This window comes from Undibacterium sp. TC4M20W (genome assembly GCF_049340245.1).
In the GTDB taxonomy this organism is placed as follows: Bacteria; Pseudomonadota; Gammaproteobacteria; order Burkholderiales; family Burkholderiaceae_D; genus Undibacterium.
Genome location: NZ_JBMPPI010000015.1, coordinates 1 through 57,671, shown reverse-complemented (window position 1 = coordinate 57,671; position 57,671 = coordinate 1). Strand labels below are relative to the sequence as shown.

The 57,671-nt window shown below is 51.6% G+C and carries 48 protein-coding genes and 1 pseudogene; 26 read left to right on the top strand and 23 right to left on the bottom strand.

Annotated features, from left to right (window positions below):
• Positions 1-54 precede the first annotated feature (54 nt).
• Positions 55-600 carry an REP-associated tyrosine transposase gene (locus ACO0LL_RS18105; protein ID WP_422952227.1) on the top strand — a complete coding sequence of 182 codons (546 nt, stop codon included), beginning with the start codon at positions 55-57 and terminating at the stop codon, positions 598-600.
• A 95-nt stretch (positions 601-695) separates the two neighbouring features.
• Here the strand turns inward: ACO0LL_RS18105 and ACO0LL_RS18100 are convergent, their stop codons facing one another.
• The 3 genes from ACO0LL_RS18100 to ACO0LL_RS18090 all read right to left on the bottom strand — a co-directional run bounded on the left by ACO0LL_RS18100 (position 696) and on the right by ACO0LL_RS18090 (position 8,152).
• The gene (locus ACO0LL_RS18100) at positions 696-2,603 is read right to left on the bottom strand and encodes a reverse transcriptase family protein (RefSeq protein WP_422952226.1); all 1,908 of its coding nucleotides are present in this window, start codon (positions 2,601-2,603) and stop codon (positions 696-698) included.
• A 579-nt stretch (positions 2,604-3,182) separates the two neighbouring features.
• Complete coding sequence (locus ACO0LL_RS18095) at positions 3,183-4,841, bottom strand: SWIM zinc finger family protein (RefSeq protein ID WP_422952225.1); 1,659 nt, start codon at positions 4,839-4,841, stop codon at positions 3,183-3,185.
• The gene (locus ACO0LL_RS18090) at positions 4,838-8,152 is read right to left on the bottom strand and encodes a hypothetical protein (protein WP_422952224.1); all 3,315 of its coding nucleotides are present in this window, start codon (positions 8,150-8,152) and stop codon (positions 4,838-4,840) included. Before ACO0LL_RS18090 ends, ACO0LL_RS18095 begins: the two co-directional genes overlap by 4 nt.
• Before the next feature lie 217 nt (positions 8,153-8,369).
• On the opposite strand from ACO0LL_RS18090, the gene ACO0LL_RS18085 reads away from it, so the two are divergent.
• Complete coding sequence (locus ACO0LL_RS18085) at positions 8,370-8,567, top strand: hypothetical protein (RefSeq protein WP_162039663.1); 198 nt, start codon at positions 8,370-8,372, stop codon at positions 8,565-8,567.
• Between the two features lie 14 nt (positions 8,568-8,581).
• Positions 8,582-9,688, top strand: coding sequence for a patatin-like phospholipase family protein (locus ACO0LL_RS18080; RefSeq protein WP_422952223.1), 1,107 nt, complete (start codon positions 8,582-8,584; stop codon positions 9,686-9,688).
• A gap of 108 nt (positions 9,689-9,796) precedes the next feature.
• Here ACO0LL_RS18080 and ACO0LL_RS18075 read toward each other — a convergent pair whose 3' ends face one another.
• Positions 9,797-10,723, bottom strand: coding sequence for a pseudouridine-5'-phosphate glycosidase (locus ACO0LL_RS18075; RefSeq protein WP_162039659.1), 927 nt, complete (start codon positions 10,721-10,723; stop codon positions 9,797-9,799).
• Between the two features lie 93 nt (positions 10,724-10,816).
• Positions 10,817-11,908, bottom strand: a complete 1,092-nt coding sequence (locus ACO0LL_RS18070; RefSeq protein WP_422952222.1) for a carbohydrate kinase — start codon at positions 11,906-11,908, stop codon at positions 10,817-10,819.
• A gap of 344 nt (positions 11,909-12,252) precedes the next feature.
• Here ACO0LL_RS18070 and ACO0LL_RS18065 point away from each other — a divergent pair, with 344 nt between their 5' ends.
• The 5 genes from ACO0LL_RS18065 (at position 12,253) to ACO0LL_RS18045 (ending at position 17,831) form a co-directional block, all read left to right on the top strand.
• Positions 12,253-14,139, top strand: a complete 1,887-nt coding sequence (locus ACO0LL_RS18065) for a hypothetical protein (RefSeq protein ID WP_422952221.1) — start codon at positions 12,253-12,255, stop codon at positions 14,137-14,139.
• Positions 14,140-14,459: 320 nt separating this feature from the next.
• A complete protein-coding gene (locus ACO0LL_RS18060; protein ID WP_422952220.1) occupies positions 14,460-14,756 on the top strand; it encodes a collagen-like protein in 297 nt (98 codons plus the stop codon).
• 100 nt (positions 14,757-14,856) lie between these two features.
• Complete coding sequence (locus tag ACO0LL_RS18055; RefSeq protein ID WP_422952219.1) at positions 14,857-15,048, top strand: Thivi_2564 family membrane protein; 192 nt, start codon at positions 14,857-14,859, stop codon at positions 15,046-15,048.
• 329 nt (positions 15,049-15,377) lie between these two features.
• A complete protein-coding gene (locus ACO0LL_RS18050; RefSeq protein ID WP_422952218.1) occupies positions 15,378-17,462 on the top strand; it encodes a hypothetical protein in 2,085 nt (694 codons plus the stop codon).
• 174 nt (positions 17,463-17,636) lie between these two features.
• The gene (locus ACO0LL_RS18045; RefSeq protein WP_422952217.1) at positions 17,637-17,831 is read left to right on the top strand and encodes a hypothetical protein; all 195 of its coding nucleotides are present in this window, start codon (positions 17,637-17,639) and stop codon (positions 17,829-17,831) included.
• A 29-nt stretch (positions 17,832-17,860) separates the two neighbouring features.
• On the opposite strand, the gene ACO0LL_RS18040 is transcribed toward ACO0LL_RS18045, so the two are convergent.
• Positions 17,861-18,088: a hypothetical protein gene (locus ACO0LL_RS18040; protein ID WP_422952216.1), complete on the bottom strand. Its 228-nt coding sequence runs from the start codon at positions 18,086-18,088 to the stop codon at positions 17,861-17,863.
• Between the two features lie 254 nt (positions 18,089-18,342).
• On the opposite strand from ACO0LL_RS18040, the gene ACO0LL_RS18035 reads away from it, so the two are divergent.
• The 9 genes from ACO0LL_RS18035 to ACO0LL_RS17995 all read left to right on the top strand — a co-directional run bounded on the left by ACO0LL_RS18035 (position 18,343) and on the right by ACO0LL_RS17995 (position 27,470).
• The gene (locus ACO0LL_RS18035) at positions 18,343-18,720 is read left to right on the top strand and encodes a hypothetical protein (RefSeq protein ID WP_422952215.1); all 378 of its coding nucleotides are present in this window, start codon (positions 18,343-18,345) and stop codon (positions 18,718-18,720) included.
• 191 nt (positions 18,721-18,911) lie between these two features.
• Positions 18,912-19,046: a hypothetical protein gene (locus tag ACO0LL_RS18030; RefSeq protein ID WP_422952214.1), complete on the top strand. Its 135-nt coding sequence runs from the start codon at positions 18,912-18,914 to the stop codon at positions 19,044-19,046.
• A gap of 130 nt (positions 19,047-19,176) precedes the next feature.
• Entirely contained in the window at positions 19,177-20,106 is a 930-nt protein-coding gene (rbsK, locus tag ACO0LL_RS18025; protein WP_422952213.1) for a ribokinase, read from the top strand.
• 290 nt (positions 20,107-20,396) lie between these two features.
• Complete coding sequence (locus ACO0LL_RS18020; RefSeq protein WP_422952212.1) at positions 20,397-21,401, top strand: BMP family lipoprotein; 1,005 nt, start codon at positions 20,397-20,399, stop codon at positions 21,399-21,401.
• A 159-nt stretch (positions 21,402-21,560) separates the two neighbouring features.
• Positions 21,561-23,090 carry an ABC transporter ATP-binding protein gene (locus ACO0LL_RS18015; protein ID WP_422952211.1) on the top strand — a complete coding sequence of 510 codons (1,530 nt, stop codon included), beginning with the start codon at positions 21,561-21,563 and terminating at the stop codon, positions 23,088-23,090.
• A 123-nt stretch (positions 23,091-23,213) separates the two neighbouring features.
• Positions 23,214-24,296 (top strand): ABC transporter permease, encoded by a 1,083-nt coding sequence (locus ACO0LL_RS18010; protein ID WP_422952210.1) that lies wholly within the window; start codon positions 23,214-23,216, stop codon positions 24,294-24,296.
• Positions 24,293-25,264, top strand: coding sequence for an ABC transporter permease (locus ACO0LL_RS18005; RefSeq protein WP_422952209.1), 972 nt, complete (start codon positions 24,293-24,295; stop codon positions 25,262-25,264). The genes ACO0LL_RS18010 and ACO0LL_RS18005 overlap by 4 nt, the downstream gene beginning before the upstream one ends.
• A 354-nt stretch (positions 25,265-25,618) precedes the next feature.
• The gene (locus ACO0LL_RS18000; protein ID WP_422952208.1) at positions 25,619-26,617 is read left to right on the top strand and encodes a nucleoside hydrolase; all 999 of its coding nucleotides are present in this window, start codon (positions 25,619-25,621) and stop codon (positions 26,615-26,617) included.
• A 10-nt stretch (positions 26,618-26,627) separates the two neighbouring features.
• Positions 26,628-27,470, top strand: coding sequence for an isopenicillin N synthase family dioxygenase (locus ACO0LL_RS17995; protein ID WP_422952207.1), 843 nt, complete (start codon positions 26,628-26,630; stop codon positions 27,468-27,470).
• Between the two features lie 506 nt (positions 27,471-27,976).
• On the opposite strand, the gene ACO0LL_RS17990 is transcribed toward ACO0LL_RS17995, so the two are convergent.
• Both ACO0LL_RS17990 and ACO0LL_RS17985 read right to left on the bottom strand, forming a co-directional pair.
• Complete coding sequence (locus ACO0LL_RS17990) at positions 27,977-28,627, bottom strand: DUF5610 domain-containing protein (RefSeq protein WP_422952206.1); 651 nt, start codon at positions 28,625-28,627, stop codon at positions 27,977-27,979.
• A gap of 139 nt (positions 28,628-28,766) precedes the next feature.
• Entirely contained in the window at positions 28,767-30,248 is a 1,482-nt protein-coding gene (locus tag ACO0LL_RS17985; RefSeq protein WP_422952205.1) for a diguanylate cyclase, read from the bottom strand.
• A 42-nt stretch (positions 30,249-30,290) separates the two neighbouring features.
• On the opposite strand from ACO0LL_RS17985, the gene cdd reads away from it, so the two are divergent.
• The 4 genes from cdd (at position 30,291) to creD (ending at position 34,771) form a co-directional block, all read left to right on the top strand.
• Positions 30,291-30,692 carry a cytidine deaminase gene (gene cdd / locus ACO0LL_RS17980; RefSeq protein WP_110257702.1) on the top strand — a complete coding sequence of 134 codons (402 nt, stop codon included), beginning with the start codon at positions 30,291-30,293 and terminating at the stop codon, positions 30,690-30,692.
• A 61-nt stretch (positions 30,693-30,753) separates the two neighbouring features.
• Positions 30,754-31,476, top strand: coding sequence for a two-component system response regulator CreB (gene creB, locus ACO0LL_RS17975; RefSeq protein ID WP_422952204.1), 723 nt, complete (start codon positions 30,754-30,756; stop codon positions 31,474-31,476).
• Positions 31,473-32,912: a two-component system sensor histidine kinase CreC gene (gene creC / locus ACO0LL_RS17970; protein ID WP_422952203.1), complete on the top strand. Its 1,440-nt coding sequence runs from the start codon at positions 31,473-31,475 to the stop codon at positions 32,910-32,912. The genes creB and creC overlap by 4 nt, the downstream gene beginning before the upstream one ends.
• A 431-nt stretch (positions 32,913-33,343) precedes the next feature.
• Positions 33,344-34,771 (top strand): cell envelope integrity protein CreD, encoded by a 1,428-nt coding sequence (creD, locus tag ACO0LL_RS17965; protein WP_422952202.1) that lies wholly within the window; start codon positions 33,344-33,346, stop codon positions 34,769-34,771.
• A 115-nt stretch (positions 34,772-34,886) separates the two neighbouring features.
• On the opposite strand, the gene ACO0LL_RS17960 is transcribed toward creD, so the two are convergent.
• The 3 genes from ACO0LL_RS17960 to ACO0LL_RS17950 all read right to left on the bottom strand — a co-directional run bounded on the left by ACO0LL_RS17960 (position 34,887) and on the right by ACO0LL_RS17950 (position 36,839).
• Positions 34,887-35,354: a hypothetical protein gene (locus ACO0LL_RS17960; protein WP_422952201.1), complete on the bottom strand. Its 468-nt coding sequence runs from the start codon at positions 35,352-35,354 to the stop codon at positions 34,887-34,889.
• 146 nt (positions 35,355-35,500) lie between these two features.
• Positions 35,501-36,022 carry a cysteine hydrolase family protein gene (locus ACO0LL_RS17955; protein WP_422952200.1) on the bottom strand — a complete coding sequence of 174 codons (522 nt, stop codon included), beginning with the start codon at positions 36,020-36,022 and terminating at the stop codon, positions 35,501-35,503.
• Positions 36,023-36,278: 256 nt separating this feature from the next.
• Complete coding sequence (locus tag ACO0LL_RS17950; protein WP_422952199.1) at positions 36,279-36,839, bottom strand: HD domain-containing protein; 561 nt, start codon at positions 36,837-36,839, stop codon at positions 36,279-36,281.
• A 634-nt stretch (positions 36,840-37,473) separates the two neighbouring features.
• Between ACO0LL_RS17950 and ACO0LL_RS17945 the strand changes: the two genes are divergently transcribed.
• Positions 37,474-38,160 (top strand): tetratricopeptide repeat protein, encoded by a 687-nt coding sequence (locus tag ACO0LL_RS17945; RefSeq protein ID WP_422952198.1) that lies wholly within the window; start codon positions 37,474-37,476, stop codon positions 38,158-38,160.
• Positions 38,161-38,533: 373 nt separating this feature from the next.
• The gene (locus tag ACO0LL_RS17940) at positions 38,534-39,220 is read left to right on the top strand and encodes a tetratricopeptide repeat protein (protein ID WP_422952197.1); all 687 of its coding nucleotides are present in this window, start codon (positions 38,534-38,536) and stop codon (positions 39,218-39,220) included.
• A gap of 31 nt (positions 39,221-39,251) precedes the next feature.
• On the opposite strand, the gene ACO0LL_RS17935 is transcribed toward ACO0LL_RS17940, so the two are convergent.
• The 12 genes from ACO0LL_RS17935 to ACO0LL_RS17880 all read right to left on the bottom strand — a co-directional run bounded on the left by ACO0LL_RS17935 (position 39,252) and on the right by ACO0LL_RS17880 (position 54,193).
• Positions 39,252-40,397: a YbdK family carboxylate-amine ligase gene (locus tag ACO0LL_RS17935; RefSeq protein ID WP_422952196.1), complete on the bottom strand. Its 1,146-nt coding sequence runs from the start codon at positions 40,395-40,397 to the stop codon at positions 39,252-39,254.
• A 1-nt stretch (position 40,398) separates the two neighbouring features.
• On the bottom strand, positions 40,399-41,595 hold the full coding sequence (locus ACO0LL_RS17930) for a cation:proton antiporter (RefSeq protein WP_422952195.1): 1,197 nt from the start codon (positions 41,593-41,595) through the stop codon (positions 40,399-40,401).
• A gap of 39 nt (positions 41,596-41,634) precedes the next feature.
• Positions 41,635-42,729: a gamma-glutamyl-gamma-aminobutyrate hydrolase family protein gene (locus ACO0LL_RS17925; RefSeq protein ID WP_422952194.1), complete on the bottom strand. Its 1,095-nt coding sequence runs from the start codon at positions 42,727-42,729 to the stop codon at positions 41,635-41,637.
• A 290-nt stretch (positions 42,730-43,019) separates the two neighbouring features.
• Positions 43,020-44,267 carry a putative Na+/H+ antiporter gene (locus ACO0LL_RS17920; protein ID WP_422952295.1) on the bottom strand — a complete coding sequence of 416 codons (1,248 nt, stop codon included), beginning with the start codon at positions 44,265-44,267 and terminating at the stop codon, positions 43,020-43,022.
• Positions 44,268-44,444: 177 nt separating this feature from the next.
• Positions 44,445-44,855 carry a hypothetical protein gene (locus ACO0LL_RS17915; RefSeq protein ID WP_422952193.1) on the bottom strand — a complete coding sequence of 137 codons (411 nt, stop codon included), beginning with the start codon at positions 44,853-44,855 and terminating at the stop codon, positions 44,445-44,447.
• 105 nt (positions 44,856-44,960) lie between these two features.
• Complete coding sequence (locus ACO0LL_RS17910) at positions 44,961-47,078, bottom strand: peptidase domain-containing ABC transporter (RefSeq protein WP_422952192.1); 2,118 nt, start codon at positions 47,076-47,078, stop codon at positions 44,961-44,963.
• A gap of 284 nt (positions 47,079-47,362) precedes the next feature.
• Positions 47,363-48,757, bottom strand: a complete 1,395-nt coding sequence (locus ACO0LL_RS17905) for a M16 family metallopeptidase (RefSeq protein WP_422952191.1) — start codon at positions 48,755-48,757, stop codon at positions 47,363-47,365.
• An 83-nt stretch (positions 48,758-48,840) separates the two neighbouring features.
• Complete coding sequence (locus tag ACO0LL_RS17900; RefSeq protein WP_422952190.1) at positions 48,841-49,011, bottom strand: hypothetical protein; 171 nt, start codon at positions 49,009-49,011, stop codon at positions 48,841-48,843.
• A 160-nt stretch (positions 49,012-49,171) separates the two neighbouring features.
• Positions 49,172-50,500 (bottom strand): biotin/lipoyl-binding protein, encoded by a 1,329-nt coding sequence (locus ACO0LL_RS17895; protein WP_422952189.1) that lies wholly within the window; start codon positions 50,498-50,500, stop codon positions 49,172-49,174.
• A 365-nt stretch (positions 50,501-50,865) separates the two neighbouring features.
• A complete protein-coding gene (locus ACO0LL_RS17890) occupies positions 50,866-51,360 on the bottom strand; it encodes a hypothetical protein (protein WP_422952188.1) in 495 nt (164 codons plus the stop codon).
• Positions 51,361-51,473: 113 nt separating this feature from the next.
• Positions 51,474-52,886, bottom strand: a complete 1,413-nt coding sequence (locus ACO0LL_RS17885) for a hypothetical protein (RefSeq protein WP_422952187.1) — start codon at positions 52,884-52,886, stop codon at positions 51,474-51,476.
• Between the two features lie 2 nt (positions 52,887-52,888).
• Complete coding sequence (locus ACO0LL_RS17880) at positions 52,889-54,193, bottom strand: SPFH domain-containing protein (protein WP_422952186.1); 1,305 nt, start codon at positions 54,191-54,193, stop codon at positions 52,889-52,891.
• Positions 54,194-54,450: 257 nt separating this feature from the next.
• Here ACO0LL_RS17880 and ACO0LL_RS17875 point away from each other — a divergent pair, with 257 nt between their 5' ends.
• From ACO0LL_RS17875 to ACO0LL_RS17865, 3 genes and pseudogenes are all read left to right on the top strand, one after another.
• A complete protein-coding gene (locus ACO0LL_RS17875) occupies positions 54,451-55,188 on the top strand; it encodes a response regulator transcription factor (RefSeq protein ID WP_422952185.1) in 738 nt (245 codons plus the stop codon).
• A gap of 1 nt (position 55,189) precedes the next feature.
• Positions 55,190-57,268, top strand: a complete 2,079-nt coding sequence (locus ACO0LL_RS17870; protein ID WP_422952184.1) for a sensor histidine kinase — start codon at positions 55,190-55,192, stop codon at positions 57,266-57,268.
• Positions 57,269-57,451: 183 nt separating this feature from the next.
• Positions 57,452-57,671: pseudogene (locus tag ACO0LL_RS17865) on the top strand (IS701 family transposase); the annotation flags it as partial.

Sequence of the window (57,671 nt, the reverse complement as noted above, 5' to 3'; positions counted from 1 at the left end):
AGACGGTGCGCACAGCGCACCCTACAAGATAGCGAACTCTAAGCGTATATTTTTATGCCCAACTATCGACGGTCGCGAATTAAAGGTGCAAGTTATTTTTTTACTTTAACCAGCCTCCACCGAAGACCAATATTGACCGAGCCTGCGATACGGCTATCATTACGCGCAGCGATACAACAAACCCGCATTTCACATCCTTTCGAGATTGATGCTTGGGTATTACTGCCCGATCATTTGCATTGCATCTGGACTTTACCTGAAGACGATGCAGATTTCTCCATGCGCTGGTCTATGATCAAACGACTGGTAACGCAAGCGTGCGCTAAGAATTTCGGTGTAGAAGAATTATCTTCTTCCCGTACATCAAGAAGAGAATCCGGAATATGGCAACGTCGTTTCTGGGAACATCAAATCCGGGATGACGAAGATTTCGCCAGACATGTCGATTACATTCACTGGAATCCAGTTAAGCATGATTTGGTCAAACTAGCAGGGGATTGGCCCTATTCCACATTTCATCGCTACGTCAAAGAAGGAGTATTATCGCCAGAGTGGGGAATAGCCACGTCAATGATTGAGCATCATGATTTTGGCGAATAAATCACCGATAATAGGGTGCGCCTTGCGCACCATCGTTGAAAAATACGACTGCCGTTAATCAAAGACGGTGCGCACGGCGCACCCTACCAGGTTACTCAACTCAACAAAACCACACTCAAAGCCAGCATCACCATTACCCACACCAGGCTGCTGCGGCCTGTTATCAAGCTGAGGGAAACCAATGCTATACCAAATGTCAGGGGGTAAAGACTGTGCAGGCTGGCTGAGAATATTGCGCACAAAAAAACTTGGAAAACCCGGCCTAACATGCCATGGCGGCGACTGAGTTTGTTTTTCTCTGCTGCGGTATAGTTGCTTGCAGCTTCTGTGGCATCAGACTGCTTGAGCTTGGGCATCGCAGCAGCTTGCTTTTCTTCTTTGGCAACTTGCTTCACTGCCTTCTTCTCTTCCAGTACTTGCTGCGCAGTTTGTTCCAGCACAGGTGCGGCGGCCTCCTGCACTTGCCACCAATCCTGGCCGTTTTCTCTTTGCGGTGTCTTACCACTGGCGACTTGCTGGCGCAGTGTTGGTCTTGTCACGCGTGTCGTTGACTGCGCTTGCCCTGCATATTGCGCTCGCAATGCCTTGATGCGTTGCAGCCATGGTTTTCCTTTTACCGGATTGACCATGCAGACATAACGGGCATAGCCTTCCAGTGCACCTAGCACATCGGTATTGCCATTCCAGTGATAACCTACCGGGCCATTCTTTTCTACCTGATGCAGTGTAGCGCGGAAGCGGTGCAAGGTCTTGGCATCTATCGTCGGGCTGTGGTTGACGACGATGCCAGTGACCTCCTGCTTTTGGCTGTGGCGCATGATGTGTTGCTTGTCAGGATGCAGGGTAAAGCCTTCATCAGCGATGATCTGTTTGACGCGCCACAGGAGTTTGCCAACCGGTGGACGTTCTTTTTGTTTGCTGGAAAACGTCAGGTCATCGGCATAACGGGTATATACAAAACCCAGCTTGCTTGCTGCCGCATACAGGCGTTTATCGAGGGTATGGCACAAGATATTCGTGATCATCGGGCTGGATGGCGCGCCTTGTGGCAGGCTGCGCTTTTTGCCAGCGACAAAATATTTTTGCTGGTCTACCCGCACTTCTTCTGTTGCCTGCTCGGTACACAGCAAACCCAGCAGGGTAGCAATCTGATCGCCATAACCCAGGGATTTGAACACGCCTTTGACGCGTGAATATTCTATGCTAGGGAAAAAATCTTTCAAATCCAGATTGATGACCACGGCCTGCCCTACATGCGGCAGGGCATTGCTGAGTATGGAATGCTGCGGCAAGAAACCATGTGCAGCAGGATGGCAAGGTACTTTGGCGAGGATATGATCCAGCACCCAGTACTGGCAACGCTTGAGGCGCGGCATGGGGGCAGAAATAAAGCGCTGGCCACCAGTCTTTTTGGGAATAGCGAAACGCTGGTAGTGACTGACCTGACTGACCTTGCGCTGGAAGCTCATGAAGCGCAATTCTGCCAGCGGTATGCCTATCGCCGTTGCCAGGTCCAGTGATTTTTGCAGCGCTGGCAATTGATAACGTGCGAGTTTGTCGGCATTGGTACTCGTGTAATTCAAGCCAGTGGAAACGCCCTCGCCCAGATAGCCTATGTCGTTCTGGCGTTTTTCTTGCCAGGCCAGTGCCTTGGCATGCCGCAATTGCGCATGTTTCTGTTTGGTCAGTTCGCGCCTTTCTTTTGCTGCTGCCATGCGTTGCTTGCGCATGTCGCGCAGGGCTGCCTTGGGGTCTTGCACGCGGCGTAACTGAGCCGTCAAGTCATTTAATTCTTTACTGAGTGCAGCTTCACGGGCGATGAGTTCGTCAGTCACCGATGGCTTGCCACTGTCGGCGGGCCAAAAGCCAAGGCGGCGCATCTCTTGCAAGACCACGGCATCTTTGGTGGTCGTGCGCAGGTGGGCATACAATTCATCGCGTGTCATCTGTGACAGGGGTTTGTCAGATGCGTTTTGTACAGATGCTTGCTGTTGTTGTGTCATGACGCTGGTCTCTGTTTTCTTTTTGGCGCGCTGACATCAGCATCAGCATGCAACAAAAAGAATTCACGTTTTCCAAATAAAACAAAAACGGTGAGCCAGACAAAAGAAGGAAAAGCGGCAGGAAGCTCATCGAAGAGCCTTCAGACTGAGAGGCTCCACTCGACGCCGGAAACGACTACCGGCGTAATGGGGTTCACGGAATCCACATCGTCATTGCGCCGGTAGTCGTTTCCGGCACAGTGAAGAGAAACTCAGTGATGCATAGCTAAGCAAAATACATGGATGGCGATACACCATCCGGATTGCAAGAGCCTTCCTGCCAAAATCTATTCTAATGTCTATCTCACCTCCTGTAAATACGAAAAACTGATTAAGCTACTGCGCAACCATATTTTGGGCCTGCGATGCTCGCCGTACATGCGTACGACTGCGCTTCTTAACTCAAACTATGGCCGCTCGCTACGCTTACTCAGCCTTTCTAAAAATGCATTACTTCTTTTATTTCTAAATTCAACGAGCTTTCTCAAACGAAAAATATTTATAGACGCTAATCAGCCTGCGCAATTTTTCGCTAATAATTCACTGCTTGCTATTTGCAACCTGACGTATGGCCAGCATATGTTCACAAGGCCCACGGAACATGCGGTTACGCACGTAATAATCGCAACTGCAGTTGCCTTCCACCAGTCTGTCATCATTGTCCAGCCTGATCATGGTCTTGCTGAGTTTCTTGGTGTTCGTGATACTCGCGCTGACGCTGGCTTTCCATTCGATACCACCACCAGCCAGGTTTGCTGACTGCAAATCGAGCAAAAGGTTTTTGTGTACGAGCTGGGCCGCCAGGGATTCACGTTCACTGGCAAAGCGCAGGCTGGCGACATTGATGGGTTCGCGCACCAGATCGCGCCAGCGGGCTACCTGATCCACCGCGTCATACACGACGCGGCCTGCCTGCATGAGGCCGGTCAGCGCTGATGCCACCAGTTTGCTGTCGAGTTGCAATTGCTGCGCCAGGCTGGCGGTGCTGGCTGACCATTGCGAAGACAAGGCATGTGCCACGGCTTGCGCTTTGCTGTCATCAACATCCAGACGCGGTGCCAGCAAATCAAATTGCCCGGCGCGTGACCAGTCATTGGCTGTCCAGCCGGACAAGCCCAGGGTGTAATCCATGTCAGGCAGATGAGCGATCCAGAAGCTGGGCAAGCCTGTGCCCATGAGCATGACGCTGAACTTGTCGGCAACGGCGATCAGCCTCTCCAGCGTCAGCAAGCGGCGACGGCCCCATATCCTGACCTCTGCCGCCTCATTGCCAGTGAAGACAGAGCGCTGACATACCAGCTTGATGCCCCAGGGTTCAAACAGCATGGTGATGGGCTGGCCTGACTCAAGAATGAAGCGTATCGAACGCGGCCCTACCCGCTCAGTCTTGCGGCGCAGAATGTGGCAGATGCTGTGCACATCCATGGGGTGTAAATCCAGCTTGTGGGCAGGCATGGACATGGCGGTGCTGACTTGCAAAAAGCCACGCATCCAGCTGTCAGGCAAATCTATCTTGGCTTCATGATATTGTTCGTCATGACCGGTTTGCACCTGGAAACCATCGGCCTGGATTTCAAAACGGGTTTCTTTGTAGGCGCGTATCTTTTGGAACTCATCATACAGCGCAGACGAATAATCGATATTTGTAGTACCGCAGGCAAATTCACCAAGGTGCTTGAAAACACTGTGGCGGCAACTCAGGCTGGCATACGTCGATTCATCGCGGCTGAAGCATTCAAAGAACACCTTATCAGGGTGCACCGTGATGACAGGGTCAAGCACGATCCACATGTCGCGGTTTTCTTTGTACAGATAGTCAAAGTATTCGCGCTGTGCCTTGTAGAAAGGCTGCATGAGACCATACTTTTGATTCTGCACCTTGGTGAGTTCTGCTCGCAAGGGCGTGATTTTTTCGCGCAACTCTTTTTCTTGCGCCATGAAATCTGCCAGCAGGCTGGCCTCATTCTCTGCCAGCCAGGCGAAGTAAGCTGTCCTGTCCTTGGGCTGGGTGCGCAGGTCAGACACCACCACATCATGCATGGCACTGATGGCTTCGCGGTAAGCCAGCGCCAGCGTGGATTGCAGGGTGGCGGCAAAATATGTGGGCGTGCGCAAAGTGTCAGGTGCGAACTGCATGCTGGTGGCAGTGGCACTGTCACTCACCTGGCTATTGCCAAAATAGCGGTATTCAAACTTCATACAGACTCCGCAGAAATGGTGACTGCATCCTTGTGCAATCGTGGGGCAATGAGCTGCATGGGCCAATCGGCTGCATCAGCCAGCCCCGGATACGCAGCCTGCAATTGCGTCAATCCGAGGATGTATTGCGCCTTGTCCTGTATCGCCACGGTCAATACCTGACGCGTGAAAATCTGTGCGACAAATTGTGCATGCGCTTCAGACAGCAAACCCTGATCCTGCAGGAAACGGATCACGCGGTTTTTAACCGTGCGGGCTTTGTTCACATGTGACAAGACGCTGAGGAAGTAAGGACGCAGTTGCTGAAGGTGTTGTAGTGCCAATTGCTGATCAATATACGTTTGCACACTTTGCTCCAGCCACTGGCTGACAAATAACTGCATGTTGGCCGATGGATGCTGGGCAAGGCTCAATACATATTCGGCGGCATCTTCGATACGGAAGTGGCGGGTGATCAATTGCCTGCCCAGTCTTTGTATGGCAGCCTGCTGATGGTCGCACAAGGCCAGCAACTGGCTCAGCGACCATTCGTCAGCACTGATATTGCGGGCAAAATAATCTGCCGCAAAAGAACGGGTTTCTGGCCAGCGGGTATCGAGTATGCGCAGGGCATCGTTGAGGCTGGCGCGCACTTCAGGCACATGCTGGCTGAAGTAATGTTGGGCACGCAGCCGCACTTGCAGGACAGCGTGCCTACCCAGCAAAGCCCATTGCAGGACGCCGAGGCTGGCAGCCAATGTGCCGCTCGCCTGTATCAACACCATGGCACCCAGTTCCTGCGCGCCCTTGCTACGGGCCTGCAACAGACGCCATTGCATATCCACAGGCTGGTCCATTATTGCTGTCAGCAAAGGGCCGCTGCACCAGTGGATGATGTCGGCATGCACGCTCTCTTCACCATCAGTATTATCGCTACGGAAAATCACATCGATAAAGTGTGCCAGCAGTTTCCCAGAAAAAGTCACATCAGTAGCGAGCTGGGTAATCACCGGTGTCATGGCCGCCCGCACACGCGCATCCAGCGCTGTTGCGAGAGTCGCGACCAGATCAGGCTGCTGGCGTAATACATCGGCGGGCAAAGCCGCAAATAAACGGCTACCCAGGCTTTGCCTGCCAGGGTCTGTATCCTGCAATAAGTCACGCAATGTCAGTGGTGAGACATGGGCGATACCAGCGGGGTGGGCCAGCAAGATATCTGTCGCCAGCGCCTGTTGCCAGAATTGCGCTGCCTGCAGCAAATCACACCAGACGGCAATATCGTGGTCTGGCAATTGCGCGACTTGTTCTGCCAGTACATTCTGGATCAACCACTGCAGGTCATCTCGCAAAGCGTCGATCTGGTTGGCGGCCATGGTGGTCTGTCTTGCCCAGATGGACAGACGGTTCAAAATTAGCTGGCGCGTCCCAGCAGTCGTAGCATGCGCCAGCAAACGGCAAGTTTCGCGTACGCCTTGCGACGGGCTGGTAATCATCGCCACGATCAGGCCAGCGTCTTGCGCATACAGCTCTGGTGTCTTGCGGATAAAAACCAGTGCAAAATCTGCGGCAGGCTGATAATCCGTTGCCAGCAAAATCATCAACCAGTTGAGGTCTGGCGTTTGCTGTGCAAAGCGTTGTTTGACGATGGCAAAAGCAAATTCTTTGGTCGGCAGATAGGCGCTTTGCAGCAAGCCCTGCAATTGCTCCAAGCTTAGCTGCTCGCAATAAGCCTGATTGTCCACCAGGGCGCGTGCAGCAAAGACGTGCACGCCATGGCACAGACTGTGTTGCATCAGGTAGAGCAATTTTTCTGGTGCGGCATCCCACAGTTTTGGGAAGGCTTCCTGCCGTTTCGTGCGTGGCGGGTAATCAAGATTATCTGTCGTCGCGGGTATCCACCATTTGAGTGCAGTACGGCTGGTTTTGACTTCGCTGTCATGCTGGTGCACAAGCTGGTTGAATACCATCCAGCTGGCATAGGGGGACAGAAAACGCAGTTCTGTCGTGTAAGAACGGCTCTGATAATTCCAGTTAACCAGTCTTTGTATATGTGCCTTGTCTGCGTGCGCATCGTCGCAGGCCAGCAATACTCCCGTTGCCATGTTGGTGAAATCGGCGCTTTCAAGCTCGCCCAGGCGGCGCAGCGTGCGCCAGGTGCGGCGGCGCAGATAATCGCGGGTCAGGCTGGAATAGGCGACCCGGGTATTCGGTTTTTTGACTTCGTCGGCATAGCTGACATAACGTCTTTCCAGATACACGTAGCTGGTATTGGAACTCAGCAAAAACAGCGGCCAGGTTTTTTCAAAACGCTGGTGCAGGATGCCGAACAGTTCGGCATCGGCGCGGAATTCTGCAGTTTTATACAAATGGCGGAAGGCGCGAAATACCAGCAAATTCACTGGCAGGTTGCGCAACTGTTGCAACAGCAAAGGCCGCGCCAGTGAAGAGATGCCTGCCTGGTCTATCATGTCCAGTTGCTCCAGCCAGTCATCATGACGCCAAGCACCCCATGACTTTGCAGACAACAGGGCGAGTAATACCTCATCCATGCCTTTTTCCAGATCCGTGGCCTGCTGCGCTTTTTGCCAAGCAGTTTGCAAATCAGCCGGCCATTGCGCGATCAAGCCATGCCCATATTGCTGCGCCTCTTCGGATGTTGCCAAAGCCAGCCAGGCTTGCCGCGCCATGTGTTTGACATGAGCCTCTTTGGAACGCTGACTCAGCTCATGCATGGCCTGTTTGGCGCCAACATCACCACAACGGCCTATGGCATAGGTAATGCAGTAATCAAGCATGGCATCGGCGCCGCCGAGTAATTCGACCAAGCGTGGTACGGCGGCAGGCAGGCGGCGTTCGCCTATGCGCCAGACTGTGCGGGTACGCTCTGCCCTTGACAGGCCCGACCATGCGCGAGGTGGCAGGCGATCAAGCAGGATTTTTTCTTGTCCGGATACAGAGGCTGGTTTGCTGATTTTTTGCACCAGGGTTTGCGAAGAATGGCCCCATTGCATGGCATCAGCCTTGACCTGGTCCTGAGCTGCTGGCGTAGCGGGAATAGCAGGAATAGCTGGAGGTGCAGATGTATCTACGAAACCCTGTTCGAGCTTGCTGGCCAGGACCTGGGCATACAAAACTTCTGCCTGGCTCAGGGTGACAGGGAAAGGTGTTCTGGTGCTTTCCTGCCATTCGGCATTGGGATGGCCTTCACGCACATTGACCAAATATAGGGGTACAGCCCCTTCGTTCTGCGGTGCCAGTGACAACTCGATTTCGCAATGCCGCTCTGTGGGCTGCATGCGTACCAGCTTCACCAATTTAATCACGCCTTGCATAAGCATGCTCCGGAAAGTGTCGCAAGCCGGAACAGTAATGTCAGTATTCCGGCATCATAAAGCGAAGCATTATGACATCGATTATTTTGTCAGCAATACATACTTACGTTTAGCTACAAAGATGATTTCCTCGCTATTACACTGTGAAATATGCATACAAAATGCACATGTTAGAATGCCTCCATCAATATCACAACAACATTTCCCCGGGGAACTTATGCACTATCGTCTGATCAGCCGTAATGAACAAAATGAAGTCGTCAAATCTACAGAAGCGGGCGATGATTTCATGGCCGCCGTCAGCCAGGGCGCACATCTGCGTCATGAACTAAATGCCGCATATCAAGTCGATCTGATCTCGGTCACCCATGATGGTGAAGAGCACAAGCTGGCACAACTCGGCGGTTTCGCCTGAAGAAGCAGGCATCCATGGCCAACCAGGATACCGTATTGATTTTGCAGGGCGGCGGCGCCCTGGGTGCCTATCAGGCGGGTGTTTATCAGCAATTGCATGAGGCAGAAACCCCGCTGGACTGGATTATAGGCACCTCTATCGGTGCCATCAACACTGCGCTGATCGCGGGCAACCCGCCAGAGACGCGCATTGCGCAAATGCGGGCATTCTGGGATAGCCTGGCACCTGATGCGATCAGCCGCAACAGTTTTTGGCCTAGCTTTTCGCCATGGATGAACCTCACTAACAATCTCAATACCCTGACTGCAATTACGCAAGGTGTGAATGGGTTTTTCAAACCACGCATTGGTGCTGCCTGGGACATCAATGCCAAGGTGCCGATAGAAGAAGCAGGGTTTTACGATACATCGCCCCTCAAAGCCACACTGGAAAAATATGTGGACTTTGACTATCTCAATGACGGCCCTATACGTGTCAGCATTTGCGCCGTGGATATCGACAGTGGCCAGGGTGTGGTGTTTGACAGCAAGCGCGGACGCATAGATGTTGAACACATCATGGCCAGCGGCGCATTGCCACCCGGCTTCGCACCAGTCAAGATAGGTAACCGCGCATATTGGGATGGTGGGGTATATTCCAACACACCGCTTGATGTCTTTCTGGATGAAGAAAGGAAAGCAGATGCGCTGTGCTTCATGATTGATCTATGGGACCCGTCAGAAACGCGTCCACAGTCGATCGCCGGCGCGATGACGCGCTATAAAAGCATACAGTATGCAAGCCGCTCGGCAGAGCAGTTGCTGATCTACCAGCGCATGCAAGACATGCAGCGCGCGATACGCACGCTGACCGAACACCTGCCCGCAGCAGTACGAAAGAAAGAAGAGTTGAAACCGCTGATGGAGATGGGTTGCGACCACACGATTAATGTCGTCCACCTCATCATGAAGGCGCTGCCGGACGACAATTATTTCAAGGATGTCGATTTCAGCATGGCGACCATGGAAGCCCGCTGGGCCGCCGGCATCCACGACTGCAAACGCGCCTTGCGCCACAAGTCATGGCAAAAACCCTTGCCACCGCATGCAGGGCTGGTGATTCATGAATTGCCGCAGGAGTGAGCTGCATGATAGCTGCGGGATGATGGACAGGGTGCGCTGTGCGCACCTTTGAATAACAGCAATAGTATTTTTCAGAGAGCGGGTGCGCACGGCGCACCCTACAAAATTTTACACTGTGCGCTTGCGCAAATGATGCAGAGCCAGTGCCAATTGCGTACCGACGACAGCATTGTTTTTGACCAGCGCGATATTGGTTTCCAGGCTACGGCCTTCCGTCATTTGTTTGATGCGGTTCAGCAGGAAAGGCGTGATGGCCTTGCCAGTGATGTCCATCTCATCTGCCAGTTGTAGTGCTTTTTGGGTGATGGATTCTATCTCTTCCTTGGGCATGGCAGATTCAACAGGTACCGGGTTGGCGATGACGATGCCGCCGTTTAATCCTAGTGTCCATTTGGCGTGGATGAATTCTGCCTGTTGTTCTGCCGTGTCGAGCTGGAAGTCTGCCTTGTAGCCGCTGTCGGCGGTAAAGAAAGCCGGGAAGGCTGGCTGGCCTACGCTGACGACTGGCACGCCATGGGTCTCAAGATATTCCAGCGTCAGGCCTATGTCGAGTATGGATTTGGCACCGGCACAAACCACGGCAACCGAGGTGCGTGCCAACTCTTGCAAGTCGGCAGAAATATCGAAGCTGGTTTCAGCACCGCGATGTACACCGCCTATGCCGCCTGTGACGAACACTTCTATGCCAGCCAGTGCTGCGCAGATCATGGTGGCGGCCACTGTCGTTGCACCGAGTTTGTTATTGGTCAGTGCATAAGCCAGGTCACGGCGGCTGACTTTCATGGCGTCTGGCGAATTGCCCAGTAACTCCAGTTCTTCGTCATTCAAGCCTATGTGGATTTTGCCATTCATGATAGCAATGGTGGCTGGCACGGCACCGCCGTCACGGATGATTTGTTCCAGTTCACGCGCAGTCTGCACGTTTTGCGGATAAGGCATGCCATGCGAAATGATAGTGGATTCGAGTGCTACCACAGGCTTGGCCGCCAGGCGGGCAGCGCGAACTTCGTCGGATAAGACCAGATAAGATTGCATGATGTTTCCTTTTGTAGAAATACAGGATAAGTCGTGTACTAGTTGCGTATTAGTCGAGTATTAATTGCGCATTAGTTGTGCATTAGCTGCGCATTAAGCTTCTTCAAAAATAGTCGGGCTGATCGTTGCAGCCACTGTCGCATCGCTTTCCAGCGTCAGTTTTGCCAGCTTCAAACCATATTCACAGGCCAGACGCAAATCATCTTGCTGGTGACACAAAGACCAGGCTACGCCAGCGGCAAAGGCATCGCCCGCACCTGTGGCATCGCGTACGCTGGCTGCTGGCGCAGGCATGTGCTGCATACCGCTACCATTGGTAAATGTCACGCCTGCCACACCCTTGGTGACGATGATGTCCTGCACGCCACGCTGCTGTAATTGTTTGCAGGCTGCTTCCAGTTCCGCCTGGTTTTGTATGCCATGTCCAACAGCGGCTGCGAGTTCACCCTGGTTCAATAATAACAGGCGCAAGCCTTGCAAATCCTGCGGCAGGCGCGCCATCTTGGGTTCAGACACAGCCACGGCCATTAGCGGCATGGCTTGCTGATGCGCTTCTTGCAATAACAAGCCTATGCTATCTGTCGGTAAATTCAAGTCGATGATGGTGAAGGCAGCATGGCCACGCTGGGTCTGGCGGCTATGCAGATAATCTGGTGTCAGGGCATCGCAGCATTCCATATGCGCCAATGCCAGCACCATGTCGCCCTCATCATTGAGCAAGGCAGTATAGCTGCCGCTATGCATGCCAGCCGCCTGCAGGCAGGCTTTGACATCAATGCCAACGGATTGCGCATGCTCAAGCATGCTGCGCCCGGCAGCGTCGTCACCCACCGCGCACAACAGACGTGTGGGCATGCCCAGGCGTGCCAGGTTCTCGGCAATATTGCGGGCAACACCGCCAAAGGCTTCATGCTGGCTGACCGGGTTGGAAGTTCCCATCTGCACCGGCCCCAAAGTGCGCAATTTGCGATCTATATTCGCCCCGCCTATGCATACCACAGGACGCTGATCAGGCAAGACATAGGCCCGGCCCAGCAAACGTTTGTCACGTATCAGCGCGGCAATATGCCCGGCCACGGCTGAGCGCGACAAGCCTGACTGGTCTGCCAGTTCTTGCTGCGAAATAAAAGGCTGGGCAGCGATGAGCTGGTAGAGCTGTTCTTTTTTGGATGGTGTTGCGGTCATGTTCTTGCCTGACGGTTTGGGATTTCCCCATATTATAAACAATTGTTTATCGATATAGACAAATGTTTTTAAATTTAAATATGAATACTGGCGACGAGCTTGCATTGCGCAGAACAAGCCAGAAAATAACAATAATTAACATAAAGTCTAATCTTTTTTATAATTTTAAATAAAAAAATGATAATCTTTCAAATGCAGATGAAGGGTGCGAATGAGAACGGGCATCAGCAGCCCAGCTATCACTGAAAGCTACGGTAGTACCCGGATAAATCCGCATCACCAATGCCACTACCGACACTACCGACACTACCGCACATCAAAACAAAACCAACGAGAGGGAAACCATGAACACGTCTGACCGCAAGCAGCGCAAGCCTGCCCACGCAGTTAAACTGACTACCTGCATTTCTTTATTGGCTACGGCTTGCCTTTGCCCGCTGGCACAAGCGCAAATCCTGCCGCCCGATGCCAAACCGACCTGCACTACTTCTACCCCGGCGAATCCCGGTGGGCCAGCACCAATTCCATTCGCGCAATGGTTTGAGCCAGCCGGTGTCACCAACGGTGGACTGGTAAAGGCTGCCGACAGTGTGAATTTCCCTGATGCGTCGGCCTGCAGTTTTTATCAATGGTCGCACCAGATGTTCTTGTGGCTGACTTCACCCACGCCGAAGGGGCTTCCCGGTGGTGATCATATCTTTTCTTCTTCTGCCTTCTATGGCGTATCACCAACTGTTAACGGAGCGCGAAACTTCATACCGCAGTTGACCCGGCAGGCAATGAACTTCAGCCCTTTGCTGCGGCAACTGGGGCCGAATAATCTGCCTGTGGCCTTTGACAAATCAGGCAAATTGTTTGAAGTCTTGCCACCCAAGCTGGCGCCTAGTGGCAAGGCCACCACGATAGACAAGACGGGCAAAACGGTAGAAATAGACCATGTTGAAGTGGGTGCGGCTGGTAAGGTCAGCCTGTTGGCCAAGGGTGGCAAGCAGATAGAAACTGATCTGGTGGCCAACCTGCGTGCGCGCCTGCCAAAAAAGCAAACTGCCTTGCTGACAGCAGCAAGTACCGACAGCAATATCGTGCAAAGTTTCAAGCGGGATGCCAAGGGCGGTCTGATTTATCTGGATGCAGCTGGCAATGAAGTCGATATGACCATAGGCCAGGCAGGCGGCAGCAATGTGCTGGTCGCACAAAATGGTTCGCTGGTGTATTACTCGATTGCCGCGAATGATTTGTTTGCCTATTTCCTGACGCAAAGAAAACCAAATGCACCAGCAAACCTGATGTATCCAACCACGGCGCAAGAATTGGCCGACGTGGTTGCCTATGCCAAGAAAGCCGGCCTGCGTGACCTGGCAGCGCCAGAAGCACTGGCTGTTGAAGTCAAGCTGGCATGGATAGAAACCACGGGTTTTGATGAAGCGACCAAAAAGAAATTCATCATCATCGATGCTGAAATACCAGATGTCAGCATCAACCAGCCAGCATCGCTGAAACAGGGCGCGGTAAAGAACAAAAAAACCAAACTGGCACTGGTAGGCGTGCACGTGGTCGGCAGTGCGAAAGGTAATCCTGAACTGATCTGGGCGACCTTTGAGCATATGGACAATACCCCAAATGCCGAATACAAATACATAGACGTCAATGGTGCAGAAAAACTGGTGCCGCAAAATACCAAGGGCAAATGGCTGTTCAGCCAGGATGGCGCAACAGGCCCTTTCAACCAGACCCTGTACAAGGCTGCAGGCAATACCATCACTTGCACCGACACGACCAAGCCTTGTGTAGTCAAACCAAATGACACCATACGCTGGAAACCCTGGGGCGCTGCTGCCGACCAGAATCCACGCCAGGCTGACCCTACCCATGCTGGCCCTGTCATCACCCCGCCTGAATCCAATACTGACTTGTTGTCCATCAACAATAGCGTCATTTCACAACTGGCACCAGGCGATGTACGCAAGAATTACCTGATGATAGGCTCAACCTGGACCACTGGTGGCCGCGCACCTGATTCAGACAAACCACCAGCCACGGCCATCAACCAGGTCGGCACCAGCAGGCTGGCCAATACCACGATGGAAACCGTGCACCAGGGCTCGAATATCAACTGGGCAGGCGGCACCAATTGCTTTAGCTGCCACAAGAGTAATACGGTGACTGTCAGCCATATCTGGCCTGAGTTGAACCCTTTGCCAAAAACACTGTTGAAGGCAAAAACCAAGTAAGACCGTGTAAGCGTATATCGGCACCGAACACTGCCAGATATAGTCAATAAAAAAAACCGCAGACTTTACAGGTCTGCGGTTTTTTTCTTCTTTGATCTATTTCTTTAATCTATTTCATCCCCGCCAGCCACTCCCATTGCTTTTACAGCGCAGATAGCCAGGGTTTTGTACTTCACTTTGTATTACCGGTATCGCCACTATAGGTCAAAAAAAATTCACGGTATGTTCGTCAGCGTACGGATGCAAAACTTTATTGCGCGCATCCTGTGATGGCATTGTTATTGAACTATTTTGAAATTTAATTTACCGAGGCTAATCCCATGAAAATCTCTATCCTTGCTTTGACACTCGCTGCTGTAATGGCAACCACTGCTTGCGACCGTAAGCCTACAGAAGTCGCTGTTCCTGTGCCTGTAGCCGTACCAGTCGCTGTGCCAGTTGCAGTACCTGGCCCTGCCGGTGCACCAGGTGCACCAGGAGCGCCCGGCGCAACTGGCGCCCAGGGTGAACCAGGAGCCGCAGCCTCAGTCGGCGCCACTGGCCCGGCAGGTGCAGACGGCAAGCCAGGTGAGCCAGGCAAACCAGGCGACACCATCGTCGTCGTGCCACAGAAGTAAGCCTGCTGGCAAGCATGTGCCTGTCGTTGTTTCCTTGATTCACGGTTTCACGACGCATGCATGCTTGCCACTTCATCATCTTTTTTTAAATAGGTGAATCATGGTTCAGCTCGTCAATCTCATTATCTATCTTGTTGTATTCGGCCTGATCTGGTGGCTGGTTGGTTTCTTGCCTCTGCCTGCTCCGGTGGCACAGGTTGTACGCGTGTTGTTCATCGTCTTGCTGATCATCATCGTGCTGTCTGCTTTTGGTATCGTGCCTGGCATACACATGCCGCAGTTGCGCTGGTAGATTGCAGTCATCTTAGGGCTCGCTACTTTTGCGGGCATGCGAATTCTATTGCATGCCTGCTCCTCTCCTTGCACTTCTTGTCTCCTTCTTCTATCCTCCCACAGCTCTCCCCTTCCACGCCTTTTCTAATACATAAGCCGTAACATGCGGTAACAATAAATACCCCGCGTATTCAAACACCCCTGATTTTTCGCTTTACGGCACATTGTAAAATAGTTCACTTTTTATTACTTCCGGCAAACATGTTCATGCTTCACTTGTCAGCAAGAGCGTTTGATTTTTTACGCTTTTTTTTTGCCGCAGCTTATCGCTATTTTTACAGGGCTATTATGCAGGGATATGTCACCTCAATTTCACGCAAGGCAAGCGGCTCTTGCCTGCTGACCCTGACTCTGGTTTTATCTGGCCTGAGCTTGCCAGGCTTTGCGCAGCCACAGACATCACAACAAGGTACGCTTCGTTTGCTGGCCGGTTCTGGCGATGCGCCTTCTGGCATTGCAGACGGGCCTGCATCGGTGGCGCGGTTCAATACCAATTTCTTGAAATTTGATGCCTTCATCGGTACCGCGATGAATGGCGAGGGCAAGCTGTTCGTGACCGACCCGGGCAATCACACGATACGCAAGATAGAAGCAGATGGCGCAGTCAGCACCCTGGCAGGCAAGGCAGAACAGCCGGGCAGCACAGATGGCAACATCGCCCAGGCGCGCTTCCGTTTGCCCAGCGGCATGGTCTTTGACAAGGCAGGCAATTTATATGTCGCTGATTCAGGCAATCACAGCATACGCAAGATCAGCCCGGATGGCATGGTCAGCACAGTCGCTGGCAAGGCGGGCGCACCCGGCACCGCCGATGGCCCAGCAGCAAAAGCACGTTTCAATACGCCCACCGATGTGAAGATCGATGCTGCTGGCAACCTGTATGTAGCCGACTATGAAAACCACAGCATACGCAAGATCACTCCCGATGGCATGGTCAGCACCTGGGCTGGTGTATCAGGCAAGGAAGGTAATGCAGAAGGCGCAGGCAGGCAAGCCCGTTTCCTCAGACCCAAGGCACTGGTATTTGACGCAGCAGGTAATCTGATCGTCAACGATGCAGGTGAAATGATCATACGCCGCATCACGCCAGCGGGCATTGTATCGACCTTGTCGGTAGGGCCAGAAAAATTTGATAAAAACAAGAATGATCAGGAAATAGAATATGGTGAGATTGATGGCATGGTTGCCGATGCGGATGGGAGTGTTTATGTTGCGGACCGCAGCAGCGGCAAAATCCGTCGAATTACTCCAACTGGAGATGTCATTTCTTTTGTCAAGAACAAGAAAAACGAACTCTATAGCGAACCCAGCGGACTGATACTCGCGCCGGACGGTGATATTTTTATTTGCCAGCGAGATGGCAACATACTCAAGATTAAAGACGGTGGCATGGTTGCATCCCTGTCAGGGCCGGTCTATCCCACAATTAGCCAGGATGGCCCCGCACTTGAGGCAAGATTCTCAAGCCCCTCAGCTATTACTGCAGACCACAATGGCAATCTGTATCTGACAGATTATCGCCATACCATACGCAAGATCAGCAGCTCAGGCGTGGTGAGCACCATCGCCGGCATGATTGATCAGCGGGGTAGCAGCGACGGCATTGGTACTGAAGCGCAATTCAATATACCGTCTGCATTGACGCTAGACAGCAAGGGTAATCTCTACGTCAGCGACCGGGAAAACCATAGCATACGTAAAATCGATGCTGCCGGAGTGGTGACGACATTTGCAGGCAAGGCAGGCAAAACGGGGAGTGTTGATGGGACGGGGCTTGCAGCTCGCTTCAACAGGCCCATCGGTTTGGCGATAGACAAGCACGACAATGTCTATGTTGCTGACAACGGCAATAAACAGATACGCAAGATCAGTCCGGCTGGCGTGGTCACTACGCTGATGGGCAAGCCCAATGGCAGCAACAAACCGCGCGATGGCGACAGAAAGACCGGAAACCTGGTTGATCCAATAGCATTGGCGATTGATCCAACTGGAAATCTTTATGTAACTGACCGCACATCAGTAAGAAAAATTACTCCGAATGGCAAACTAACTACGATTACTGAAAATAAATTCGCTGCCGGATTTATTGGGCCTCATAGCACTCAGGATATTTACAGGATGTCCTGGGGTATCGCCATGGACCATGCAGGCAATCTGCTGGTGAGCGACTACGACAACGACGTCATACGCAAAATCAGTCCCAAAGGAAAGATAACCACGATCGCAGGCGTAGATGGCTACCGGCGCATACAGACCGGCAGTTTGCCTGGCCGCCTCTATCGCCCCATGGGCATCACCACGGTGGACAAAAATAATTTCGCCATCATCAGTGGCGACAATGTGCTGATGATGACATTGTCTGAAAATCCCTGATTTCCATCCGCAAAAATATACAGATCAAACAAAACGGAATACAGATTACACATCTATATCACCACAAATGCCAAAGCCGTCAAGGGCAAACCACCAAGTCCGGTCAATATTCAAGAGAGCGAACCAGAGCAGCCTAAAGAGGGTGAAAGCAAACCAGCGTCCCCCATCCACATCTTGCGCGACAAATTATCGGATGCGAATCCCGGCAAGGGGGCAGGCACCACTCCTGACTCACCTCAGCTTGCGGCAGCCAAACCAGCACTAATCAATAAAGAAGACAGTGGCGGCTTACTGATGGGCGACAACACCCGCTCCAGCCGCATTGTCGCACTGGCAGAACCAGCATTGCGCCGCCCTGTACCAACCTGAGCCTTACCCCTCAGCTCAGCGACTAGCAACTATTTCTTACCAAAGAATTTTTCCCGCTGCCATTCAATCAGCACCGCTACCAGAAAAAATACCACGCTCACCAGCAGCAGCTTGAGCATGATATCCACATCAAACTGCTTGCTGCGATAGGAAGCCGCAGCAGCGATCAGGCCAGCCGCACAAAGTATGCGCATACCCTGGCGTTTGTAGGCAGCACGGCATAAGGATAAGAATTTGTTGTCTGTTTTGCTGCTCATGGAATCGTTGATGCAAATCACTAATGGACAAAGGACACTAAAGGAACGATTCTAACAGCGTATAGCTTGAAGGCGTATAGCTTGGAGATTAAAGGGTTTATGGGCGGAAGTACAAAGTGGCCAATGAGAACCTGGATTGTTTTTCATGCTTCTGCACAGATTAGCAAAATGGCTTCCAGGGGTTTTCTATCAATGCTTAATTTGCATTTGCTATACTCAATACCATCATCGAAGACCTTAAGAAAGAGCTCTGCATGTTTTTACCTTGGGAAAAATTGCCTGGATGGCTGTTGGGTCCACTGATGACATGCTTGGGTGGATACCTATTTTTGCATGCAGAGCCCTATTCATGGCGTCAATGGGAAGCCCTGGGTTTCGTGGTGATCGGAATTGTTATTTTTATATTCGGCGTGAAGAAACTATGCGCCGGGACAGACGAATATCACATCAATGAAACTTCGACTTCAGCACGAAAAAAAGCAATAGAAGAACGAGAGAAATTATCGGCACCCAATTTTGCCAATTACGATGCAATGCAACTAAAGCGAATTCTTGGCCGCATTGACGCAGATCGCTATCCTGAACGGGTAAAGGAAATACAAGCCAGATTAGATGCACTTGAGCAAAAGTGAGCCACTTATCGCAATTGCTGATATGTCCAATTAGCTGAATCGATTTATTTGGCAAATGAAAGGCTTCTGGTTTTTGAGATCAGGCTTGAGCACAAGCCCGGATTTGCACCTCACGCCCCCTCCCTCCACTGCTCGCCAAATTTGACATCCACCCGCGACAGCCCCACAATCAGCCCGCGCTGGCAAATTAGATGGAATTCTCTAGCAATAATGATATTTTTTCATTACGCGATGGTCTGATGCAGTCTGATGCAATGCAGCAAATTCCCGCTCTGACAATGCCAGCAAAACAGACTGAAAACAATATTTCTACTATGGTTGTCTGACTGCCGCGATTTTGCACAATTTTTGACCAAAAAATCAGATTGCGCTTGACGTTAAACAGGCTCCATAGTTAAATACGAAATCGATTGCGCAAACGATTGCGCGACAACTTTTTACCGAGAAAAAAGCATCATGAAGCCACGCATCACTGTAGTCGGCAGCGTCAATATGGATCTGGTTTTTCGCACGCCGCGCATGCCGGCCCTGGGCGAGACCCTGCATGGCCATGAATTTTGTCAGATTCCCGGTGGCAAAGGGGCCAATCAGGCCGTAGCCGCTGCCCGCCAGGGCGCGCAGGTCAGCTTTATCGGTGCAGTGGGTGATGATGGCTTTGGCAGTTTTTCGCATGATTGCCTGGCCGCCGAGGGCATGGACCTGACCCACCTGGCGCGAGTAGCCGGAGTTGCCACAGGTGTGGCTGGCATTTTGGTAGAAGATGGCGGCGACAATAGCATTGTCCTGGCAGCAGGTGCCAATGCAACTTTGACTCCGACTCAGGTTGAGGCAGCTACTGCCACCATAGCAGGCGCACAGTTACTGGTTTGCCAACTTGAAACGCCGCTTGCTACCGTCACCCGCGCGATAGAAATTGCCCGCGCCAAAGGTGTCAAAGTGATTTTGAACCCTGCCCCGGCGCAAGACCTGACAGATGCCTTGCTAGCCCAGGTCGATTACCTGATCCTGAATGAAACCGAAGCTTCGCAATTGAGTGGCGTGACGGTCGTTGATCAGGCCAGTGCCAAAGCAGCCTCGGAACAAATCTTGCAACGCGGTACAGGCACGGTCTTGCTGACCATGGGTGAGCATGGCGCCCTGATCACTGAGAGCACAGGCAGCCAGTTCATCCCGGCTGTCAAGGTCGATGTGGTCGATACCACCGCTGCTGGCGACACCTTTGTCGGTGCCTTTGCGGTGGGCCTGGCAAACGGCCTGAGCGTGATGGATGCCAGCCGTGAAGCGCAATACACTGCCGCACTGACTGTCACCAAGCTGGGTGCACAGACATCCATACCGCAACGCCAGCAAGTGCTGGACTTCATGGCGGTTGGCAAGGCTGCCTGATCAGGCAATAAATTGAGAATGATGACCAGGTTGCCGTCAAAAAATGGCACCAAAATTGGGCGTGGGCACTAAATCATGCCCCGCCATCAGTACCAACACTGTTTTTGATAAAATTTCGCCCGCGTGGCTGAAACGAAATGTCTGCACCATGTTAGGCTTGCACAGGCTTTCAAGACTGGCTTGATTTTTTTACAAAGCCCAGGCTGTGCCAGCAGAAAACATGGTTTTTAATTTGGGCGCTGCATGCTCTTTGTGAGCACAGCACAACGACATCTGATGAAGGAAATTTCATGAAACTCAAGCAAATCTGCCTGTCCCTGGCGACCCTGATGGCTGTCGGCGGCGCGGCCAGTGCTTATGCTGCAGACCTTAAATTTGCAGTGATCTATGACGCAGGCGGCAAGTTTGACAAGTCCTTCAACCAGTCAGCATCTGAAGGCGCAGAGCGTTTCAAGAAAGAAACCAAAATCCCTTATCTGGAAGTACAAGTCGCCAGTGACACCCAGACTGAACAGGTTTTACGCAATCTGGCCCGCAAGAATGTCGATTTGATCGCTGCCATCGGCTTTGGCCAGGCACAGGCGGTACAAAACATCGCCAAGGAATTCCCAAAAACCAAATTCGTTCTCATCGACGGTATTGCTACGGGTGACAATGTCAGCTCTGTGCTGTTCAAGGAACAGGAAGGTTCTTACCTGGTGGGCGTGGCAGCAGCGATTGCCAGCAAATCCAAAAAGGTAGGCTTTGTAGGCGGCATGGATATCCCACTGATACGCAACTTCGCCTGTGGCTATGCACAAGGTGCAAAAGCCACTGAACCCAAGATTGATGTCGTACAAAACATGGTCGGCACTACCACAGCAGCCTGGAATGATCCGGCCAAAGGTGGCGAGCTGGCACGCGCCCAGTTTGAACGCGGCGTCGATGTGATTTTTGCAGCAGCCGGTGGTAGCGGCATGGGCACTTTGCAAGCAGTAAAAGAAAAAGGCAAGCTGGGCATAGGCGTTGATTCCAACCAGAACTACATGCACCCAGGCAGCATGCTGACATCGATGGTCAAGCGTGTAGATCAGGCTATCTATGACAGCTTCATGCAGTTGAAAAACGGTAACTGGAAAAACGGTACCCAGTTCAAGGGTCTGAAAGAAGGCGGCGTGGATTGGGCGCTGGACAAGGATAACCGCAGCGTCGTCAGTGCTGACATGGAAAAACGTGTCAACGCAGCCAAGCAAGACATTATCAATGGCAAGGTCAAGGTCGCTGATTTCCGCGATGGCAATAAGTGTCCGGTCTGATCGTTTTTACAAAGTAGCAGCCATAAGTAGTAGCAATAAGTAGTAGCAATAAGCAGTAGCAATGTATGAAGGGCGCAGTATCTTTTCAGGTACTTTGCGCCCTGATTGATGTTTAGAGCCCAATCTGTCGCACATCGTATTTTAAAGAAACGCTAAAGTATGCAGCCAGCAGTCGAATTTCAACAGATCTCCAAACGTTTTGGTGCGGTGCAGGCCAATCGTGATGTGAGCTTTTCCATCGCGCCGGGTTCCATCCATGGCGTGATTGGTGAAAACGGCGCAGGCAAGTCCACGCTAATGAGCATACTGTATGGCTATTACCGCGCCGACAGCGGCAAGCTGCTCATCAATGGCGCAGAACAGCATATCCGCAACAGCCAGGAAGCGATCAACCTGGGCATAGGCATGGTGCATCAGCATTTCATGCTGGTCGAGAACATGACAGTGCTCGACAATGTCATGCTCGGCACAGAAGGCGGCTTTCGCCTGAAACCCAAGCGCCACGAAGTTGAAGCAAAATTGCGCGAAATTTGCCAGCGCTATTCTCTGGAAGTAGATCCGCTGGCGACGATACAGGATTTGTCTGTCGGTGTGCAGCAAAGGGTGGAAATCCTCAAGCAGATTTACCGCAGCGCCAATATCCTGATTCTTGACGAGCCTACTGCCGTATTGACGGTGCAAGAGACGGCCTCATTATTTGAAGTGCTGCGCTTGTTTAAAGAGCAGGGCAAGACCATCATCCTGATTACCCACAAACTGCAAGAAATACAGGAAATCACTGACCAGGTCACCGTCATGCGCGGCGGTACTGTCATCGGTTCGGTCGCAACCAAGGACACCACCACGGCACAAATGGCCGAGATGATGGTAGGCCGCCCTATAGTCACCCACCTGCCACGTGCTGCCTATGCGCCGGGCGAGACGGTGCTGGAGGTCAAGGACCTGAACCTGGTGAACTCGCAAAAAGTCAGCCTGTTGAAGAACGTCAGTTTCAATATCCGCGCGGGTGAAATCGTGGCGATTGCCGGTGTCTCTGGCAATGGCCAGAGTGAATTGCTGGAAATTTTAAGCGGCATGCGCCTGCCCACCAGTGGCAAGCTGCAAATGCAAGGCAAGGACCTGCCCTTTGCTGGCCGCAAGGATGCCGATGGCTTGCCAGCGACTTTCCGCGACCTGGGCATAGCCCATGTGCCAGAAGACCGCTTGCGCGATGCCGTCGTCAAAAATTTCCCGGTGATGATGAACAGCTTTCTGGGTTACCAGAAAAAACTGGGCAAGTCATTTGGCTTGCTCGATTACAAAAGCATTTTAAAAAATTGCACAGACTTGCTGGCCAAATTTGATGTGCGCCCGGCAGACCCGCATTTGCGTATCGCCCTGCTGTCTGGCGGTAACCAGCAAAAAGTGGTGATGGCGCGCGAGATTGCGGCCAATCCAAAACTGATGCTGGTAGGCCAGCCTACCCGTGGTGTGGATATAGGCACAATAGAAAGCCTGCATACCCGCCTGCTGGCGATGCGTGATGCTGGCATTGCGATTTTGCTGGTATCGGTAGAACTGGAAGAAGTACGCGCCCTGGCTGACCGCATCCTGGTGATTTCCAGTGGTGCCATCACCGGTGAATTGAAGGCAGAAGAATTTGATGCAACCGAGATAGGTTGCCTCATGGGTGGCATCCATACGCACTAAGCGCAGTAAATACTAAGCACTAAGTACAAAGCACTAAGCGAGTGCCAAGGATAATCCAGCCCTGGTAAGAATATTGCAAGAACAAGCAAATACAGACAAGCACAGACAAGCGACCAAACAAAGATGAATCAAGCCGACCTCCCACGCTGGGCCACCGCATTTGCCCTGCCGCTGTTAAACCTGTTCTCCGCCTTACTGGTCGCGGCGGGTGTGATTTATCTGCTCGGTGAAAGCCCGGTAGAATGCCTGGGCATCCTCATCAATGCTGCAGTGTTGAACCCTGAAGGTCTGGGTTACACCTTGTTTTATGCAGCGACTTTTATCTTCACTGGTTTGTCCGTGTCAGTGGCCATGCAAGCCGGCTTGTTCAATATCGGCAGTGAAGGCCAGATGTATCTCGGTGGCCTGGGCCTGACTCTGGTCTTGCTGTGGCTGGACTCATCCGTGCCGGGCTGGTTATTGATACCGCTGGCCATGCTGGGCAGTGCCGCCTTTGGCGCAGCCTGGGCTTTTTTGCCGGGTTATCTGCAAGCCAAACGCGGCAGCCATGTGGTCGTGACGACCATCATGTTCAACTTCATCGCTGCCTGCCTGATGAATTTTGTGATCATCAGCATCCTGGTACCCATGGGTGGGCAAAACACATCGAGCCGCATGTTTGCTGATGCCTCCTGGTTGCCCAAGCTGAATAGTATTTTGCCGGTGTTGGGTGAAACACCGTTGAACATCAGTTTCGTGCTGGCGCTGGTGGCGCTGGTGATTTATGGCGTCGTGGTCTGGCGTACGACCTGGGGTTATCAATTGCGCGCTACTGGCCTGAACCAGCATGCAGCGCACTATGCCGGTATTTCCATCAGCAAAACCATTATCATCACGATGATGGTCTCTGGTGCACTGGCGGGTTTGGCGGCGGTTAATTCCATCATGGGTTCTACCCATTATCTGCCGCTGAACTTCCCCGCTGGTGCGGGTTTTATCGGTATCGCGATTGCCCTGATGGGGCGACAGCATCCGGTAGGTATCCTGCTGTCATCCATATTATTTGGGGCGCTGATACAGGGTGGTTTTGATCTGTCACTGGAAAAAGCCAATATCCCGCCAGAGACGTTTATCTTTATCCAGGGTTTGATCATCCTGTTCTGCGGTGCCATGGAAAACCTGTATGCACCTGCCCTGTCTGCCCTGCTCAAGCGTAAGGAAAAATGATGTTTGATGATTTTCAATTTTCCAGCATCCTGGTATCGACCATACGCAATGCGCCGGTATTGATGTTTGCTGCGATGGCTGGCCTGTTTGCAGAACGCAGCGGCGTGGTCGATCTGGCACTGGAGGGCAAGATGCTGGCCGCCGCCTTTGTTTCTGCTGCTGTGGCTTTTGTGACCAAGAACCCCTGGCTGGGCATCATGGCTGGCGTGGGTATTTCTGCCGCCATCGCCCTGTTGCAAGGCTTTGTCAGCATCACGCAAAAGGGTAATCAACTGGTCGCCGGTATTGCCCTTAATATCGCACTCAGTGGTTTGACCTTTGTGGTTGCACAGTATTTTTTCCAGCAAGGTGGCCGCACGCCTGACCTGGGTGATGCGCGTTTGTTTGATATCGTGCTGCCAGGTTCAGCTGCTGTTGCCAACGTCCCTTTCCTGGGCTGGTTTTATACCAGGCTCATCGGTGGGCATAGTGTGCTGGTGTATCTGGCGTTTGCCCTGATCCCTGTCGTGCACTGGGTCTTGTACCACACCCGTTTTGGTCTGCGCCTGCGTGCCGTTGGTGAAAACCCGCATGCGGCAGATGCGGCGGGCATTAATGTGGAACGTACCCGCTTCATGGCCATGCTGTGCGCTGGCGTACTGTGCTCCTTTTCTGGTGCGTATTTGTCCATCGTACAAAGCGGCTTCTTCTTGCGCGACATGTCCGCCGGTAATGGCTACCTGGCCTTGACGGCGCTGGTGTTTGGTAACTGGCGGCCTTTGTACACTGCACTTGGTTGCCTGATGTTCGGCTTCTTCGCTGCCCTGCAAGTCCAGATCGAAGGCGTGGTCTTCCCTGGCATAGGCAAGGTACCGGGCTCCCTGATACAAATGATACCTTACGTCGTGACAGTAATCGTGTTGGCAGGCTTGATGGCAAAGTCCGTCGCCCCGAAAGCGATTGGTCAGCCGTTTGTGAAGTCACGGTAATTTTAAAAATATAAGACCTCTCAACACAGGGGCACAGAGAAAAGAGCCTAGGAGGTTGGCAGGTTTGTAGGTTGGGCTACGTTTCATCAGCCCAACACTCGGCGTTTCAATAACGTATTCGTCGATTGTAGGCTAAGTGTTGGGCTGATGAGACGTAGCCCAACCTACGCAATTACAACCTACACGGCTTTTCCTCATGCTTTTCTCTGTGTCTCCGTGCCTCTGTGGTGAGCTTTTCGGTCTAAGATTTTAAAACATAATTTCGACCTCCTTGAACCGGGTCAACTGCAACAATTCACATCGCGACTGGGTTCTGCCCAATGGCCAGCCGGTGTAATTTTGGAGAGCATACACATGTCAACAACAGCAAAACATAAAGTCATTTTTGATACGGATCCAGGCGTCGATGATGCAATGGCCTTGTATTTCGCGCTGGCACATCCTGATATCGATGTGGTTGGTATCACGACTACGTTTGGTAATGTCCATGTTGAGCAAGCCACCATCAATGCGCTGTACTTGACGCGCATCGCTGGCCGCAATATCCCTGTCGCGCAAGGTGTACCCGTACCTTTCGCCAAAGCACCTGGCATGCCGCCAGATTTCATCCACGGTGCTGATGGTTTGGGTAACCTGAACAGCCGTATTGAAGTCGGTGGCAAGGCAGAAGTAGAAAGCGCGGCAGAATTCATCGTCAAGATGGCACGCCAGCATCCGGGTGAAATCACCCTGGTCGCGGTTGGCCCACTGGGCAACCTGGGTCTGGCACTGAAGATGGAACCACAACTGCCAAAACTGCTGAAGCAAGTCGTGCTGATGGCTGGTACGGTTGATGAACCAGGCAACGTGTCACCAGTGGCAGAAGCGAATGTCTGGAATGACCCTGACGCAGCTGATCTGGTCTTCACCGCAGGCTGGGATTTGACCATGGTGGGTCTGGACGTGACGCACCGTGTGGTCTTGCCTTCGACCTTCTTTGCTGCCCTGGCAGAAAAACACAAGCACGTGGCGATGGATACCCTGTCGCATGCAGTCAACTTCTACGCCAACTTCTACCAGAGCATACGCCCAGACCTGGGCCACGCCTGCTATGGCCATGATGTACTGGCATTTGTCTGGCTGGTGGCACCGCAGATTTTCGAAACCAACTCTGGCCGCGTACGCGTTGCCAAAGAAGGCATAGGCAATGGCCAGACCATGATGGCAAAACTGCCCATCCCTTATCCACAGGCAGGTTGGGAAGCCAGCAAACCAGAAACACGCGTTTGCATGAAGGTCGATGCAGAGGCATGCAAACAATTGATCGATACCACCCTGGCATCCAACTGGCTGCAAGCTCCATTGTCGAAATAAGGAGGCGATCATGTTTATCGAACCAGTTGATTATCGCGCACCCGATGCTGCGAAAAAATTCACAGAAAGCCTGCACCGCACCGGCTTTGGTGTATTGACCAATCACCCGCTGTCGCAAAGCACGCTGGAAACCATTTACAAGGAATGGTATGAGTTTTTCCAGACCGATGCGAAGAACAAGTATGACTTTGATGCCGAGAAAATGGATGGCTATTTTTCGCCAAAAATTTCTGAGACAGCCAAGGGCCAGACCAAGCGTGACCTGAAAGAGTTTTATCATATCTACCCTACCGGCCGTTATCCGTCTGAAGTGTCGGATGCTGCGCGCAAGTATTATGACGATGGTGCCAAGCTGGCAGCAGAGTTATTGCAATGGGTAGAAGATCATTCTCCTGCTGACGTCAAGGCCAAGTATTCCATGCCCCTGTCAGACATGATCACCGACAGCGACCTGACCCTGCTGCGCGTTTTGCATTACCCACCACTGCGTGGCGATGAAGAGCCAGACGCAGTGCGCGCCGCTGCCCATGGCGACATCAACCTGCTGACCTTGCTGCCTGCAGCAACCCAGGCTGGTTTGCAAGTGCAAGGCAAGGACGATGCATGGCATGACGTACCCTGCGACTTTGGCATGCTGATCGTGAACATTGGCGACATGCTGGATGAAGCCTCGGCAGGTTACTATCCATCGACTATCCACCGCGTGTTGAACCCTACCGGTGAAGAAGCGAAAAAATCCCGCATCTCGCTGCCATTGTTCCTGCATCCACGTGCAGATGTAGTGTTGTCCGAGCGTCATACTTCGGGCAGTTATCTGCAAGAACGTTTGCGTGAGCTGGGTGTGAAGAAGTAAGGTTTTTGTAGTTCGGTTTTGCAAAGCAATCTGCAAATGAAAAGCCCGTCACAGGAAACTGTTGCGGGCTTTTTATCTTGTTATATCCCTTGACCTTCTTTGACGTACTGCTCAATGCACGACAATACACCTTCAGCAATTAGCCTCCCAGTCGTCATGCCAGACTCGATCTGGCATCCAGTGTCGTTAAGCAGTCTCGCTTGTGTCATCCGTGCGCGCAGAAAAGCTGTGATTTTGCAGACCGCCTGTGAACAGCTGCATGAGTATGCAAACAACGCCGCTGGATGCCGGATCAAGTCCGGCATGACGGGTTTGAGGATTCGCGTTTAATTTTTGTAAACGTAATCAGAGGGAAGCACTGCATTTAATATGCTCAGGGCTGCAGTATTTTGTAGGGTGCGCCGTGCGCACCGTTTGAAAACCACATCAGGAAATCAGGAAACCAGTAAGCGCAGTAAACTAGCTGGTGCGCACGGCGCACCCTACCAGATATACCAGGGTTCAGCTCAAGCAGCTTTCTGAGTCGATGCTGTCGCTGGTTTTGCCAGCGTCACCGTATCGCCTGAGGGTATGCCATCCGATTTCCAGCGAGCAAATTCTGTCCGTATGGCTTCCAGGGTTTGTTTGCTGATGTCTGGCAAAGTGCCGCCCAGTATGTCTGATGCCTCTTTAAAACCCTGCTCAACCGCTTTAGTAATTTTATCGAGCTTGGCCGGGTCATCGCCGATGGCAGCCTTGGCAAAACTGAGTATGCGTTCGGCAGTTTTTTGTACGCTGAACTCGCCACCGTCAGCCACGGCGGCCTGCGCTGCCTTGATGGCTTCCGGACTGGCCGAGATTTTTTGCTGGCCACTGACCACCTTGGACAATTCCAGCCCCTGTTGCTCTACCAGTGGTTTGATCAGGTTAATGATGTCCTGCGCCTTGCGGTTGGATTCTTCCAGCAGGGCTTGCAGGTCAGGTGCGGCTGTTTTATTCAGGCGCGGGTCAGAATACACCACCGTATCATTCTTGCTGGCATCCAGATTAACACTGGTGCTGTCAGATGTGGTGGTGGCATTCGTGTCTGCCGTTTGCTCGTCCGTCTTGGGCGCTTTGGTTTGCGCAGTCTGGTAAGTGCGCACGTAAAGATCTTGCCTGGATATGCCTATACTCATCGTATTACTCCATGATAATAGTGATAGATGTTTAGCCCTGTACTATCGTTATGGAGCATGGAAGGCGAAATTGCAATGGCAAAATCAGATGATTATTACCGCCATTAAATATTTTGCATAATAATTATGCATTGAAATATCATGCCGCCTCGTCGGTCACTGCGTCAAACATGATGCGGTTTCTGCCAGCATGTTTTGCTGCATAAAGTAGCTGATCAGCACGGGTGCGCACCATGTCCGGGGTCACATCTCCACCCTGATATTCTGTAATGCCTATGCTGGCAGTGACATAAATATCAATACCTGCCACGGTGACCGGGCTTTTTTCGAGGCGCAGACGCAGTCTTTCCATGGCGGCAGCGGCATCCATGGCATCAGACTCCGGGAAGAGTACGGCAAACTCATCCCCACCAAGGCGGGCGGCCTTGTCTATGCCGCGGGTATTGGCTTGCATCAGACTGGCAAAGTGAGCGATTACTTCATCGCCGGCCTGGTGCCCGTATATGTCATTGACCTTTTTAAAGTGATCAATATCCAGCAAGGCCAGGGCATAAGGTCGTTTTATGCGCTTGGCGCGTTGATGTTCTTCTGCCAGCATGGGTAAAAAGGTGGCGCGATTAATCAGTTTGGTCAGCTCATCCACTTCTGCGGCTTTTTGCCATTCTTGCCTGGCAGCCTCTATTGTCAGCAATTGACGGTTATGCAAGGCGACCGCCAGTATCGTAAAAGTGGTCGTGCACACAAAGCACACCAGCATGAAATTCGCCTCGACCAGATTGCTGCTTTGGAAAGGGCCTAACTGTTGTCCGGTAATAGCGATAATGGCAACCATGCTGGCAGTCAACGCCAGCGTCATGAGCTTGAGGCTGACATAAAAAGCCAGCAGCAAAAGCACGGGCAAAACGAAATAGATAAACCCCGGGTGCCCGCGAAACGCCAGGTATAGCAGCACCCCTACACCAAGTCCGGTCAGTACCAGCCGCTGCACTTCATTACTGTGCAACTGATGATCGTCACGCCAGGCCTGGTAGAGTGGATAAATCAGCAAGATACCCAGGCTATCGGCCAGCACCAGCATGCGAAAGAAGTTACCCGCCTCATCCCAATGAATGTAGCCGCCCACAGACAAATTCAGGCTCAGGATGAGGCTGCTGAGCATGGTCGGTATCAGACAGACTTTGATGCCGAAATGCAACAAATCAGTAGATTGACGCAAACCTTGCGGCAAGGACAAACGCATCATGAGCATGGCAACAATGCCCGCCAGACCGTCAGCCATGGCAGAGATCAGTGTATATAGCGCAGGAGAATTCTTGTGCGCCTCGACCATGCCGGGATAATTTGCCAGGAAGCTGGCCATCAGAATGAAAGGGAAAGCCAGCAAACCATGGCGCATGCCCATCACCATGCCTATGCCAGACGCCAGCCACAGCAAAGTGATATTGCTGGGTTTGAGGGCAAACAATTGCATGCCCGTGCGTGCTGCCAGATAGTAGAGGCCGGCTGCACAGATGAGGAAGGCGATTTCCTGCAGTTTTTTTCTAAAGGGAGAATGCGTTTGTCCATCCTGCCCGACCTGGCCGGGAGCGGAGGATTTAAGCGGATTCACCATATTTGACATGGTTTGATAATACAATGTCGCCTATACCAACGAAAGACGAACATGTTTAACAAAAGTGAACTATTGCAAGCTGCCAATACAGCCCGTGAATCCGCTTATGCGCCTTACTCCAAATTCAAGGTCGGCGCTGCTGTTCTGACCAAGGATGGCAAGACTTTCCATGGCTGCAATGTAGAAAACGCCTCTTATGGTTTGTGCAATTGTGCTGAGCGCACTGCCCTGTTTTCTGCCATTGCTGCCGGCTACCGTCCTGGCGACTTTGCTGCCATCGCCGTGACTGGTGATACCGAAGGCCCGATCGCCCCTTGCGGCGCGTGCCGCCAGGTCATCATCGAACTGGGTGGGCCAGAATTGCCTGTGCTGCTGACCAACCTCAAAGGTGATCTCAAGACCACCACGGCAGGTGATCAGTTGCCGGATGCGTTTTACCTGAAGCCAGAATAATCTTCCAAGGTCCCGCACAAATCAATTGTGCGGGATTATCCACATCTCTATCATCTCCTGCATGAGCAAATCCATACTGATCATCGAAGATGAAGTCAGCATCGCTGACACTCTGGCCTATGCCTTAAAGACTGACGGCTTTATCCCGCAACACCTGAGCCTGGGCCAGCAAGCGCTGGAACTCTTGCGCACAACGACCGCGCCTCCCGCACTGATCGTGCTCGACATTGGTTTGCCCGACATCAGCGGCTTTGATGTCTGCCGCCAGTTACGCCAGTTCTCGGATACACCCATGCTGTTTTTGACGGCACGCAATGATGAAATAGACCGCATCGTTGGCCTCGAAATCGGGGCTGACGATTATGTCAGCAAACCCTTTTCACCACGCGAAGTGGTGGCCCGCATACGTGCAATTTTGCGACGCCAGCAAGGCAAGGTGCAAACTGCAGCAGATGCCACCGTGCCGCGTTTTGAATTGAAGCCGCAAGAAGCGCGCATACTCGCCCATGGTCAGGCATTGAACCTGACGCGTTATGAATACCTGTTGCTTAAAACGCTGATGGAAAGCCCTGGTCATTTATTTTTCCGTGCACAGCTCATGGAAATCGTCTGGACCAACGCACCCGATACGCTGGACCGCACCGTCGATGCCCACGTCAAATGCCTGCGTGCCAAACTGCGCCAGGCAAGACTCACCAGCACAGGCGCAACTGATGATGCCGAAGCCACAGATGAGGGCATCATCACCCACCGCGGCATGGGCTATAGCTGGTCACCTGCATGAAGATAGGCCTGCGCATACTGCTGGGTTATTTTTTAATACTGGGTTTAAGCGCCTGGCTGATCCTGAATGTAGTCGTCGAAGAAATCAAACCCGGTGTGCGCGCCACGCTGGAAGACACCCTCATCGACACAGCCCAAATGCTGGCCACCCTGGTGGCCGACGATGTGGCAGCAGGCAAGGTCGCTGACAGTGATTTGATGAAGCGCCTGCAAAACTATGCCCAGCGCAGCATTGATGCCAACATCAGCGGCATACGCAAGACCAGTCTTGACTACCGCATCTACATCACCGACATCAAAGGCATCGTCATCTTTGACAGCGATGGCAAGGACGTGGGTCAGGACTACTCACGCTGGAATGATGTCAACCGCACCCTGCAAGGCAAATACGGTGCCCGCAGCACCCGTAGCAAATCGGAAGACGAAGGCAGCAGCGTCATGCATGTGGCAGCGCCCGTCCTCGACCATGGCCGCATCATCGGTTCGCTGACGGTCGCCAAACCCATCTCCACCATCAATCCTTTTATCTGGCGCAGCCAGCGCAAGATACTACAGCGCAGTGCCTGGTTGTGGCTGAGTTCTCTGTTGATAGGCCTGGGGTTTTCATGGTGGCTGAACCGCACTTTGCGCAAGCTGCAAACTTATGCGACCAGCGTAGAGAATGGCGAGAAAGCCAGTTTGCCTGAACTGGGCAATAATGAAATCGGCAGCCTGGGCCGCGCCCTCGAAGCCATGCGCGACAAGCTCGAAGGCAAGCAATATGTAGAACAACTCATGCACACCATGGCGCATGAGTTGAAGAGCCCCATCGCTTCTATCCAAGGCTCAGCCGAACTTATGCGTGAAGACATGCCCGCCGCTGACAGGCAGCATTTCCTCAACAACATCCTCGAACAAAATTCCCGCCAGCGTCAGCTTATCGATAAATTGCTGGCCCTGGTCAAGCTGGAAAAACAGCAAAGCCTGGACCACGTACAAGTCGTCAACATCCCGCGCCTTTCGGCACTGGTGACTGAAGATGCGCAACCCGGATTATTAGCCAAGTCCCTGCAACTGCAGCAAGACATGGACTCCGCCATCACCAGCATCAATGGTGATGAATTATTGTTGCGCCAGGCGCTGGGCAATCTGCTCGACAATGCGATTGCCTTTGCCCCTGCAGGCAGCAGTATCAGCCTGCAAACCCGTCTCATCAATAACCCCGATGGCACATCATCACTGCAAATCAGTATCAGCGACCAGGGGCCAGGCATACCAGATTACGCCCTCGATAAAATCTTTGACCGCTTCTACTCCCTGCCCCGCCCACATGCAGCCAAAAGCACGGGACTGGGTTTGCCATTTGTGCGGGAAGTAGCGTTGCTGCATGGGGGGAGTATTAGCGTGAGCAATCAAGTTGATGGTGGCGTAGTGGCGAGGTTTTGTTTGAGTGTGTAGTTTAAGTTTTGCCTCATCCAGCTCAGCAGTCTAGTACAGATTAAAAATTTGATATATCTATGCTATGCATCTCGTAGGTTGGGCTACGGTTCACCAGCCCAACACTCGGACTAAACAAACGTATGCGTTATTTAAACGCCCAGTGTTGGGCTGATAAGGCGTAGCCCAACCTACAGAACACCGAGGTACGGCCTAACCTACGATACTGGCGTTACTCCTTCCCCTTCAAGTGGAAGGCGGGGATGGGGATGGGTTTCTGTAGCAAATTCATTTGCTGCCAATCGACTGAAACCCATCCCCACCCTACCCCTCCCCTTGAAAGGGAGGAAATTTAAAAGTTCATAGCTGTAATTTCCCTACTTCACACAAACCACATCATCCCCGCACATTCCTTTTTTACATTACAAGCTTCGCCATTACCGGAGCCTGTCATGCAAAGAAGTCTGTTATTCAAAATCGCCATCGTCGGCCTGCTGGCCATTTTGCTGTATGTGCCACTGGGCATGATACAGGCCACGATCTGGGAGCGTATGCATTATCGCGAAGAGGCGGTGCGCAGTATCACGGCGGATTCTGTCAGTGAGCAGGTTATCGTTGGCCCAGTGCTGGTCGTGCCTTATACCGAAACCTGGGAAGATGAGAGCTTTGATGCGACGCTCAATAGAACCACGCGCCGCCAGTTATCTGCCAATAAAAAACATTACATCTACCCGAATGAAATGCAGGTCACAGGTAATATCGATACTGACCAGCGCTATCGCGGTATCCATAAAGTACTGGTGTATACCGGGCATCATAAAATAACAGGCGACTTCATGCTGCCTGAATTGTCGAACATGGTGCAGAAGGATAATCCCAAAGCCATCATCACCCTGACAGAAAAGCCCTATATTGCCATGGGACTCAGTGATACCCGTGGTCTGAGAAATTTCCCTAAATTAATGTGGGATGAGCAAAGCATAGAGTTCAAGCAAGGCAGCAAGCTCAGTTCTTTCCAGCGCGGCATCCATGCGGGGTTGGATGGTGTCAACCTGGCTAGCGCAAAACAAGTCAAATTCAAGATAGACCTGGATGTGGATGGCATAGAAAAACTGAGCTTTGCACCACTGGCAAAAAATAACCAGGTGACACTGACTTCGAACTGGCCACATGTGCAGTATGGTGGTCGCTTCTTGCCATCACCCAAAGGCAGGATTAATACAGACAAGAATGTCAGTGCCAACTGGAATATCTCTTCCTTGTCCAGCAATGCACAGCAACAAATGACGCGTCTCGAAAACGCCGGGAACGCAGTCAAAGTAGCAAGTGGTACAAGCCTGAATGATGATGGCAGCCCCACTTCATCTGCTTCGCCTATCGATATCTTCAGTGTCTCTTACATCGAACCTGTCAACATCTATACGCAGGCTGACCGCGCCGTCAAATATGGCCTGATGTTTGTCGCCCTGACCTTTGCCGCCTTCTTTTTGTTCGAGGTCTTGAAACAACTGCCTATCCACCCTGTGCAATACACCCTGGTGGGTCTGGCGCTGGTGATTTTCTTCTTGCTGCTGGTCAGCCTGTCAGAAAAAATCAGCTTCGTGCTGGCCTACCTGACAGCCAGTGCAGCCTGTATTTTGCTCATCGGTATTTACCTGGCCAATGTGCTGCATAACTGGAAGCGCGGCCTGGGTTTTGGCGTGGCGTTGACGGTCTTGTACGGCATCCTGTTTGGTCTGCTGAGTTCAGAAAACAATGCCATGATGATGGGTAGCCTGCTGCTGTTTGCTGTCTTGTCCGGCATCATGCTGGCGACGCGCAAGGTCGATTGGTACAATCTCGGCAAGCCTGCTACAGACACAGCGTTTGATCATGCCTGATCAGTAAATCAGCTGGATAAGTATACTATCCAGAAATAGTCAGACATAACCCGAAATGAGCCGAAAAAATCAGAACCTTGTCAGTTGCAAATTTGCAGGCAAGGTTCTGGTTTTTTTATGCATGATCTATCGTCAACCCCGCATTGATCTCTGTCAGATTGCGCACCAGGGTTTCTGAATAATGCAGGCCTGCGCCTGAAGTGGCATAAACAAGCCTGAGCAGGATGAAGTACTCGCCATCGCAATAGTCGGCAACAGCAGGTAATTTGTATTTGACCTGCTCCAGAAAATCCAGCAGTTGCGCTTCTTCTGCCAGCCATGCAGGCAAGTTTGTTTCTGATTCGCTGGCACATTCCAGCAGGCCGGTACACCATTGCCTGGCCCCGCCATTGCTGTCTGGTTGTGCTGGCCCTGCCAGATGAATCGTCACCTGTGCATCTTCGCCCCAGCGCTTGAGTGTCTTGCTGTTGTTACTGATGCGCGAGACTGCCCCATCAAGCCCCTTGTTATCCGCCGCCAGGGCAAAGCTGTCGGCATCAAATTCTTCTCCTCCTACTTCAACATAAAAGCGCAGTAATTTCATTCTTGCCTCCGTGTTCAGGATTTGAAATGCAGTTCAACCGTATTCACCAGGCCTGGTACAAGCAGCCAGACCATAGCATTCTAGTCTGAATTGAAATTTTTGCAATTTCAATCCGCACTGGCTGGCGGCCTTCTTGCCTGGCAGGATTAAAAACGCAGATCTTCAGTCTTGATCAGACTGGCAAACAGACCATTCAGGGTCGCATTATGGTGGGCGATGATGGTGCTGGCAGGTAGCAACTCAGTGTCATTGCAGCTATGCGCATCTTCTACCAGTATCACCTTGAAACCCAGTTCACTGGCAGCACGGCAATTGCTGTCTATGCAGTACTGGGTTTTAAGTCCGCAAATGATCAGTTCCTGTATGCGCTTTGCGCGCAATTGTTGCAATAGATCCGTCCCTGCAAAGCAACTGGGCCGGGTCTTTTCAAATACGGTATCGCCTTCCAAATCGATACCCAACTCAGGCATGAATTGCCAGTTGGCACTGCCAGCTTCTATCGGCGAGCCCTGCGGACCAGTGTGGCGCACGGCAAATACCGGCACACTGGCGGCGTGTGCCTTGTCCAGCACCTGCTCTGTTGCATGGATAATGCGCCCACCATGGAACAGGCCTACCTGCATATCTATGACCAGCACGGCCGGGTTTGCATATGATTGTTGCACCATCTTTCAGACTCCTTTGCGCATTTCTGCATGGATAAATTGCCCGCGTACAGGCAAGAAAAAACCCCGCTCATCGCTGGCGGGGTTTGCTATTTCAGGCAGTTTTCACTACCTGTGATGACGCTATCAAGCCGGACGCCAGCCTACCCCGCTACTACCCGTGGTAGTCGTGGCGGTGATAGAAACTGTCGTGGTGGTCAATTGAAATGTCATGCGAACGAGTGTAGTTTTTACAAAAGCAATAGTCAAGTACAGCAAATCATTTCTTCAGGAACTGCGGATAGGCATTGATCTTTGCCTGCAGGCGCTGTGCCAGGCCAAAATCGGCAGTCAGCAATTCATCATGAATAAGCTGTGCCTCATCACGATACGCGAGTATCTTTTCATTGCTCCAGTAATGCGGCGGGTGATACAGATTGGTGATGCGGTCAGCCATCTTGACCATCCATATCTCTGCCGGTTGCTGGCGTATGCGGTCCAGGCTGTCGCGCATTTGCTCTGCCTTGGTCGGCAATGCGGTATTCTTTGACAGGGCTTGCACACCGTCCGCCACGGCCTGGCCAAATTCCTGCTGCAATAATTCATAGCTGGCGCTGGTGTCTTCTATGGTGTCATGCAACAAGGCACATTGCACGGCAAGCGCGCCATCGGCAGTAGTATTGGCTTGCAATGCCCACATCACTTCCATCGCCACGCTGGCGATATGGTTGATGTACTCAATACGTTCACCTTCGGCCTTGCCACCATAAGTTTGCCCGCTATGCTGGCGCGATGAAAACGACCAGGCTTTTTCGTAAATGTCCGGGGTCCATGTATTCATTTTTTTCCTTTCATGGCTACAACGCTTGATCAGGATGTAGCTGCAAGCTGCATGGGGGTAGAAGTGAGCTTCACAGGTTCAGAAAATCTTACCTGACAACAGTTCTGGATTTAAGCCACGGAATGGGCTAAGGAAGAGTGAACCAGCCCGGTATGATTCCGTGCTGCCAGACGTATTTTACTACGATCCTGAGATTGAAAAATTGCAGGATGACAAAATCCCACATAAAAAATACCACCCTGTGGCAAACATGCCGCTTGCTGCAAATTTAATCAGAAATTAGGCTAGGCAAGCAAGCAAACGCTCACTAGAATGGCCGACCTTTCCAGTTAAGCCAGGAAATTGAATCAACGCAAAGGAGATTCCATCAATGGAAGACTATAGTGGCAGCTATCTCAAGTGTAGCGGGTGTTTTTACATGGTTGGCTTTCAAGATTTCAATTGCTCTCACACATACACTCGCAACACGACCAATCAGCAAGCATTTTCACAGGCAAACTATCCTAGATGTGACATCACAGGTCTGCCCCACTATTGCGATCCAAGCACAATGGTGATGCTCACCTCACCTTGCTGGTGCCTGCACTGCAACAGACCAACTTTAATTGAACGCATACCGGACATAAGCCAATACATGAAAGCTGCCGCCTTGCGCAGATTACCGGAGCAAGAGAGACATAACGCTGCAAGTGACTACCTGCTTTATCTTGAGGATGAAAATTTCCTTGAGCACTATCAATGGCGCATGACACGCACAGCACCATCAAAATGTCTGCGTTGCGGTAATAGTGCCTATATATTGATTGATGAAAACCAACGCGATACAGGCATAACACATGAGTACTGCTGGAATAGTCCCATTGAATGCATGTATCCACCAATCGGATCTGCAATGTATCGGGCACAAATCAGTTGTTATCACGCTTTAAATGGCGAACTGAACTGGCTGCACTTGTCTGAAAGAGCAGTCATTTCCTGCATGACTGATGACCCGTGCAAAACTGATTTGCGTGCAGCAGCATACGCTATCGTACGCTACAAGGAAAAAGAGTCCTTTGACATTCTTGAGGTACTCACAAAAGAAAAAAGAACCCCTGCCATGACCGCGCTGGGTACTCTTTACCTGTTCGGCATTGGGGTTGAGGCTGATGGTGAGCTGGCTATCCATTATCTCAGCAAGGCACTTGAGGCGGGAGATGGTCTGGCCGCGATGAACCTGAGCAGGATGTACTGGGCAGGCATGGCGGGTATCAAGGCTGATGATGAAAAGATGAAATCTTACCTGCATACGGCGAGGGAAATGGGAATATATATCCGTTAGCTGCTGCCCATCTTGTATAGCTTCATGGGAATTGGAGGGCAATGACACTGCAGGGTAAAAAAGTGTCAACACCAAGATCAATCCACAAATATTGAAGGAGCATCTGTCTATGGAAGACTATTTTTATAGTTACTTAACGTGCACTGGATGCGGTAAGAACTTTCACTTTGACGCTCCAAGGCATAGCCATGTGTACACTCGCAATACGACTAATCAAAGTGCTTTTGCAAAGGAAAATATTCCCATCTGTGAATACATCGGTCTCCCGCGCTATAGCGATTCGAACGCCTTGGCCTTGCTTGTATCCCCCTGCTGGTGCCTGCATTGCAATACCGCGAGCTTTGTTGAGCGTGTTCCCAGCATAGAGCAGTACATGAAAGCCGCAGCCTTACGCAAACTACCGGAAGAACTCAGACCCAGAGACATCCATGACAGACTGCTCAATTTATACGACGAAGGTTTTGCCGCCCATTATCAATGGCGCATGTCCCGTACAGCGCCGCCAAAGTGCCTCAATTGCGGCCATAGCGCTTATATACTCATTGACGAAAACAAGCGTGAAACTGGCATTACACATGAAGACTGCTGGAATAGCCCGATTGAACTCCAGTACCCACCTATTGGTTCAGGGCTATATGGTCGTGAAATAACTTGCTATCACGCCTTATCAGGTGAAGTGAACTGGATACACATATATGAAAGCGCAGCTTTTTCCTGCATGATCGATCACCCATGCCAGGCCGATTTACGTGAAGCCGCCTATGCGATCATCAGGAAAAATTTTGCGACCGCTCTGGACATCTTGCAGACTCTTGCCAGGGATGGTATCAGCGCGGCCACAACCGGCTTGGGGGCACTTTACCAAACTGGCATGGGTATCGAGCCAGATGGCAGCACGGCTCTCCATTACCTGAGCAAAGCACTGGAAGCAGGAGATGGAGTTGCCGCAGCCAATCTGGCCATGCTATATCGTTTTGGTTCGGCTGGCATCGATAAGGACGAACAAACGTCATGGTCATATGCCCGCACCGCCAGAAAAATGGGGATATTCTTATGTTAGTTTTTGGCAGCCGATAAGCAACTCCATACGCTCACATCGCCACCCACCTGGTACGGCGCCTGCGGTCGCGGAACATGTGTATCGCGGAATGTACCATGCCTTCGGGGCTGCCGCTTTCCTGATATTGCTGGCGCAGGTATTGGGCATCGTTGCCGGTGCGGGCCACTTCACTCAGGTGTGTCAGTGCGGCTTGTGCATCGAGGGTTTCTGCTTGGGGTTTGAGCCTGTTCAAGGTGGCGAGTATGTCTTCGCGCAAGATGCTGTTTTGATAGGTCTTGGGATGCACGGTGACACCCTCAAAGCCAAAACGGCAGGCCTGGAAGCGGTTGTAGTTATAGACGAGATAGTCGTCTTCTTCTGGCGCAGCTTCGCGCCTTTCCAGCAGATAAGAACACAGGACTTGCAGATAGGCGGCCAGGGCGGCGGCTCTTTCCACATTCAGAGGGGTATCGCAGACGCGCAGTTCTATGGTGCCGTACTCTGGCTTGGGGCGTATGTCCCAGTAAAAATCCTTCATGCTTTTGACGACGCCGGTTTTTTCCATCTTGCTGAAATAGCCGTTGGCAAATTCATCCCAATTAAGCAGGAAAGGAGCGCGGCCTGACAAGGGGAAAGCGTACACAGAATTGAGACGGGCAGAATTGAACAGCGTATCACCGCCCTGCACATAAGGTGAAGAAGCAGACAGCGCAATGAAATGCGGCACATAACGGTTCAGCGCATGCAGCAGGAACAGGGCATCATCACCGGAGGTGCAGCCTATGTGTACATGCTGACCAAAGATGGTGAACTGCTTGGCCAGGTAACCATACAGTGCCGACACTTCGGCAAAGCGTGGCTTGGAAAATATTTTGCGGTCTGTCCATTTCTGGAAAGGATGGGTGCCACCACCACATATACCGATGTTGAGGATATCGGCAGCGCGCACGAGGGTGTCGCGGATCTCGGTCAGTTGGCCCAATACACCGGTATATCTGGTTTGCACGTCGGTGCAGATTTCTATCATGCTCTGGGTGATCTCTGGAGTGACGTTGCCGGGAAAAGGCTTCTTCGCCAGCAGGTGCAAGAGATCGGGGCTGGCAGCAGTCAGATCAAAGTCAGACAGGTTCACCAGTTGCAACTCAAGTTCTACGCCCATGGAGAGAGCGTCAGACTGCATGAATTCTCCGAGTGGCATCTTATTGCTCCATTTCTTCTGGTGTTTCTTTTGCGGCAAACAGGGCCAGGTGGGTCAGGATGGGGCCTGCAATTTCCAGTATCAGGGTCATCGCGACCAGGGCATACCATTCATTCGTCATGGTCATGCCCAGCTTGTTAGGCTGCTCAAGATTAAGGATCAGAAAGACAGACACCGGTGCCAGCCCCAGGCCGCTGAGCATGCCCTTGCGCATGGAGATGCCGCTGACTGGTGCCAGCAAAGTAGTCACAATGATCTTGCTGCCCAGGCGCATGACCAGCAACAGGCTGCCCAGCATGACACCAGCCAGCACCTGTGAAAACGCCAGCGTCGATGCGGCAAACACAAACAGCACTACCGCCAGCAATTCACCAAGTACCCCAAAGTTTCTTTGTGTACGGCCCAGGCTGATGCGCCTGTGTCTTGCCACCAGGCCAAAACTCAGGGTCGCGAGTATCGGTGACAAGCCAGTCGCATGGGTCAGCGCCACCAGCACGATGACAGCAAAGGCAAAACCGAGAGTGCTGTCCTGCGTCTGCCTGCCGCGCCAGCGCAATATAGTGGGCAGCAAGATACCGAATACCGTCCCCGCCAGCACGGATGCACAAGCCACCAGCATCACCTGCAAGCTCTGGGCCGAGGCTTTGAGAATATCGCCCGGTGCCTGCATGACCCCATATACCAGGATGAGTTTGAAGGCAAAAACTGCCAGCACAGAATTGATCGCCGTCAGGTGCAGGATGCGTTCACTGACCTGACCAGAACTGCGTTGCTCGTTAATCACGCGCAGTACGGCAGCGGGTGAAGACGACATCGCCAGTGCCGCCAGTAACAGCGACATCAGTTGCGTGCTGCCATACCATAGGGCGACACAATACACGGTAGCAAAGGTGGCTGCGGCTTCCAGCAAACCTGTCACGGCCACCCAGGGATTAAGGCGCAGCCAGTGCAGGTTGATGCGGTAGGCAAACTCAAACAGCATCAAACCAAAGGCGATATTGGCGAGCAGCACCAGGCTGTGGTTATCGAGTGGTGACAGGTAATCCGGGAACAGGTTCACCAGCACAAAACCGGTCAGTGCATAGACACTGATGCGTGGCAGATGCAAGACACGATTGAGAATGTCCCCCAGCAACCAGGCCAGCGCAAGCACGCAGGGCCATGCCATCTGGCTGATATTGATGGAAAACTCGGTCATGCTGTCTCCTCCGCCAGACCAGGCTATTATTTTCTACATTCAGAATCGGGTTTCCCGGGCAGCACGCAAGAAACTGTCCAGTATGGGTGTGCAATCAAGCAGGCCACTCTGCCCCGTCAAATGAAATTCAGGATGCCATTGCAGGCCCACGACAAATTTTGCTTTTTGGTAGCGTATGGCTTCAACGATGTTGTCTGCAGGTGAAATGGCCTCTACCTTGATATCCCTGCCCAGATTCTTGATCGATTGATGGTGGATGGAATTAACTTTAGCAACAACACCAGGCGGGAACAGCTGTGCCAGTGAAGATTGCGGCGTAAACTGCAATTCATGGCCATGCTGGTCGTACAGGTCATTGACGTGAGCAAGAGCGCCCGGCACTTCAGTGACGATGTCCTGGTACAGGCTGCCACCAAAAGCCACATTCAATAACTGGCAACCACGGCAGATACCGAGCAGCGGTTTGTCGGCCTCGATAAATTCATGCAACAACTCGAGTTCATACATGTCGCGCGTGCGGTCACCATTCCACTCAGGGCGGGTCGATTGTTGTGAATAACTTTCAGGTGCGACGTCTGCACCACCTTGCAAGACCAGGCCATCAAGATGCCTGGCGTAGTCACGCAAGCGTATATTGCTGGGCCGTATCAGGCCATTGGTATTGACTGAGGGGATCATGAACACCATCACATCGCGCGCCATGACCCATTGGGCAATGGATTCTTCCAGATACTGCAGGGTCTTGCTCGACAAGCCCTTTGCACCGTTCTGCGGATGGAAGATGCGGGCAGACACGCCTATCTTCAGGGTACGCTGGGTAATGCCCTTGGCTGTACGCATGGAGGTAGCCCGCAGGCGCGCGGTAATGACACGTATCATCGTGCGCCAGGGTGATTCATCTGCCAGGTAAGGAGAAGGGGCATGCCCTTTAACTGTTTCTTTGGTCGCAGTTGCAGCCTGTGTCACTGGGATGGCAGACGGGGATAGATTAGCCTGCTCTGCCAGATTGCCTGATACCGTGCCTGATAACGTATTTGCAGGCAGATTTGCGGGCGGGTCCGTTGCAGCAACAGGCGCCACTATTCCTGAGTGCGGGGTGTTTTGTTGTGCTTGATCATTTTTCTCATCCGGCATGGCATATATCCATCGCTGATAAAGGTGAACACCAAGGCATACCTGTCTGCATATTCATGAAGAAAACATCATGCTGTGACAGTAAAGATACTACACGCTTGAGCGGTCGTAGTCTGTCAGACTATGCCTATCCAGGCTTGATCCTATCAGGGCAAGGCAAGCCAGTTCATGTAGTAGCGCTTGATTCAGTATAGTTCAAATCTGTTTTTTTGAAATGTGCCAACATCAGCAATATCAGCAGACCCTGATCCGCATCACATCCCGCATCAAATCCTGCTTAATATTCCGCATCAAAGCAAGAACATCAATGCCGCTACCAGCGTGGGCGGCAAGGCGCCCAGCAATAAACCAACTGCGCCTATCGATTCATCATTGAAGCCACGCTTCAATAAAGCCACGCCTGCGGGATTGGGGGCATTGGCGATGACGGTCAGCCCGCCGCCAGCGACCGCACCGGCGACCAGCAGGTATTTTGCCTGTTCACTGAGACCAGCAATCAAGGAACCCAGATAAGTCAGTGCCGCATTATCGGTAATCGCCGTCAGGCCCAAGGCTGCGAAAAACAGGGTATGCGGCTGCAGGCTGGAGACGATGGGTTGCAACCACCATTGCTGCATGCCGCCCAGCACCACCAGGCCAGCGAGAAAGAAACCGACCAGCAAACCCTCTTTTAAAATCAAAGGGCTTTGATGGCGTTCATACGCCTGGGTATAGCCCATGAAGAACAGGAACAGGCCGAGGAAGAATACAGGATGATGGGCAAACAAAACCACACCCGCCAGAAAAGCCAGATGTATCAGGCTGACGACCAGTGGCACGGTCTGTACTTGGGTGCTGTCTGCTGCATTCTGTGCAGGTATATGCTTGCGCAAAAGCAGTGTAATCACGCTGGCATTGAACAACACGGCCACAGCCGCCTTCCAGCCAAAAGTGGCCAGCATGAAGGCGCTATCCCATTGCCACACTGATGCCACCATCAGCACCGGTGGCGCGGCATAGGAAGTCAACGTACCGCCTACGGAGACATTGACGAACAGCACACCCAGCGCAGCATACTTGAGCCACTCTGGCATGCCCTGTCTAAAAATTCTTGGTGCCAGCATCAGCGCAGCCAAGGTCATCGCTGCCGGCTCGGTAATCAATGAACCCAGCAAGGGCACGACTGCCAGGCCAAACCACACCATCGCCAGCGCATCAGGTACAGGCGTGAAACGCGCCAGCACCTTGAGCACACGGCCAACGATCTCCAGCACAGGGCGCGATGCAGCGACCACCATGACGACAAAGACAAACAGGGGTTCGGTATATTGACGCGACTCGGCATACGCCACGGCGGCATCACCACCAGACACCAGCGCCATGACGACGATGAGCACAAAAGCCCAGAAGCCAAACACAACTTCGACTTCACCCAGTAAGTGAAACAGGCCCGCATGCCTGACATGCCGGTGCGCCAGCACTTCAAAAAACTTGGCGCTGAAAGTATGCAACAGGGCCAGGCCAAAAATCACTGCACCCAGGGTTTCCATCATGTTCATCATGCTCGTTCCTGCATCAATACAGAGACATATCTTACACGAGCGTGAGCCTGCTTACGAGCTAAACCGGCGTGGCAGAGACCGATAAAAGTCTTGCCATTTTGTATTGGGCAGAGTTCAAAATCGCTGTATTTTTCTACTCACCAATACCTTAGAGTACGGCAGTCAGCCAAGCCATCATAAGCCGGAAAAGCCGGAAAATCTATGCATTGCCATGGCCTGCAAAATACTATCCTTGATACAACCAACCAGGGCACACAAGATAAATGCATCAGCCATACTCAATTTATATTCAGCCCAGTTCCTGGTCATGATCAAGAACAGCGCCAGGAAAAAGAATACGATGCCAGTCCACTGTGCCCTGAGGTTAATCCTCATCGTCATTGCATTTGTTTTTTTGTATTCTTCAAAGACGGTATAGGCTTCGAGCATGATAAAGGCCGCGAGCGGCACCCAGAAACTCCACATTGGTGCACCATCGCGGATACCATGCATCATAAAAAATAAAAACACTGAGACATTGGCTAATAGCGCAACATACACAGCCATTTTGCTGGATTCGAAAATGCTCTTTTTTTCTGTAGTCATTTGCTTGTTCCTTACAGTTTTCAATCAGCCAAATTTGTTATCATAGACAACAAGCATATCTGGAACACCAATTGTGTCCGCCAGATGTCTATAAAAATTGACTGTTCAAGCCAGCTTCAAACCCGCTCCATCTTCTTTCGCAACAGCTGCCCGCACCTCCACTACAGCCCCCTCCTGGATAGATACTACTCGTTCCGCCGCATTGATGGTCTCAGGTCTGTGCGCCACCATGATGCGCGTCAGTTGCAAATTGCCGAGTGCCTGATTGACCTTGTTTTCATTGTTTACATCCAGATGACTGGTCGCTTCATCCAATGCCAATACCTTGGGTTGTTTGTACAAGGCACGCGCCAGCAGCACACGCTGCTTTTGTCCGCCAGACAGGCTGCTGCCCATATCACCAACCAGGGTTTGATAACCCATGGGCATCTTGCTGATTTCTTCATGAATGGCAGCGAGTTTGGCGCATTCTTCCACCCTCTGTTGGTCACAATGGCTATCGAAGAAAGCAATATTGTCCATGATGGACCCGGCCAGCAAGACATCTTCCTGCATGACCGTACCCACCAACTGGCGGTAAGTCTTGACGCCTAGCTGGGTGATGGGGATATCATCGATCAGCACTTCACCTTCTGTTGGTTTCAACAAACCCAGAATGATCTTGCACAAGGTAGTTTTACCACAACCACTGGGTCCAACCAGGGCGATGCTTTGCCCGGCAGGTATGGTCAGGTTCACATCACTCAACACCCAGGGTTCACCTTCGGCATAACGGAACTTGATGTTCTTGAGGGTAATAACCGCCTTGATACGCGAGATATCGGTTTCGACGGCAGTTTCTGCCTCGGCTTCTTCCAGCACGATGTCTGCCAGCCTTTCACTATGCAGGCTGAGCATGCGGTAACTGATGAACACATCAATGAGGCTGGAAATGCGGCCAGTAAAAGTACCCGCATAGCTGGAGAAGGCCATCAGCATACCCACCGTCAAGGTATTTTGCATGACCTGGCCAGCACCGATATAAAACAGCGCCAGGCCTTGTATGCCAAAGATCAGGGTATTGCTGACCTTGAAAATGATCGACAGCTTTTGCGTCTTGATATCGCGGTTCTGTACATCGATCTTCAGGTTTTGCCAGCGCGACAGTCGTTCAGTTTCACGGCCAAACAGCTTCAAGGGGGTGACTGCGCGCATGGTTTCCAGGAAATGGGAACTCTCTTTGGAAGACAGAATCAGCCGCTCTTGTGATGCTTCACGGAAAGGTTGGTAGAAAGCCCAGCGCAAACCTGCGTAAAGAACCACTGCACCCAAGACGAGCATGCTCAGTTTGAGGCTATACACCAGCATCATGACCAGCGCCAGCACGGCCATCAGGCCATCGAGTGCGCTCTCAACAAACATGGACGTCAGGGTGCTCTGTATAGACCCGATGGAACCAAAGCGCGACACCACATCACCGAGATGGCGCTTTTCAAAATAAGAGACTGGCAAACGCACCAGATGGGCAAACACGCGTGCCGACCACTGCAGGCTGATATCCATGCTCCAGCGCATCAAAAACCAGCTACGGGCAAGGCCTATGGCATTCTGGGTGATCTTCAACAGTGCAAAACCAAACACCAGCACGACCAGTAATTCTTTGTCACCGCTGACGATGACTTCATCAATGACAAATTGGTTGAACAGCGGTGCGCAGATGGCAAATATCTCCAGCGCCAAAGCCAGTGCCAATACCTTGACGATGGCAGAACGCAGGCCGACGATATGGCCTGTCAAGTCACGCAGGGCAACTTGCTTTTTTTCTTCCTTGGGTTTGAATGAAGGGCTGGGTGCCAGCTCCAGTGCTACGCCGGTAAAGTGACTGGATGCTTCCTCCAGCGCAACCCGTCTTTCTCCGACTGCAGGGTCAAGCAAAACCAGAGTGACCTTGCCACGCCAATCCTTGCGCACGGCTTTGAGTACCACGAAGTGATTCAGGTTCCAGTGCAGGATGCAAGGCAAGGCCAGTTGATCAAGCTCATCCAACTCAAGTCGCAGCGGGCGGCTGTTCAATTGCATGGAAGACGCATGCCGCATTAGTTGCGCCAGCGTCGCACCTTTGAGGCTGATCGAGAACTGACGGCGTAAATCAGCCAGGTCAGTGTGATAGCCAAAATGGCTGGCAACCATGGCGAGGCAGGCGAGACCGCATTCGCTTGATTCGGTTTGGAGAAGGGGTTTCATTCTTAAAAAGCGTCTAACCGGAATATTTTCTAAAGGTGCAAACGAAATTAAAGTGCAGGAAAAGTAATTCTGTTTACATCCGAATAGTGCATTCAACATCTTTCACGTAGTGCCCACCAATGGTTTCTTACCGACTTCAAGCCAATATCTCTGTCGCTCATAATTTTTCAAAAATAATTTGAGACCGGATAATTTTCTTTCAAATCATTTGTGTTTTTCAAACAGAAATCCTGAAGCGATTTTGGTTATGCAGAAAATTAGCTTTCAAATTTAATCGAAAACTGTCATTTCACATTTTTGTCTTCAATAAAAATTCCAGTAGTTCGATTATTTGGGACTAACCAAGCATTTGAGATTTCTTGCAAACGACCTAATGTCATTTTTTGTATGCGATCACGCACTGAGAAATATAGTTGCCAGTTACCTGCAGCGACATAACGGGACAAATTTTCTGAAAACTTCTTAATGTCTTTACGTTCATTAATCGATTTCTCTTTGTATTGCTTTTTAATTTCATCCAATTCGATTTGACTGAATTTTTTCTTCCCCAAATTCGATTCTTGCAGCAAAAAGAACGCTTTTGTTTGAGGGATTTTTTCTGCGTCGCCGAAATCTAGTTCGGCGTAAAAAATCAATGCGTTTGCATCTGAGAATTGCAAAATAGCGCTATCGAAATTGCTTGATTTTTTTGAATTTAAGAAATTTTTTTTCCAGCTAGTTGCACCATCATCACTATTGAGCAATTCGCCCACTAAAGCTATCGCAGCGTAATCAGGATGATCAATTCCTACTGTATGATATGCAAGAAAAACTGCTGATCGGTCTTTGGGACGACGAATAACAAATTCTCTTTCTCCCAACTGCGGATACCTATCTATGCCAATGTTTGGTATAGATAACTGAGATTTTTGAATGACAGCGAAGGCGCTCGCAGCAGAATTCAAGGCTCTTTCAACATCAAAATTACCTGCGATAATTAATGTTGCATTGCTTGGGTGGTAATATTTTTCCCAGAATTTTTTTACTTCATTCAATTGAATGTTTTCCAAATCAAGGCGACTCCCCAAAACATCAATGCCATAGGGATGTTGCTGAAAAACACTTGCAAGCGTTTGCCTATATTGAAATCCTCTAGTGCTCGATTCATTTCCTTTGATTTCGTCAAATACTTCAGCTAAAGCTACTTGCAAACTTTCTTTTGAATAAGAGAAGTTCTGCATACGATCTGCTTCCACACTTAAAATCCAGTCAAGATAATTATCTTTAGCTTCGAAATTGGAGCGATAGTATGTGTAATCCGCGCTTGTAATCCCTACACGCTTGAATTTTCGTTCTTTCATTTCCTGCTGCAAATCTGGATATTGTGCAGATCCACGCATAACAGCAAAATGTTCAAAAAGATGGGCAATACCTTTTTCTTCAGGTGCTTCGTTCTTTGAGCCAACGCGATAAACCAAATTCACAACAGTATTTTTTACTGATGAATCTGGTATAAGAAGTATCTGTAAACCATTACTTAATTTATATTCACTTATTCCCTCAAACTCACGAATAAAAGTACCTGTTTCTTGACTATGATTAGTTTGCAGTGATAGCGGTTGTTTTGCGCTAACTGCGGCTGTGGCAAACAGGACAAGTAAAGCAGCAATTGCGTTTATCATCTTCACTGTTGAGTCCATTTTTATGTTTAGAAAATCAAAATTAAGAAAAGCAAGCAGCGCAAAATTACACCGCTTGCTTTTACAAAAGCTACATGCTCACATTAGCCTGTTGTGCCACGAGTTTCGCGGCGAATAGTATCAGCGGCTTCTCTTGCTTGTTGCTGATCATATTCGTCTTTTTCTTCAGGAGTCATTCTTTGGCCTGTGACTGTCACAGTGTCAATTCCGCCGCCAATTTGATCCAACAATTCTTCGTTTGAAATAATACGCATTTTGTGTTACTCCTATACATGGTTAAGTGAACCATACCTCATGGCATGGTTTTACTGCTCCGTTCAGGGTCTTGACCACCTTGAACGGTATTTCGGGCTGAGTCTGTTGGGTTTTCCTGACAGGCTCAGCATCGAATTCTGAAATTCTTTGTTACTGCTGCTAAGCACGCGGGTTCATCGCCAGCACTGGCTCCAGCACCCACTCCCAAATTCTCCTGCTGTCCTGCAAGACATCCGCCTCCAAGGTCATGCCGGGCTTGAGCATTTGTGCTTGTCCATAGGCATTGATGCTTTGCTCATGCAACCTTACCTTGATGCGGTACAGCGCTTCATTACTGTTGAAACCATTGATGGCTTGCTGGGCATTGCTCAGTATCGTCGTTGCCAGATTCTGCGGTAGTTCAGACGGTGCGAATGGGGTGCGGCTGACATCGACCACTGTTGCCTTGTGCAAGCCGAACTTCTGATAAGGAAAGGCGGCATAGCGTATCAACACTTCCTGCCCTGGCTGGATAAAACCTGCTGTGCGGCTAGGGGCATACAGATGGGCTTCCAGCGATCCTGTTTCTGTCTTGCCTGCTTGAGCGGTCCTGGCATCAACAGGTATCAGGCTGGCCAGTACTTGCCCTGTATTGATGGCTTGCCCTGGCTGATTGGTCAGGGCGGTAATCGTGCCTGCTTGTGTTGCTATAATTTGCACCGCCTGGCGATTTGCATTTTCTGCGACTTCTTGCTTGAGGCTGGCCTTGGCTCTTTCTATCTGTGTCAGGTCGGTTGACAGACTATTCGATAAAGTATCGAGTTCTGATTGCAGGGCAATCTGGTTGGCCTGCAACTGGGTTTTGCTACGTTGCAGCGTGCTTAAGCGGGTGCTGATGTCGAGCAGGTCTTCCTGCTTTTGCTGGGTCTGGGCAGCGGAGACATAGCCATTGCCTTGCAGGGTTTCATACTTGGCGACGCTTTGCTGTGCCAGTTGCTGGCGACGCTGGGAAAGCAGCAATTCTTGCTCAAGCTGGGTATGTTCCTGGGCCAGGTTCGCCAGTCTTTGTTGCAAGGCCTGCTTTTTTTCCTGATACTGGCTTTGGCGCAATCTTTGTTCTGCGGCCATGCTGTCGGCACGGCTGGCAAGTTGCTGGGCGACCAAGGCGGTAATTTCGCCCTGGCTGTTCTGGCGCTCGGTACTCAGAGTAAACAGGATTTGCCCGGCTTTGACTTGCTCGCCTTCCTTGACGTGGGTAGTCAGCAAGATACCGGCATTGGGTGCAGCCACGCTAAGCTGGCCACCTATAGGCACTGTGATACCAGTGACGCGGGCTTTTTTGGTGATGCTGCCGAAAGTGATGTAAGCAATCAACACCGCGGCAATGATCAGGGCAACAATCGCAATTAAAGAAGCGGACAGCGGCTGTGCCAGGCGGATGGAACCCATCCATTGGCTACCTAATGCTGCTGTCACTTCAGGGCGAAATAGGGGGCTGGACTTACTCATCACCCACCTTATTGACTTCAAATTGTTGCGATTCCAATGGCATCTTCGTTTGTCTGCGGCAATATTTCAAAAAAGCACTTAGCTACCGTGCATTGATTACCAGCATAAATGAAAACCTTCAGTAAATGTCAAACAAAGTTAAAAATATATTTTAAACATGCTTAAAGACTATTTAATATTTTTCTGCCAAGATCGCGCGCCGCGTGTGCGGGCGCTTGAAATTGCTTATCCTGAACTACGCTGATCGCTCCTTGCTCATGTAAAGTGACCAGGACATCAAAGAGGTGTCATTCAGCGTCTGGACATCGTTCTGATGTCCAGACATTTGTTTTAAATCCCGCCCCATTCACGCCCATGTGCAAAAATCAGTCGCCTTGCTGCTGCCAGACTGCCTTACCCGACTTCAAATAAATCAAGCCGCTGGCAGAGCCTTCTTTCGCAACAACGATGCCATCGTGTTGCAATTTGACAGACTTGGCATGATAGCTGTGCGGCTGTGAGCCTTTATCTTCGACATACCAAAGTTCCAGCCAGGAAAAATCGTCACCACCATTGCCTGTTGTATGTCCTGCGCCAACAATGACAGGCTTGGCTTTGCCGTGCGACAAAAAAACGATACCTTCTTTATTACTCTTGCTATCTTTGACCAGGACCGCCAGGTCGCCCTTGCCAGCACCCAGAAAATTGCCACGCCAGACAAAGGGATTGATGCGGCTGTTGACCTCGATAGATTCTTGTTTGGACAAGCCATCAAGCTGCTTGTTTGCCCAGTCAGGCAATTGCATCTTGGGAGACACATCCTGTGCAAAAGCGATGCTGTTGGCGAATAACAGCACGACGAACGCTAATTTGAAATTCATGGCAAAACTCCTGGTAATGATATAAATGTTTAAGTATCGTTTTGAATAAAGGCCTGCATTACTATTAATGATTACTACGACTGCCTACTGCCACCGCGCTCACTACAACTATCTCACCTCAAACTGATGGTCTGTCTCTTCCATGCCGGGTCTTGCCACTTGTAGAACACACTCAAAGAACCTGGCTTGTCGGCAAAATTTTCTACTTGCAGACTGTCCATGCTGACGATTTCAAAGCTCTTCTTGAAACGGCCTTCGACTTTGGCTTCGCGTGCTACCAGCATTTTGTTGATGCCAGGCACCCAGCCTGCGAATTCTGCATAGCCAAGATCGGGGTCACTATTCGCTGGGGGCAGGATGTCGATAATCCAGCCCTGGCTGGTCTGATGGAATAACCAGAGTTCGCGCCAGTTTTCCATGGGTTGTACGGCCAGAGTCAGCGCAGTGTTTTGTGCATTGGCGCGGGCAGATGCGGCCCAGACCACGCTATAGGTGCAGCGCTTTGCCAGCGGGGTTTTAATGTCATGTTTGGCATCAGTCAGCATGACGCAGGTTTCACCCGGCTGGCCTGGAGCGGTGATGATGTTCAGGCCAGGTTTGGGGATGATGGCGGGTTCAGCCGCCCAACGCGTCGTGCCTACCCGTACACCAGCGTCGGCATAGGTATAGACATCTTCATCAGCGAATTCTTCTTTATTGACAGCGGCCAGTTCGGTCAATGCGCGATTAGCGGCGTCATCCACCTTTTCGCCTTTGCGGGCGCGCTGGAAGGCGATGCTGGACCAGACGCTGGCCTTGCGCATGCGCATACGGTTTTTCAGATACTCGGGCAGGCTGGTGGTGTTGACCTTGTCGAGTACATCGGCACGCCACTGGTCGAGTGCATAGCGCTCGGTGGGACGCATGGTGGGGTCTATACAATCCTGTCTGGTTACTGCCAGGGCAGCACGGGCTTTTTGGTCGGGTGTGGCATTCATGGCCAGTACACGGCGGAAGGCTTCGCCGTCGTAGCAGAGTTGCATACGGCCTTCGCGTTCATAGCCTTTGATGTTGATGCCGTAATTGGCAACCACTTCGAGGTGGGCGGCAATGGTGGCTTCATTTTGCTTGGGCTGTTTGCTCGATGCGCGCTTCGCCAGGCGCTCTGCCATGCTGCCAAGTGCATCAAAGGCTTCTGCACCTATGGCGCTGGCGGGAGCAGCTTTGAGGTAAGCAGCGGTATAGCTGATGCCCAGGGATTCTGCACCCGGCGTATCACGCAGGAAGCGGATGACGGCGAAGGCATCGGGTGCATCATCGGGCTGCATGGAGACCAGGCGCACTTGTGATGTCTTGATATAGCCTGCACGTTCTCGTCTGTGGTCATACACTTGCAGGTAGTCGAGTTTTTCACCACGAATTTCCAGGCTGTCGCCCTGCCACAGTATGGCCTGTTGTTGTGCACCGTCCTTGGGGGCAGCACGCAATTGTGCCTGGTCCTGTGTGACAACAGCGAGCACGGCGACAGCAGCTAAGGTAGCAAACATGATTATTGGCTCTCTTTGTTTTCGTTAGTGGTTTCTGTTTCAGCTTCGGTAGCTGCTTTTTGCATGCCTTGCCTGTTGTTCTTGCCGCTGCCCAGCAATGTCGCACCAATGAAACTGCCATCTGTTGGTGGTGGCGCGATGATGACCGAGATCTTGTCTGATAATTTGTCGGCCATGGTTTTCTGTATCAACAAGGGGTGCTTGCTCAGCAAAGCACCTTCTCTTTCCATCTGCACGCTGGCGACCTTGCCGACCAGGTCTTGCCTGTAGGCTTCGGCATCGGCCAGTTTGCGACGGGAATCAGCCTCACCCTGTGCTTCGATGACGCGGGCCTGTGCCGTACCTTCTGACGTTTTGATGCGGGCCATTTTTTCTGCTTCGGCTTCAAACTTGCGTTGCTCTATCTGTTTTTCCTTGAAAGGCAGAACGTGCTTCATGGCTTCTTCCTGCGCTTTGGCGGCGATGATTTGTTCATTGCCTGCTGCCTCAGCGGCCTTCTCGCGCTTGATCTTGTCAGCGTCAGCTTCCAGCGCGGTTTGCTTGACCTGCTTGTCTTTGAGTTCCAGCGTATAGCGCATTTTTTCGCTTTCCAGTTCTTCGGCCAGCAGTTTCTCCATGCCGCGTTTATAGTCGGCAGGCAAATCAACCTTGCCCATCATTACACTGCGCAGGATGATGCCGTCAGCGGCCAGTTTGGGTTTTAATTCAGCTTCTATCTGTTTCTGGATTTCTGCGCGCTTGGTGGAAAATATCTCGCGTACTGTATACAAGGTGAATGCCTTGTAGATGACGCCCTGCACTGCCGGTTCAACGATGTCGGTATTGATGTTCTCTGGCAGGCTGGTGGACATATTGGTCAGCTTGGTCGGGTCAACTGCATAACGTATGCTCAGGTCTACACCGAGTGACAAACCTTCTACCGACTGGAACGGTGCTTCGCCATCGGCACGGCTGCTGCGTGTGGGTTTGTATAACTGGTCTTGCAGGCTGAACAGGCGCAACTCATGCAGGCCGGGTACGACAATCAGGGCACCGTCACGCACCTGATCAGCATGACCGGTCAACTGGTTGATACGCACACCCACGTCACCACGCGGGATATGTTTGACCGGTGGATGAGTGCTGATCGCATACACGGCACCACCTACCAGGCTGAGCACTACCAGGCGCTTGAAAGTGACTTTGCTGAACATGCCTGATTCTGTCGTGACCCTGGCCCCGGCTTTGATCCCCGATGCGCTTTTGCTGAAAACGGAAGACAGAGTGGATCTTACGGCTTGTACCAGGGATTTGATACGGTCAGACATGATGGCTCTCCAATGATGGTGGTTTTTTCAGGGTTTCGTGCAGTGGCGTTTGCCCTGCTTCCCTGAGACACATCATGCGCCGCAGCCCGCGGAACATACAATGCTGGGGCGGGGGCAGAAATATCACTGTGGCAAGCTATTTATTCCGCGCCTGGAATAAGCCTTGCCGCGTGTGAAGAAAAACTCACAGCGGCTTTATGACATTTACGGCGAAAGCGTGGATACTGCGGTTATTGAATACATTGCAGGAGAAAACCGTGGTCAAAGTAGCTGTCATCGAAGACGATCTGCCCACCAGTAATCAGTTAAAAACCTGGATAGAAGCAGCAAAACCGGGTATACAGATAGACCAGTGGTTCAGCCGTGACGATGCTGAAGCCGCCATCGCACGCGAAAACTATGACCTGGTGGTGCTCGATATTGAACTGGGGCGCGAGCGCCATGCCGGGGTTGCCATCATCAATGCCATCAACAAGCAGCATGCCACACCGGTGCTGGTGGTGTCTGCCATGCCGGCCACCATCTACCGCAGCATCATGAAAGCCCTGGATGCCTGGGATTACCTGCAAAAAGCCACTTTTGAAGAAGCTGATTTCATCGAAACCTTTCTGGAAATGCTGCGCTCAGTCAAGGAACGCAAGCTGCATAAAGAGAGCCAGACCGCCTCTTATAAAGAAGCCGCAAAAAGCCCCGCTGCCGACCAGCTCAGCATGGATCCCTTGCGTCAGCGCACCCCCATCTGGCGCGGCCAGCGCATCAACCTGCCACTGACTGCACAACGCATACTGGCCGCCCTGTTTGCCAGACGTGGCCAGGTGGTGTCGTATGAAGACCTGTATGAAGTCGTCAAGAGCGGTCGCAACCGCGACAATATACGCAAGCATGTATCGACGATACGCGATGCATTTCGCGAGATTGATGCTGACTTTGAATGCATAGAAAACGTCCCCATGCGCGGTTTCAGATGGGTGGATGACGACGCGGGCATAAGCTGAGATGAGCAAGTTTTTGCTGGCGACTTACCGGCTGCGGATTTTATTCCGTGGCGTTTTCTTATTGCTGGCGCTGGCAACCGTGGGGTTGGCGCTGTCTGTCTTGCAGCAGGAAAAGCAACTCAGCTATAACAATTATCAAAGCAATTTCAATAAAACCCGTTTGCAGATATCCGCCACCCTGCGCCACCCTGCCGGGCAACTGGCCTTGTTGAATCCTCCTGCTGACGGCAAACGCGCATCCCTGCGCCCTCTGTTGCTGCCGTATTCTGCGATTGATTTTGATGACCAGAACAAGGTACAGCAAGCCATCGCCATGTCAGGCTGCCTGGTGCAATATGGTAATGAAGGCGCACTCTGTAGCGGCATAGGCAATAACCCCTGGGCCGGTGGCTTTATCTATATAGCGGGTAATTTCAATAGCAGCCAGCTGGTGTCGCACAAGCGTGGCAATGAAAGCCTGACCCAGGCACACAGGCTGAAAGTCAGCGTCCGCCTGCGCGGCCAGACGTATCGATGGATAGCCCCGTTTGAAGAAGAGATAGCACCAGCGAGACAAAACCAGGGCGTGCGCGGGCGCTGGACAGGATTCAACGAAAGCGAAGCCAACAAACCGAATGCCCGCCCGGTAAAAGACTTCCGTGGCTGGGCCTGGCAACAGGCAATCTGTAACCAGGCAGACCAGGACGACAAGGATGCTGACTGCCAGAAAAATACTTTCTTCTCGCTGCGCCTGCCGATACCTGTGCTGCAGGAAGCCCTGTTTGAAAAGAAACGCCCGGTCTGGCCGCCACAGGACCTGGACCAGATGGAAGTCAGCATCGCCGTGCTGCCACCTGACTCTGACACTGCCCTGCTCGACAGCAAGAGTACACCGACTGCAACCCCATTCTCTCTCAAGGATTTACAAGACAATCTCTTGCCTGGCGAAACCCTGCGCATACGCAAACGCGATGCGCAAGACAGTAAAGACAGCAAGGATGACCTGATCAACCTGACCGGTATCGTTGAACAAAGTGATGAATCCTGGAATATCATCACCCGCCTGATACGCCGCCTGCCTGTCGATGAATACGATGTGCCGCTAGAAAGCCGCGAAACCATCAGCACGCCACTGGCAAATTATGAAGTCTTGCTGAAGGGCGATGTGCGCAGCGTCAGCAAGAGCCTGAGCGTGGTTGCCAGCCGCGTGTCCTGGTTCGTCAGTGCGATGTTGCTGGCGCTGACGCTGGCCTGGCTATTGATCGAGGTCAGCATCATACGGCGCATCACCCTGCTGACCAGACGCGCAGTGTCGCTGTCGAAGACCATGAAGGGCGCAGGTGAGCTTGAGCAATTCGATGTCAGCGATTTGCGCAGCCCAGATGAACTCGGCGTACTGGCCAGTTGCCTGCATGACTTGCTGCGCCGCGTAAAGGAAGACGTGGAACGCGAAACCATACGCACGGAACAAGAGAAAGAAATGTGGCATGCAGTCGGCCATGAAATCATGTCACCGCTACAGTCTTTGATGGCCCTGCATGGCACGGCAGATGACCAGAGCAACCGCTATATCAGCCGCATGCAGCAAGCCATACGTGTGCTGTATGGCAGTGCTTCGCCTAGCGAGGCATTTCAGTCTACCGTGCTGCAAGTCAGTGAAATTGACATCACCCTGTTCCTGAAAAACGTGGCCGACAATGCACCCATGGTGGACATACCGGATGTGGTCTATCAAGGGCCGGATGAAGTCATTATGGTCAAGGCCGATGAATATTCACTTGAAGATGTCGTCACCCATGTCTTGCGCAATGCCCAGCGTTATCGCAAGACTGATAGTTCTATTAGTATCAGGTTACAAGATAGTGAAACTGCGGTGACTATTACTATCCACAATGATGGCCCGCATATTGCCGAAGATTTGATCGACAAGATTTTTGAGTACGGCGTATCGGACCAGCATGACTCGGGCGCGAATGGCAACCGTGGCCAGGGTCTGTTTGTAGCCAAGACTTATATGGCGAAGATGGGCGGGACTATCAATGTGCAGAATGTGGATCAGGGTGTGAGTTTTGTCCTCACTTTGCAACGAGGAAATCCGTAAACCTCTGGAGAGAGAAAAATAAATCACTGGATTCCGGCCAGAAGCATGGCGGAATGACGTAACTGGGGCATGGCAAATCAAGCGATGCACCAGTCTATATTATTAGGACTTACGCAAAAAAAGTGAGCTATTTTAAAAATGATGTAAACCCAAAGCAGCTTTCAAGTCAGTAAACTAAGGGACATGACATCAAAACGTCCGAGCCGACTGGATTACTGCCAATACTTGCTGGTAAGCCAAATCAACTACACGATCACGAACTATGCCGACCATGCGCCAACGGAAATGAGCCATGACATGATCAATCGCTATCTGCGAGATGAAAGGCTAACGTCGCGCCTGGTCTGGGAGAATGTCCGCTCGCAAATTCAACCCTCTGCGCATGGCTATGTCGTCTTCGACG

Bases quoted from the DNA above. Each gene is read 5' to 3' on its own strand.
- ACO0LL_RS17910 (WP_422952192.1), bottom strand. From the start codon at position 47,078: ATGAAACCCCTTCTCCAAACCGAATCAAGCGAATGCGGTCTCGCCTGC.
- ACO0LL_RS18090 (WP_422952224.1), bottom strand. From the start codon at position 8,152: ATGCAAGGCGTGATTAAATTGGTGAAGCTGGTACGCATGCAGCCCACA.
- ACO0LL_RS17935 (WP_422952196.1), bottom strand. From the start codon at position 40,397: ATGCCACTCGGAGAATTCATGCAGTCTGACGCTCTCTCCATGGGCGTA.
- ACO0LL_RS18015 (WP_422952211.1), top strand. From the start codon at position 21,561: ATGCAGCCAGCAGTCGAATTTCAACAGATCTCCAAACGTTTTGGTGCG.
- ACO0LL_RS18000 (WP_422952208.1), top strand. From the start codon at position 25,619: ATGTCAACAACAGCAAAACATAAAGTCATTTTTGATACGGATCCAGGC.
- ACO0LL_RS17990 (WP_422952206.1), bottom strand. From the start codon at position 28,627: ATGAGTATAGGCATATCCAGGCAAGATCTTTACGTGCGCACTTACCAG.
- ACO0LL_RS18075 (WP_162039659.1), bottom strand. From the start codon at position 10,723: ATGCAATCTTATCTGGTCTTATCCGACGAAGTTCGCGCTGCCCGCCTG.
- ACO0LL_RS17915 (WP_422952193.1), bottom strand. From the start codon at position 44,855: ATGACTACAGAAAAAAAGAGCATTTTCGAATCCAGCAAAATGGCTGTG.
- ACO0LL_RS18035 (WP_422952215.1), top strand. From the start codon at position 18,343: ATGTTTTTACCTTGGGAAAAATTGCCTGGATGGCTGTTGGGTCCACTG.
- ACO0LL_RS18070 (WP_422952222.1), bottom strand. From the start codon at position 11,908: ATGACCGCAACACCATCCAAAAAAGAACAGCTCTACCAGCTCATCGCT.
- ACO0LL_RS17885 (WP_422952187.1), bottom strand. From the start codon at position 52,886: ATGTTTGCTACCTTAGCTGCTGTCGCCGTGCTCGCTGTTGTCACACAG.
- ACO0LL_RS18020 (WP_422952212.1), top strand. From the start codon at position 20,397: ATGAAACTCAAGCAAATCTGCCTGTCCCTGGCGACCCTGATGGCTGTC.
- ACO0LL_RS17920 (WP_422952295.1), bottom strand. From the start codon at position 44,267: ATGAACATGATGGAAACCCTGGGTGCAGTGATTTTTGGCCTGGCCCTG.
- ACO0LL_RS18030 (WP_422952214.1), top strand. From the start codon at position 18,912: ATGGAATTCTCTAGCAATAATGATATTTTTTCATTACGCGATGGTCTG.
- ACO0LL_RS17955 (WP_422952200.1), bottom strand. From the start codon at position 36,022: ATGGTGCAACAATCATATGCAAACCCGGCCGTGCTGGTCATAGATATG.
- ACO0LL_RS18085 (WP_162039663.1), top strand. From the start codon at position 8,370: ATGCACTATCGTCTGATCAGCCGTAATGAACAAAATGAAGTCGTCAAA.
- ACO0LL_RS18010 (WP_422952210.1), top strand. From the start codon at position 23,214: ATGAATCAAGCCGACCTCCCACGCTGGGCCACCGCATTTGCCCTGCCG.
- ACO0LL_RS18055 (WP_422952219.1), top strand. From the start codon at position 14,857: ATGGTTCAGCTCGTCAATCTCATTATCTATCTTGTTGTATTCGGCCTG.
- ACO0LL_RS17960 (WP_422952201.1), bottom strand. From the start codon at position 35,354: ATGAAATTACTGCGCTTTTATGTTGAAGTAGGAGGAGAAGAATTTGAT.
- creC (WP_422952203.1), top strand. From the start codon at position 31,473: ATGAAGATAGGCCTGCGCATACTGCTGGGTTATTTTTTAATACTGGGT.
- ACO0LL_RS18005 (WP_422952209.1), top strand. From the start codon at position 24,293: ATGATGTTTGATGATTTTCAATTTTCCAGCATCCTGGTATCGACCATA.
- ACO0LL_RS17890 (WP_422952188.1), bottom strand. From the start codon at position 51,360: ATGAATTTCAAATTAGCGTTCGTCGTGCTGTTATTCGCCAACAGCATC.
- ACO0LL_RS17985 (WP_422952205.1), bottom strand. From the start codon at position 30,248: ATGTCAAATATGGTGAATCCGCTTAAATCCTCCGCTCCCGGCCAGGTC.
- ACO0LL_RS17900 (WP_422952190.1), bottom strand. From the start codon at position 49,011: ATGCGTATTATTTCAAACGAAGAATTGTTGGATCAAATTGGCGGCGGA.
- ACO0LL_RS18105 (WP_422952227.1), top strand. From the start codon at position 55: ATGCCCAACTATCGACGGTCGCGAATTAAAGGTGCAAGTTATTTTTTT.
- ACO0LL_RS18060 (WP_422952220.1), top strand. From the start codon at position 14,460: ATGAAAATCTCTATCCTTGCTTTGACACTCGCTGCTGTAATGGCAACC.
- ACO0LL_RS17925 (WP_422952194.1), bottom strand. From the start codon at position 42,729: ATGCCGGATGAGAAAAATGATCAAGCACAACAAAACACCCCGCACTCA.
- ACO0LL_RS17895 (WP_422952189.1), bottom strand. From the start codon at position 50,500: ATGAGTAAGTCCAGCCCCCTATTTCGCCCTGAAGTGACAGCAGCATTA.
- ACO0LL_RS18080 (WP_422952223.1), top strand. From the start codon at position 8,582: ATGGCCAACCAGGATACCGTATTGATTTTGCAGGGCGGCGGCGCCCTG.
- creB (WP_422952204.1), top strand. From the start codon at position 30,754: ATGAGCAAATCCATACTGATCATCGAAGATGAAGTCAGCATCGCTGAC.
- ACO0LL_RS17995 (WP_422952207.1), top strand. From the start codon at position 26,628: ATGTTTATCGAACCAGTTGATTATCGCGCACCCGATGCTGCGAAAAAA.
- creD (WP_422952202.1), top strand. From the start codon at position 33,344: ATGCAAAGAAGTCTGTTATTCAAAATCGCCATCGTCGGCCTGCTGGCC.
- ACO0LL_RS17940 (WP_422952197.1), top strand. From the start codon at position 38,534: ATGAAAGCCGCAGCCTTACGCAAACTACCGGAAGAACTCAGACCCAGA.
- cdd (WP_110257702.1), top strand. From the start codon at position 30,291: ATGTTTAACAAAAGTGAACTATTGCAAGCTGCCAATACAGCCCGTGAA.
- ACO0LL_RS17905 (WP_422952191.1), bottom strand. From the start codon at position 48,757: ATGGACTCAACAGTGAAGATGATAAACGCAATTGCTGCTTTACTTGTC.
- ACO0LL_RS17930 (WP_422952195.1), bottom strand. From the start codon at position 41,595: ATGACCGAGTTTTCCATCAATATCAGCCAGATGGCATGGCCCTGCGTG.
- ACO0LL_RS18100 (WP_422952226.1), bottom strand. From the start codon at position 2,603: ATGACACAACAACAGCAAGCATCTGTACAAAACGCATCTGACAAACCC.
- ACO0LL_RS17945 (WP_422952198.1), top strand. From the start codon at position 37,474: ATGAAAGCTGCCGCCTTGCGCAGATTACCGGAGCAAGAGAGACATAAC.
- ACO0LL_RS17880 (WP_422952186.1), bottom strand. From the start codon at position 54,193: ATGTCTGACCGTATCAAATCCCTGGTACAAGCCGTAAGATCCACTCTG.
- ACO0LL_RS18040 (WP_422952216.1), bottom strand. From the start codon at position 18,088: ATGAGCAGCAAAACAGACAACAAATTCTTATCCTTATGCCGTGCTGCC.
- ACO0LL_RS18050 (WP_422952218.1), top strand. From the start codon at position 15,378: ATGCAGGGATATGTCACCTCAATTTCACGCAAGGCAAGCGGCTCTTGC.
- rbsK (WP_422952213.1), top strand. From the start codon at position 19,177: ATGAAGCCACGCATCACTGTAGTCGGCAGCGTCAATATGGATCTGGTT.
- ACO0LL_RS18095 (WP_422952225.1), bottom strand. From the start codon at position 4,841: ATGAAGTTTGAATACCGCTATTTTGGCAATAGCCAGGTGAGTGACAGT.
- ACO0LL_RS18065 (WP_422952221.1), top strand. From the start codon at position 12,253: ATGAACACGTCTGACCGCAAGCAGCGCAAGCCTGCCCACGCAGTTAAA.
- ACO0LL_RS17870 (WP_422952184.1), top strand. From the start codon at position 55,190: ATGAGCAAGTTTTTGCTGGCGACTTACCGGCTGCGGATTTTATTCCGT.
- ACO0LL_RS17950 (WP_422952199.1), bottom strand. From the start codon at position 36,839: ATGAATACATGGACCCCGGACATTTACGAAAAAGCCTGGTCGTTTTCA.